Raw genomic sequence first — 49006 nt, 5'->3', positions numbered from 1 at the left:
AAGTTATCCCAGTCTTACAGGCAGGTTGCCCACGTGTTACTCACCCGTCCGCCGCTAACCAACAGGAGCAAGCTCCTATTGATTCGCTCGACTTGCATGTATTAGGCACGCCGCCAGCGTTCGTCCTGAGCCAGGATCAAACTCTCCAAAAAAGAGAGACTTCTATCGCGGGGTGTTTTCCCCCGCGATGGTTAGTCGAACTTTCCGGGTATTTACGTGCAGTTTATCCGGAAGGATATTACTGCACGTTAATACGGGGGAAAGTTGATATAGCTCATTTGTTACGTTGGCTCATGTTCTCTATATAATAGAAGAAACACGATTATTATTGTTTGTTGACGTTTTTGTTTGTTTAGTTTTCAAAGAACAATTTAAACGAGATTTAATATCTTATCACATTACCTTTTTGAAATCAACATCTTTTTTAATATTTTCATTCATTTTTGAGGGAACTTTTATATCATACCATTTAAGTACCATTGATACAACATATAATTTTTTCCAAAACATCTTTTATCTATAATTCCTTTTCAAAAAGATTTTGATGTTCCAGAGTGGACTTTTTCTATATTACCACCACAACAATCATCCTTCAATATGAAAAATAATCCAATTTCAAAAAAGTGCCTCTATCCTACCAAGAGGACAGAGGCATTACTGCTTGATTACTTTTTTATAATCGTATATTCAATCGTCTTCGTATTTTTACTGATCGCCCCGCCATCGTTTTTAAAGATGGTTGATTGAGCAGTTTCTGATGGTTCAATATGAATCGAAAATTGGTTTTCCCCATCCTTAAGAGCAACATTATGAGAGAAGCTCATATCAGCATTAATCGGTACATTCTGACCATTAATCGTGAGGACTCCATCTTTAATGGCAGTTCCCTTTAATGTAATGCTATCACTTGAAACAGATTCTCCATCAGTATGCGAGGTAATCATAACTGGCTGGTCAATCCAGCGAAGGATTTTATCCTGAACCACCATCTGGTTGCCACCTTGATTTGTGACGACTACGGAAAGATCTGTACCCGGTGCTCCGTAGCCATAATAGCTGATATCATCATCATTTGGATTAGTAGGGGTGTGGTCAGCGAGACCTTCTTCATCCCACGTTCCATTTTTAACGTACTTATATGTCAGCACTTCCCCTTCCTCCGCTTCGACCGTATATTCATAATCATTAGTCACTGCACCGCCGCGCGTCATCGTCCAAGCTCCAGTATTCCAGCCATTTTTACTGCCCGGGATGGTAATATTCACTCCAAGCGGTGTATAAGACGGTGCATTCACCTTAAACGTCACCTTAACAGTCACAAGTTCAGGTGTAATGTTAACAGTATTCGATTTTACAACATTTCCTGCCTGGTCATAAATGTCCACTTCGTACTGATACGATTTTCCATTTATTACATTTATATCCTTGTATGAATCTGTACTAGAATCAAACAACTGATCAATGATTTCGCCATCACGAACAATGGCAACCATGTAAGGATCTTTCGCCCCATCAGCCTTCCAAGATAGATTGACCTGTCCCGACTCCTGTGCAGGCTGCTTCAAGGTTACTTTATCAACAGGAGCAGTGGTATCATCCCCTTTTGTAAACTCCGCTGTTTGTGCATCACTCACTGCCCAGGTCCGTCCTAAATCCGTTGAAATCGCATATCGATATTGATAGCTTCCTTCTTTTAATGGAAGGAAATTTGCACTGAAGGCATTCGCAGATTCATCTTGATTCACATAAATTGCTTCATAGTCAGACCATATATCCTTCCCAGGTGATTTCACCTGCAGCTTCACACGCAATCCTTCCATCTGGCCTTTTTCTGTCTCACCTTTTACAAAAATATTAGCGGTAACCGTTTGTGGTTTCGCAAGGTCGATCGTAGCAGGTTGCAACGCTGTAATGTGATCCAGCTTATAAAGACCATCCGTTAACTCCACATGCGGAATTACCGACTTCGCTGTTTCAACTTTTTCAGAGCTATTACCGTTTTTATCAAGTGCTGCAACGGCAAAATAATATTTACGGCCGTTATCCAATCCATCAATGGTTACAGAATTCCCCGCGGTTTCTTTTACTTGTTTATAAAAAGCTCCGGAAATTGTCGTTTGGTAAATAGCGTAACTTTTTGCATCGCCTTCCCAAGTTAGTGTTGCCGAGTGGCTTCCTTCTTTTACGGTTAATTCGCTAACTGCTTCCGGACGTTTTAGGTTCTGACCTTTATCAGAAACCAGCATCCGTCCGCTCATTGCAGGAACCGTAACTGTTAGCTTCCCGTCCTTCGAAACGGCAATGTACTTTTTATCAAGCTGATCCGTTAAAGAAATGCCATTTTTCAATAAATCTCCAACATTCAGTTCAACCGTTTTTGCTTCGCTTCCTCGGTTGGTCAGCACCACTGCGAAATTCTTTTTATCGGAGCGGGAAAATGCAAGCACATCCCCTTTGGCATAGAGATGGTTCAAATCGCCAAAGCTGAATAAATCATGATAATCGTTGCGCACTTTTCCTATTGATTGATAGTGTTTTACAAGATCCTTGTCTTCCTTCCCCCATGGATAGGTGCGGCGGTTGTCCGGATCCTTTGATCCCGTTACACCTGCTTCATCCCCGTAATAAACGGTTGGCACGCCGGCATATCCCATTTGCAGAATTGCCGCGAGCTTAAGACGTTGAATCCCGAGTTTTGGATTATAATTTTTATCCAGCTCCGCCCGTTCATAGGAATCCGTTCCATTCCCTAAGATAAAGGAAGCACGCGCAGTATCATGGGATCCCATTAGGTTCATCAAGGAATAAAAAGCTTCCTTTGGATAATCTTCATATACGGCATTCAGCTGATTTTCGGCCCCTTCTGCATTTCTATTTTTCAAATAATTAATCATGGCATCGCGGAAACGATAATTCATGACAGAATCATATTGGTCACCAAGGAAATACTTGGAGGCATCGTCCCAAATTTCCCCTAGAATTAATGGATCATCTTTCTTGCCAGTTTTCAGTTCTTTTCTGAATTCTCGCCAAAACTCAGGGTCCACTTCGTTTGCAACGTCTAAACGCCAGCCAGAAGCACCACGGTCAAGCCAGGTTTTGGCTACTGAATCCTTATCGTACATAATGTAGTTGGCAAACTGTTTATTGTTTAACTCTGAATTATAATCGACAGCTTCTCCAGGAATTGATTTAATTTCCGGAAGTGAATCATAGCCCCACCAACCCTGGTATTGATAGACACCATCCACTTTTTTGTTTTCAATGTTGAACCAGTTTTGAAAACCATACGGGCTGAAAATTTGTCCATCCGCTTTGAACTTTTCCTCTACCTGTTTCTTGGCATCGGCTTCTTTTACCCCTTTGTTCACTAGGTCATAAATGGCGGACCAGTATTCATAGGCTCCGACCGTTTTATATTTTCCGTAACGGTCAAAGTAAATCGAATCATCCCCGACATGGTTAAACACGCCGTCTAAAATTAAATGCATCTTCCGTTTCTTTAATTCCTTTGTAAAAGCTTGAAATTCTTCCGGCGTGCCGAACATCGGATCAATCGTTTTATAATCAGTTGCATCGTATTTATGATTAGATGCCGCTTCAGCAATTGGATTTAAATAGAGGGTGTTCACACCTAATGATTGAATATAATCAAGCTTTTTTTGAATTCCGGCAATATCCCCGCCAAAGAAATCATTGGACCATATTTTATCGCCATCATACCCATCCGTGCTTTCTTGACGAGGGTTGTCAGGCAGTTGATTCCAGCTGCGATGCTCAATCGGCTCATCGCCCCGGGCATTTGATTTTGCCTCATCATTCTTTTTATTTCCATTTAAAAATCGGTCTGGAAAAATCTGATAGACAACAGCTTCCTTCATCCAATCAGGAGTTTTGAACCCTGGGTCAAAAACGGTTAATTGGAATAAAGATGCATTTGATTCGGAAGCTGTCCCTTTTCCGCCTTCTTGGGTATCTTCACCGTATTCTTCTAGAGCATTGCCATCACGGGCAATAAATTTATAGCCATAAACACCTTTTTCTCCCGGCGTAAACGACGTTTCCCAAAACTCTACTTGTTTGCCATTCTGCTCAATCCATCCGGCATTTTTCATCTCGATGGTAGAGGTATTTCCAGTGTTATAGTTTTTAAGCTGAACCTTTGCACTAGTTAAATCCCCCTTTTTCTCTTGAAGACGAAGCTTCACCGTATCCCCCGTCTTAACTGCACCGAACGGTGAGCGGTAAGCTGTGTCCCATGTGTTGTGCAATAGCTGGTCCCCCTGGATTTTGCCGTCCGGCACTCCTGGGTCATAGTCCGTGTACACATCTTTTGTATCGTGATTATAAAAGAACGTAACGGTCGAATCCTTTAGGACATTTAAAACAAAATTGTTTCCAGGATAAGCAGGGGCTGACCAATCTTTTCCTAAAACGATCTTAAACTCGTATTTTCCTTTCGGCACTTGAGTGGTATATGTGTAAACATTATCTTGGTCCCCATCTTGTAAAATAGCAGTGGAATCGCCTGGGGACCAATCACTGCCGGCATTGATTTTGGGCTGGATATCCCCGACAAGTCTTGGCTTTTGCTCATCTGGCAACTCTAATGGAACGGTTACTTTATGCGTGTTATCATCGTAAATAAATTTAACTTTTGTTTCTTTTTCAAGACTCAATTTGTAATTTTCTCCACCTGCAACCCCATTCGCCCCATAATTTTCATCCCATGAGCCATTGATGGCAACTTTATATTCATAGTTTCCAGCAGGCAGTGTTCCTGTGAATATGTATGTTCCGTTTTCTTGCTGCTTCATTTGAGTGGCGGGGTCGGCGGGATTCCAATCACCCGATCCCCCAAGTTCAGTCTGCAAATCACCAACAAGGGTTACAACCCGTTCCGCTGCGTTTGTTTGTTTTGGGTTCATTAGCGCTGCGCCTGCAATCGTTTGCACAATGAGCAAAAAGAGAGTTAGCAAGTTTACAAACTTACTAGATTTTCTTTTCATAAATTTCCTCCTTTTCATTTTTATAAGTTTAGGCAAACGTTTGCACAAATATCATTAGAAAACGCTTACTTAAAAGCTATTATCTCACCTCGGTATTTTCAGAAAAATAGGACTATTTCACTGTTTTGTCAGATAATTCGACAGAATCCAAGAGTTTTAACCTTACAATTCATTAAATATAGAAAGTATTGCAATATATTTTAAGATGAAGGTGTTTTGGATGAACAAAATCGTTTTTGTAGTGAAGGGCGTTATTTTTCATAATGGCAAGGTTTTAATTGTTCAACGGGCAAGAACCAATAAAATTGGCCACAGTAAATGGGAATGTGCCGGCGGTAAAATCGAGTTTGGCGAAGATTTAGAAGCCGCACTTAAGAGAGAAGTAAAGGAAGAAACCGGTTTAGAGATTACGGTTGGAAAAGTTTTATATGCAACTACTTTTAGAAATGGTCCTTCCACACAGCTCATTATTCTAACCTATCAATGTGCGAGCGAAAATAGTGAAGTCACTCTCTCAGAGGAGCATTCGTCTCATAAATGGGTCAGCAAAGAGGAAATAAAAGGGTTCCTGAAGCCTGAAATTATTAACGATTTTGAGAAAAATCAGGTGTTTGCCCTTGAAGAGTGGGGCTGAATTTTATCCCTCCACTTCCCTAACAAAGAAAATTTCTCCCACTCCCCCTCCCAAGCACGACATTCTGGTAAAATGAAAGATATTTAGCAAACCGAAGGAAGTGAGTATCTTGAAATCCGGAAACGGGAAAATTTTGCTTGGGTTATCAATTGCCGCCTTTATGGGGCCGTTTACCCAAACGATCTATACACCAAGCTTGGGGGAGGTGGGACATTATTATCACGCAAGCCAATTTATGGTCAATCTAACCATCTCCTTATATACCTTTGTGTTAGCGACCAACCAATTCCTAGTTGGCCCACTGGCAGATACCCGCGGGCGAAGAGCGACCCTGCTTCCAGGCCTGCTTATTTTTATTGTAGGGTCCTTGATTTGTTTCCTCTCCCCCAACTACTATCTATTTCTATTTGGGCGGGCGCTGCAGGCATTCGGAATTACAACTGGCTCCGTCGTTGCAGCAGCGGTTATCGGTGATCTTTATCCACCAAAAGAACGAGGTAAAGCAATGAGCGTGTACCAGACGATGGTGTTCCTTGGTCCCGTTCTTGGTCCGGTCGTTGGAAGCTTTATCGCCGCCTCCGCTGATTGGCACACCGCTTTTGCTGTCTTAGCAGCCGGCGCATTATTTGCCTACTTTTATAATCGCGTCATCCTGCCGGAAACCCTATCGAAAGAAACAGCTCCTAGAAAAATCACGATTCAGACCTTTTTAGGAATCCTGACGAATCGGGCCGCTTTTTCTGTTTTACTTTTGGGCTTTGTCCAGTTTTACGGCTATTATATTTACCTTGTCTTTATTCCCGGCTTGTTAGATGAATTATTTCAGGTTCCATTGGCTGTAAAAGGGCTGTTTTTCCTCCCGCTTACCGCAGGAATCGTCATAGGTTCGCTTGTTGGCGGAAAACTTCAATCGTTCATGAGGCATACCTCCATTCTGATTTATACGGCCTATGGAATTGGAATCGTAGTAACCGTCTTTTGGGTGTGCCTGCACTGGGGTCTCTTAAATATACCATCCCTGATTGTCTTACTCCTTTTCTATGGGGTAATGCTCGGGATGAGCTTACCGTCCCAATCCACCTCGCTCGTCAATTTATTTGCCAAGGAAAAAGGAACCGCTATGGGAGTTTACAATTTTGTCCGGTTCACCGGTGCCGCGATTGGGCCGCTTCTAGGATCTGCCCTATTTAAACTCGGCGGCGATGATGCCTTATACATCACGTTATTCTTGTTCCTGTTATGCGGCGCAGTGGTTATCCAGAAGAGCAGCCGAGCAAACGAGGAATTACACGGATAAACAGTAAAAAAGCCAGGCACTTTGCCTGGCTTACTTTAATTCCTCGATAATTGAAAAAAGCTCTTCTAAATGTTTAATTTCATACGTAGGAATCACTTCGTTACGTTCCTTCTCATGGCGATTAATCCAAACCGATTGAATCCCAGCACGATTAGCCCCAAGTATATCAGTCATCAGGTTATCCCCTACCATAATCACTTCTTCTTTTTCCAGCTCCATTAAGGAAAGTGCATGTTCAAAAAGAGACGGATCCGGCTTTCCTCTGCCAAAATCTCCAGAAATCACGATTTTATCAAAATACGGTACCAGCTCAGGGGTAATCGTTAATTTCGTATTTTGTAAATCCGGTGAACCATTGGTTAAAAGCAGCAATCGATAATTTCCTTTTAGCGCATCCAATGTTTTAAAAGTTTCCTCGTAAACAAACGGTGTCTTCCGACGCTCTTCTGGAAAACGCTCTGCTAATTCATAGCCAAAATCAGGGTCATCCACTCCTAATTTTTTCAAACCTGCAGTCCAGGCATCCTTACGATATAGTGGAACCATTTCCTTCATTTTCGGGAACTCATCATGTTCATCTAAAAAATTCCCCCATAGTCCTTCAAAGGGGTTGATTCCGATCATTTGCGTAAAAGGATAGAATTCATAGGAAGAGTATAGCTTTCTGGCTTCTTCACGAACCGCTTCCTCCAATTGTTCATGATCAACACCATAACGTTCTTCCGCGACCTTACAAGTCGCAACAAATGCATCCTTCACGCTTTTTTGATCCCAAAGAAGTGTATCATCTAAGTCGAAAAAAATTGCTTTTAACATTTTGAACCTCACCTTGTGTTTGATTTATATTTTAATAGTTTACCATCTTTGAAATAAAAAAAATATAAAGAAAACTCGCCAATTTGGCGAGCAACAAAAATTATTTTACGTCATCACCATCTTCACCCTCGATTGCAGCTTAGATTGTTCAATCGCTAAATCAATCATTACATGATTCCCCACAACCATTAAGTGCCGTTCAGGGTTTTTTGAAAAAATAATCACTCCTTTTTTAATCAAGGATTGGCCGCCCACAACGGCATTTTCTATCCATACATTTTCTTCCACAATGGTTTTCGGCAGGATCACGGCATTTTTGATATGTGAACCCTTCCCGATTTTTACACCGTTGAATAATACGGAATTCTCAACAGTTCCGAAGATTTCACAGCCCTCGCTAATTAAGCTTTGCTGCACCTTTGCCCGTTCATCCAAAAATAATGGCGGGTATTGGCTAGCAACCGTTTGAATCGGCCAATCTGTATTTTGGAGAAAAATATTTTTTCCACGATCTAAAAGATCTAAATTTGCTCTCCAATAACTGTGAACGGTCCCGACATCCTTCCAATAATCCTTAAAAAGATATGCATAAAGCTTTAGCCGATCCTCAAGCATCGCTGGTATTAAATCCTTACCAAAATCCCGATGTTCCGCCTGCTCGGCCAAAATCAAATATTCTTTTAAAACTGGCCATTTAAAAAGATAAATTCCCATAGAAGCCAAATTAGATGATGGGTGATCAGGCTTTTCTTCAAAATCAAGGATGCGCATGGTAGCATGATTCATTTTTAGAAGACCAAAACGCTTGGCATCCGCCCATGGAACTTCAACTGCTGCGATAGTACAATCGGCATTAGTTTCGATGTGCTGTTCAAGCATAAGCGTATAATCCATTTTATAGACTTGGTCCCCGGAAAGAATAAGGACATGCTCAGGATTGTAATGCTCAATAAACTCAATATTTTGGTACACAGCATGGGAAGTGCCCTCATACCATTCAATACCATCATCATTCCGTTGATAAGGAGGAAGAATAGCTAAGCCTCCTTTTTGGTCAAATTGGTTGTAACTTCCAAGATGTGAATGTAAAGCAAGCGGCATGAATTGTGTCAAAATCCCAACAGTGTCAATCCCTGAATTTCTACAATTACTTAATGCAAAATCAATAATGCGGTATTTCCCGCCAAATGGCATCGCAGGTTTTACCATCGTGTGGGTCAGCAGATTTAATCGTGTCCCTTTTCCACCGGCCAAAACAATAGCAATCCATTTTTGCTTATTCATTTTTCACCCTCCTTGTTAAAACTTTCACAATCATGTGCCGCTTTTTTCCTTTCTCTAATACTATATTATCTCCTGTTTTTTCCATATTTTCAGTTTTCATGTGTCAGTTTTGTGAATTTTCACCACATTTTTATCGACTCATATTGACAAAAAAAATAGACACATGAAAACTCATGCGTCTACCTTTATTAAAGTATGAACATTCCTACGATTCCGCTCAGGATACCGATTACTACTGTCGAACCTGCGACGAAGAACAATACCTTTTTCGGAAATGATCTTGCAACAAGGATAAGTGATGGAAGACTAACGGATGGCAATGTCACTAAAAGTGCTGCAGCCGGTCCGCCGCCAAGTCCAAACGACATAAACGTTTGAATGATAGGAATCTCTGCTGCAGTTGGGATTACGAATAACATCCCTGCAATCGCAAAACCTAACACGGTAAGAATCCCATTTGCAGCTGCATCGCCAATATGCGGGAACAGCCACACTTTTACCGCACCCATTAACAAAACTGAAAGGATATAGGCTGGAATAATATATAACACCATGCTGCTCATAGCTTTTACCCATCTTGCTAAAAATGAACCTGATGCTTCTTTCTCTGCTTTTTCGAGCATTTTATCAAGGTCTACCACCTTTGAATTTGGTGCGAAGCGATTCGCCAAGTAACTCACACCGAACGTTAAGATGACACCAAAAATTAAGCGTAACAAGGTAAACTTCCAAGATAAAACAAATGTCATAAAAATTAATACGGCTGGATTAAGCGTAGGATTCCCAATCCAAAACGCAAGGCTCGCACCAACTGAGACATTCTTTTTACGTAGGCCGACAGCAATGGGTGCTGCACAGCATGTGCACATCATCCCTGGAAGTGATGCAAGTCCGGCTACAGCCGTACTGCCAAAAGAAGTTTTTCCAAGAACTTTTAACAGCCAGTTCGTTGGGACTAATACTTGAACTAATGAACCAATGATGATTCCGAGAATGGCTGCTTTCCAAACAGCATTAAAATAGGTCAATGCGTAAGCCCAGGCACTGTCCCATGATGCAGCTGGCAGATCCGCTATATCCCCTAAAATTGATGTACCGATGGAATGAGTAGTTGCTGCAAGAATGGATTTACCATAGTAAGGAACCCATTTTACATACGCTAATCCGGCAATCGCGATAAATAAAAATAAAATGGCATACACAACAGTCTTTTTGGAGTTAGGCTGCGGCGTTGGAATCGAACTATTCATTTGCGCCATGTTTCAAAACCTCCATTAAAAAAATCAACTTCTAAATTATATCACAATCTGTCAATCTATTAAGTCGATTTCCATCAAGCAAAATGTAAAAATGATGGCAATGGAGAGCGCTGTGTAGTGACATATAGTTCCCGTTCTGATGAATTTTTCAGCTGCTCAGGCACTGACCAAATAATGGATAGCACCTGGCAATTGGTTATTTAAAAAATGGATTGATTATTCGACAATCAATTCGACTGTCCGTCGAAGAAAAAAGACCTTCAATTACGAAGGTCTTAATTTAAATATAACATCATATTTTTTGGCAAAGTTACATGAGTTAAAATCTCAAACTCTGTTAATCTTTTAAATGTATAAGAAGAGCCCCGTAAAAGAATATTGTCCAAATAGGCAGGATGACACATAATTTCAACGATTTTGCCATCATCTATTCGTTCCGCCAGTTTATTAAAATAATCTGGTGCTACCCCTTCCCCATAGAAGTCAAACAGTGATAAGTCCGAAAAGGATTTTACACCATTGACCTGGATATGACCATTTCGTCTGACAGGTAAACCAAACTTCTCTGATAAGTTCTTTATTACCGGTTGAAATTCCTCGATAAAATGGACATGGTGATGGCTGTCGAAATGCGAAGGCTTAAGTCCAGATGAGATAAAGCGTTCAATCTGTGCAGTCCATTCCCTCTCTAGTTCATCTATTGAGATTTGATTTGCTTTAGGTAAATCGGACAATGAGTGAAAAAATCCCTCTTTATCAACCAAAGAAGGTACATCCTTCAGTAATGGTTTCCCGCACGTAAGAACAAGATGGATTCCTACTTGCAGTTCCGGATTTTTCTTCGCTAATCGAATCGCATGGTCTGTTCCAGTCAAATTCATCATCATCGTGGTCGAATTTACGATGCCATATAAATAACTATCGATTATCCCATAATTTACTCCAGGGCTAAACCCAAAATCATCTGCATTTACGATTAATTGAATCATGTTTTCCTTTCCGAAACGTGAATTCTATGATACAAATCGACCATTTCAGCAGCTAAATCCTTCAGGGTCATTGCATTCATTAAATGATCTTGCGCATGAATCAATAGCAGTGTAGCTTCTGTTTTTTCCCCTTTGATTTCACCTTGTATGAGCGAAGTTTGTATATGGTGTGCTTCATTCAAAGCTTTGGCCGATTCTGTTAGTTTAAACTTTGCCTCTTCAAAATCAGCTTGTTTTGCTGCTTGAATGGCCTCCATCGCAGCACTCCTGCCATTACCACCGTGGAGAATGATTTGAAAAACCACATTTTCCATGTTGTTCAAATTACGCCCCTCCTTTTTTAAAAAATTGTGGAAGATATTTTTGGTGTGCCTCAAGCATTTCATCAAGTATCATTTTAGCTATGCGGTCGCTTGGTACAAAAGGATTGATGGTCATTGCCAGTAAGGCAGTACCATAATCACCACTTATCGCAGCTTCAATCGCCACCCTTTCGAATGATTTCAACTGCTGTACCATCCCGCGGACTTGTATCGGCAGTTCCCCCATCACTAGTGGTTTCGGGCCATTTTTTGATATTATGGAACTGACTTCTACTGCTGAATCAATAGGAAGACTGGTGATTGCACCATTATTCCTTGTATTTACCGCCTGAATATCACATTTATCGGTATACATGGAATGAATCAATCGTACAGCTGCATCACTGTAATAGGCCCCTCCGCGCTTCTCTAGTTGTGGAGGCTTGATGGCAAGCTTGGGGTCTTGATATAAATCGAACAATTCCTCTTCCAGCTTTTTCACCACTTCCGCCCGTGTTCCACCTCGTTTAAAATTATTTAATTCTTCTTCCAGCATGTCACCGGCTTTATAATAATAATTGTGATATGGACATGGAAAAACGTCTAATGCCTTTAAGAATTCAGGCTCCCATCCCATTGCATGAATATTTTTCATCGAAATGTTGTTATTAGGATTTGTAATTAAGGAGATGACTTCTTTTTTAACCGATACGCCATCAATAAAAACATCCAATCCGTACACCATGTGATTTAAACCTGCAAAATTTATTCTTACTCTTTTATGGTCAATATCAAAAAGCTTTGCGATTCCCATTTCCATCCCAATTGGAACATTACATAAGCCTACTACTCTTTCAATATTACTGTAACGAAGGACAGCTTCTGTGACCATACCTGCAGGATTGGTAAAATTGATTAGCCATGCATTAGGACATAGTTCTTCCATTTCACGGCAAATATCAATGATTACAGGAATCGTCCTGAGGGCTTTGAATAAGCCTCCAGGTCCATTCGTTTCCTGACCAAGAACACCGTATTTTAACGGGATACTCTCATCTTTTCTACGGGCTTCTAATAATCCAACCCGAAATTGAGTGGTGACAAAATCAGCCGACTTTAATGCTTCTTTTCGGTCAAATGTTAAATGGACTTGAATAGGCAATCCTGCTTTTTCCACCATTCTTTTCGCCAAATTCCCTACTATTTCAAGCTTTCTCTTACCTTCTTCAATATCGACAAGCCAAATTTCCTTTACTGGAAGTTCGTGAAAATATTTAATGAATCCTTCTATTAGTTCAGGTGTATAACTTGAACCGCCGCCAATCGTTACGATTTTTAAACCTGACTTCATTCCACCACACCTCTGGTTGAGTCTATTAACAATAACAAATAATCTAAGAAAGTATTAAACCCATTATTTAAAAAATGGTCTAAACGTTTAAAGTGTCTGTTGATTGTGCAGGAGGATTCCCCTGTTCCTTCCTAGCTTCGATTCGGCCCTGTGCAATGACAAAGGGCAGATAAATGAGGATGGAAACAGCTAAATTCACGGCAGCTAATATTGCACCTGAAATATGTCCTCCAGTAGCAAGCAATCCGCCAACAATGGCAGGTGTAACCCAAGGAATATCTGCAACAATTGGATGAACCCAGCCTAAACTAACAGAGGTATATGCGATGATTGTCATTAAAATTGGTCCAAGGATAAATGGGATAAACCATAGGGGATTAAGTACAATTGGCAAACCAAAAAGAATAGGTTCATTAATTTGGAATATTCCTGGCGGTGTTCCTAATGCAAGTAATTGTTTATGACGCTTTCTTCCAGCTATAAACATAGCAATCAATAAACCGAGTGTAGCACCTGACCCTCCCAGATAAACAAATGCGTCTAAAAATGATCCGGCTAGAACATGATACTTGCTTAAATCATGTACCCCTTGTGCATACATATTCACATTGTCCTGTCCTAATTTTGTCATTAATGGCGTAGTGATGCCGCCAAGTAAATTAGGACCATGCAGACCAAGAATCCAAAATCCATGAACTAAAAATACAATTAAAATAGCAAATAATATGGAATCGACTGCACCTGTAAGGGGTGAAACAAGTACCTTATTAATCCAATCATTTAGATAAGCACCATCACTGATGAATTTTCTTAAAATGAGTCCGAATAAGCCAATGATAAAAATCGTTGCCATTCCGGGCAGCAGTTTCGCAAACGAACGAGATACAGCAGGAGGCACCCCATCCGGCAATTTAATCACTAAATACTTTATTTTAGCTAAACGAACGAATGTTTCCGTTGCCGCAATCGCTACGATAATTCCTGTGAATAGGGCCGTAGCATTGAAATAATTCCAGCTCACAAAGCCCCATGCCCCGCCTGTTACGGCTTTCCCACCATCAGGAGTGATAGAGACATTTGCCACTTGTGGAATCAAAACAAAAAAACAAGCTGCAGCTACAAGCATTGCTTCAAAGCCATCATAACCATAGGACCTTGCCAGTTTATATGAAATACCGACAACGGCAAAGATAGTCATAAATGCAAGGGTTCCCCACCAAATATCCCCACCAAGCGTTTTCCATGTTTCTCCAAAAATAGATACCATTAAATTCTCATAATATTTACCAATACCAGGAACAGCCCCTAAGTTATTTAATAACACAGATAAGGACCCAATCATGGTAATCGCGATCATCCCTACTAAAGCATCACGAATTGCAAGAAGATGCCGATTATTTCCAAGCTTATTTGCGAATGGCATAATAAATTTATCGATAAAATTCATCAAATGCATCATTCTCCTTTTATTAGATTAATAGCTTGTTTTAATATTTCCTCTCCATTGCATAGGCCATAATGTGTCGGGTTAATCGATTCAACCGGGATGCCCTTTAATTCTCCAACCTTTTTTAACTGGGAAAGTAAATAACGGACTTGCGGTCCAAGAAGGAGAACATCTGCATCATCAAGATGGGTATTCACTTCAGTTGACGCAACTGCCCATATTTTACAGTCCAAACCTTGAGCTTTTGCACTTGCTTCCATCTTGGAAACTAAAAGACTTGTTGACATGCCAGCTGAGCAGCAAAGTAGAATTCTCACTCATAATTCCCCCTTTGTCTAAAAGATAGCGTTTTCAAAAAAGATCAAACAAACGGTTCTACATAAACCACTTTTCTTTCTCCCCTTTCCATCGATAAATTAAAAGCATCTGAAAGTTTGATGAAACAATAATATAATCACATTGTAATAACAATTCAGAATATTTACAATACAATTTTTATAAATTTGTTATTTATTTTTAATTTGTAATAACAACTTAATGATATTTGTATTAATCGTTTATTATATTGTGAAATTTTGTGATATTCTATATGTAGTAAGGGGGACGTTGCAATGATGGAAGATGCGAAGGACGGAAGTGCGCTGCACCTTAAAGTTAAGGATGCAATCATACAATTAATTAACGAAGGGGAATATAAGCCTGACTCTCAGCTGCCCACCGAGGCTGAATTTTGCGAAAAGTATGGGGTAAGCAGAACTACTGTGCGAACTGCCCTGCAGCAATTAACCATGGAGGGGTATGTGTATCGTAAAAGAGGGAGCGGAACCTTCGTATCTGCAAATAAAGTTAAACAAATTTTAACCTCGACGGTGGAACATTTTTCAAGACAAATAGCCATGCAGGGAAAAAAACCTTCTATAAAAGTATTGCAGCTAGACGTTATTCCAGCAGACGAATTTCTTAGAGACCAACTCATGATACAAGAAGGCGAACCTGTTAATATGCTTGAGAGGATACGCTATGTAGATGATATCCCTATTCAGTATGAAACGGCCTATTTGCCTTGGTACAAAACTCCCGCTTTAGATAAACAAGGTTGCGAAAAGTCATTATATAACGCTTTAAAAACACAATTTGGTTTAAAAATAAATAAAACAATTGAAACACTTGAAATGTATATCGCTGATAAAGATGCTGCAGAAAAATTAAATATCTGCATTGGCGACCCTTGCTTCGTTCTAGATACGATCGCCTATCTTGGTGACGGAACCATTATTGAATATTCTAAAACCATTTATCGAGGGGATTTGGCCCATTTTGTCATTGAAAGAAACTACTAATATTTCCTTCTGGTAAATGAATAAGTCATTTTTTAAATTCGAAAAAGCGATTGGCCGTTTTCACCAATCGCCTTTTCATTATCTATTAAATGATGCCTGTGTAAATTCGAATTGCATCCCGCAGGAATTCGGCAATTCCCGGTTGTTCTTTATCATAATAAGCCCTAAACCTATCGTCATCCACATACATTTGAGCAAGCCCCGCATGCGCTTCCTTGCTGTATCCGCTCCAATAATAGGTCAGCCACTGTTTGTGGAGATCTGCCGCTTTTTGTGCTAACTCACCTGCTGGATCCCCCGTTGCGAACGCTTGGGCCAAGGCTTCCCTTACCTGCTGTTCAAGTGCAGTAACCTCTTGATATTGCTCCTGCGTCATGTTCTTTACTTTTGCATTGGATTTCTCTACTGCGTCGTTCCCATACTTTTGGCGAACCTCCTCACCAAATTTTTTCTCATTATCGTCTATCATCTTTTGCTTAAATCCTTCAAATTTTTCCTGATCCGACATATCGATTCTCCCTTCCGATAAAGCGATCGTTTTTTCCACGTTGGCAATTAGCACCTCTAATTGCGCTCTTTTTTCCAGGAGTTTCTCACGATGTTCCCGCAGTGCTTGTGCCCCATCAAAGGATGGTGCGGTAACGATTTTCTTAATATTGTCTAAACTAACACCAAGCTCACGGTAAAATAGGATCTGCTGCAAACGATCCACTTCTGCCTGCCCGTAAATCCGATATCCTGATGAATTAATTCTTGCCGGCTTAAGAATTCCAATTTCATCATAATAACGGAGTGTCCTGGTGCTAATTCCTGCTAACTTTCCAAGTTTCTGCACTGTGTACTCCATCCGCTCACCTCCTAAATTAACGATACACCCTTACGCAACGTCAAGGTCAATCCCAATTTTTAAAATTTTTACAAAGCTGAATTGTTTTTTGATAATTACAATTTTTGTTGATTTCATTGACACTTTCAACTTTTTAACGGTAAAATTTGTCCTAATAATTTAAGAGAATTTAATACAACGTGAACTCGTATAATATTGGAGATAGGGTCCAAAAGTTTCTACCAAACTGCCGTAAATAGTTTGACTACGAGAGGGAAAGGTTTTTTGGGCCTTATATTTCTCTCTTAGTCAGCCTCCAGAATTTTCTGGAGGTTTTTTCAAATCTAACTGAGAGGGTCTGAGAACCATGAATAAAACAAGATTAAAAAATAAAATCGCTGCAGCTGGCGGCAAAATCACCGCTGATCTCGTTATCAAAAATGGAAAAATTATCGATGTGTTTAACCAAGAAATCCTTACTGGTGACCTCGCGATCCAAGACGGTATGATTGTCGGAATTGGCGCTTTTGAAGGAAAAGTAGTTATCGATGCCAAAAATCGCTTCGTTTGTCCGGGATTCATTGATGCCCATGTTCATATCGAGTCATCGATGGTCACACCAACAGAATTTGCAAAAGCCGTTCTTCCTCATGGGATAACAACAGTCATCGCGGACCCTCACGAAATCGCCAATGTTTCAGGTGCCCCAGGGATACAGTTTATGTTAGATGATTCGGATCATCTTCCTCTAGAAGTAAAAATCATGCTGCCCTCCTGCGTTCCGGCAACGCCGTTTGAAAATAATGGTGCAAGGCTGTTAGCTGATGACTTAAAAGATTTTTACCAGCACGATCGTGTCCTTGGACTGGCTGAAGTAATGGATTATCCATCCTTACAAAATGCCGATGATCATATTATGGACAAAATCTTATTAACAGATGAACACAACCGGCCGATTGATGGACATTTAGCCGGACTGGATACAACTGCAATAAATATCTACCGCACTGCAGGCATTCGCACTGATCATGAATGCACAACAGCTGCGGAGGCATTAGATCGGGTGCGTCGTGGGATGTATGTGATGATTCGTGAAGGGTCTGCGGCTAAAAACCTTACCGCCCTTATTCCGGCTGTAAACCCCAATAATGCTCGCCGCTTCTTGTTTTGTACAGATGATAAGCACTTGGATGAGATTGTTGATGAAGGCACCATTGACCAAAATGTCCGTTTGGCCATTCGCGCGGGACTTTCCCCGCTATTGGCCATTCAAATTGCTACTTTAAATGCCGCGGAATGCTTTGGACTTCACCAAAAAGGGGCGATTGCACCCGGATATAAGGCAGACTTTATCTTAGTAGACGATCTGGAAACGATGAAGATTTCAGAGGTTTATGTTTCGGGTAAACTGACTGCAAAGGATGGAAAGTATGTTGGAGAACCTCTCCGAGCTAACGTACCAGGAGAACACTTGACCCAAACGGTGCACATCCCTAACATTCTGGAAAAAGATTTGCAGATTCCAATCGGTGAAACGGAATGCGCAAATGTAATTGGAATCATCCCGAATAGCATTGTGACGAAAAAGCTTGAAGAAACAGTTCAAACGTCAGAAGGATTCTTCGTCCCATCCCTTGAACAGGACCAATTAAAGCTCGCCGTTCTTGAACGTCACAAAAATACCGGAAATATTGGACTAGGCATTGTTAAGGGGTTCGGCTTTACAAATGGTGCCATCGCGACCACGATTGCGCATGATTCCCATAATATCGTTGCAGCAGGCACCAATGACAAGGATTTATTAGCAGCGATTCAAGCAATCAAGGAATTAAATGGCGGCTGTGTAGTGTTGAAAGATGGAGAAATTTTAGCAGCTCTGTCTCTTCCGATTGGAGGCTTAATGTCGGATGATAGCTTTCTATCCATACATCAGGAATTGAAACAAATCAATGAAGCACTTGTGCAAATTGGTTTTACCGGCAACTTTAATCCGTTTTTGACCTTGTCCTTTCTAACCCTTCCAGTGATTCCTGAACTAAAACTAACTGATTTGGGACTTTTTGATGTTGGAACGTTTCGGCATATCGAAGTAGGAATCTAATAAAAGACCTGTACATTTACGATGTACAGGTCTTTTATCAATTATTAACGTTTTTTCTTACCGTTTTTAGTCATTCTGCCTAAAACGAAAGCACTAGCTGCCAACCCAATCATGGTGTTGGTTTTCTTATTAAATACTTGTTTTGCCACAAGATTTAAGTTCTGCGGTCTTTCCGCTAAACGGCGCATGAAATAGCCGTACCAGTCATTTCCGAATGGAACATACGTACAGAAGTTGTAGCCTTCGCTTGCTAATTTTAATTGAAGGTCTTTTCTGAAACCGTACAGCATTTGGAATTCAAATTTATCATTTGGAATATCGTTCTTTTTCACAAATTCCTTCACATGGTTAATGACACGGTGGTCATGTGTCGCAATTGAAGTGAATTTACCATTTAATAAATGCCATTCAATTAGTTTAATAAAGTTATTATCGATATCTTTTTTATCTTGGTACGCGTATTCTTCCGGCTCTTTATATGCACCTTTTACGATACGCAGACGGTAGTTTTTATATTTTTCAAGGTTTTCCTGCGCATTATAGAAATAAGCTTGGATAACCGTTCCAACATTATCATATTCTCTTGAAAGCTCATCTAATAGATCAAATGAAGGCTGTAAGTGGCCGTAATCTTCCATATCAAAGTTAATGAAGATTCCATATTCATTTGCTCTGTGTACGATTTCCCGCAAATTGTTTAAGCAGAAATCATATTCAATGTCTAACCCAAGTTGTGTCGGCTTTAAAGAAATGTGAGCATCTACTTTATTCTCATGAATTGCTTCAATCACTTGAAGAATTTGATCTTTCGCTTCGGTAGCTTCCTCTTTTTTGAAGACGAACTCCCCTAAGTTATCAACCGTACATGAAATTCCTTGGGCATTTAATTCTTTAATGCTTTTGATTACTTCTGGAATATTGGTACCCGCAACAACACTTTGAGCACCCATTTTTAGGCCATACTTTTTAGCAGCACTATTCAAAAATTGATTTTGCGATAAGCCGATAAAAAAGTCTCTTAACATAGCAATTACCCCTTGCTCTTTTTGATTTAATTATAGCATGTTTTTTTAGTCAGAATTATTTTACAAATTTTCGTAAAATAATTTTTTACTGCATATTGGTAGCGTTTTATTTTTTTAGCGTATCAAACATACTTATCTTAATACATAAAAATTCGAACATCAACCTGCAATTAAACAAAAAGAATTTTCAAATAATTATTATTCCTGAAAAATAAGAACAGGCACTTCAAATAGGTTTAGAAGTACCTAATCAAACATCGTTACTTTCTTTTTCAAATAGTTTCTTCTTTCCTCGATATATAAGGTGACGATGGCTAATTCTTGATCAAATTGTTCGATTTGTTGCTTTTTATAGGGGTCATGTAAGACAGAGGGACGAATCGAATGAAGGAGTTGCTCCACTCTTGGTGCCATAAATTCAATCGTGAATTGATGATTCATAATGTCTTCGAGCAGCCTGTGATACTGACTGCGAAAGCTGTTTTCATCTAGGATTCGGGCGGTTAATGTATTGAAGCCATCAAAGGGAACATAGTTCGCTTCCATTCGCTTTCCATTCACATCTCTTCCCCAGGTTGCGTCATAATCCCATGGAATGACCTCAAACAAACCAGTAGCTCCATTGCGGTAGAGTGCATAATTATGAACAAACCCGTCGTAGTTCGATGTGAACACCACTCCTGCGACCCAGCGAAGATATTTTTCTACATTTAAATATCTTGGGATTTCTTTTTCAAATTCAGCCTTTGGAAGGGTATTAATTTTATAAATAAATTCCTGTAAATGGAGATCGTCTTTAGCACTTCCCCATTGTCGTTCATATCCTAATTTCAACGATTTTTTCGTTTCCTTATCTAAATCACTCATGAGTGAAAAATTTGCATCGCCATCGACCGCATAAAATATGGCACCATTTGGCAGACCCCTTCGTTTGATAAAATTTTCATCAACCGACTCAATTTCCAAATAAACGCCTTCCGCTTTTCCGTTTATCGTTAGAAAGACATGGCGGGACTGGGGTGCAAGACAGCCGATTTCTCTAAAAAAATCAAAGGACAATTTGTTTCGAATGAAGGAAGGGTCTTTAAATTCAGCGTTAAGATGAACCAATGAGGATCCTTTAAATTTCTTGGGTTTATAATAGGCAATTTGATAAGACTTTTTTTCAAAATCACGAATATGTGATCCCCTGTAGCTGAGATCAATTTCGAGTTTCTTCCCTTCGATCGCAAGCTGGGCCGGGACTGGATCGTCAATCCAGATATCCCTTTTTAGTTCCCGTAAGTCAATTGGGTTAATAAAAATTTTATATTGAGGTAATTTGAAAGTCTCGTCCATGATTTCCCCCTCCTAGTTTATTCGTATTCAGTAAAAATTTTTAGGTCACCAGCGGACAACAATTTACGAATGATTGGGCGAATGCCCCAAACAAGTACGAGCCGATTTACGTAACTTGATAAAAGAAGAGAGAGGTTATGACTTTTTCGTTTTAAATCCCTCTTTCATGAAATAAGGAGGTGCAATTATGAACGAATATTCATCAGAAGATATTCAGAGAGCAGCAGAGGAAGTACAAAGAGGCGGATTTGGTGATTTCATGTTCAGAGATCCAGGATTTGGCCGTACATCACGGAGACAAACTTCTTCAAGACGAAATACTTCTAGGAAGCGTACAACAACAAGAAGAAAAACTTCAAGAAAAGTAACTTCTAGAAGAAATACAACCAGACGCCGCAACCATTGCGCACACCGCTCCAATTGGAGAACCATGGTTCGGGGCAACCAAGAAATCAGTACCTGCTGGGACGACGGCAATATGTGGGAACTAAGAATCCGAAACCTGTAACGCAGTGACAGGCACCGCCCGTGGACTTTCTCACTATTTTGTCCGTCCTGGATGGACAGTCTAAATAGAAAACAAGGCACCTTCCCCAATCGGACGGTGCCTGTTGTTTGCTTGGTTATTTTTTTTCTGGGATTCCACAGCTGCCATCTGTGCAGGTTGCGTCTGATGCGTTTTCGGTTGAAAGATCCTTTAGCACAACTGGTGCCGCGGATTCTTCTTGCCATACTTGCTGGAGTGCACCTGAGAAGGTTGCAATCGGTTGTGCTCCTGAAATCGCGTATTTTTGGTTAATAACAAAATACGGTACACCGCTGATGCCGTATTGCTGGGCAATCGATTCATCAATTCGAACATCATTGGCGTAAGACGTTTGGTCTTGAAGTACATTTAATGCTTCTTGACGGTCCAAGCTTGCTACTGCAGCAATATCTGCCAAGGTTTCGTAATCACCGATATTCTTTCCTTCTGTAAAGTAAGCATGGAGTAGCTTTTCCGTAACCTCGGTTTCTTTTCCATGTTCTTTGGCAAATTTGGCTAGACGATGAGCGTCAAAGGTGTTCGTTGGTTTCATTGTATCAAAATCATACTTTAAGCCGACGTTTGCAGCTTGCTGGCCAACCCCTTGATTCGCTTGCTTTGCCTGTTCAAGACTCATGCGGTATTTGCCAGCGAGTACTTCATGAATGGATTCACCACTGTATTTTGGCGAGTTTGGATCAAGTTCAAAGCTTTTAAATTCAACCTCTACCTGGTCCCGATTCGGGAATTGTGCCAACGCCTCCTCCAGGTGGCGTTTTCCTATATAACAAAATGGACATACAAAATCTGACCATACCTCTATTTTCATGGTTACACCTCGTTTTTTTGTGATGATTAAGGATAGTGTAACACAAGAGGAGGAAATGCCAATGGAATATGCTTCATTAGTATATGAAGGACCTTTTCTTGGTTCTTCACTGATTTGTGCTCTTTAATAACCTTTTCAAGGACATCTTTCGTGCTTTCGCACTGATTTTGTCCCAAAAAACATTTTTAAGGACATTTCTCCAGGTCTCCTGTAAGATTTTGTTCAAAAAAACCATTTCAAGAACGTTTCCCCGAGTATCCCATAAGATTTTGTCCTAAAATCATTCTTATCAGAATTAACAAGGTTTTTACTCAAATATCTTCCCTGGATTTAAAATCCCCTTCGGATCAAGCGCAAATTTAATGGCCTTCATTACATCCAATGATTCCCCGTGTTCCTTCTGCTGGTATTTAGTCTTTCCAACCCCTACCCCATGCTCTCCCGTACAGGAACCTCCTCGGCTAAGAGCATAATCAACCAAATGGGCATTCAGTTCCGCCGCTTTTTTCATTTCTTCTGGATCATCAACATCAATCATTATAATGGAATGATAGTTTCCATCTCCTACATGTCCTAATAAAGCACCATCCAAGCCAATTCGATCAATCGCCTCGCGGGCATCATGTATCGCACCGCCCAATTCTGACATCGGCACACACACATCCGTAACCATCATTTTTTTCCCAGGAGATTTATGTACAAAAGCATACGCTAAATTATGGCGGACCTCCCACAGTTTCGCACGTTCCTTTGAATCTGTTTCAAACAAGAATTCCTCGCAGCCGTGATCCTGGGCAATTTTTTCTGCAAAATCAGCATCATACTGAAGGCCGGCCTCATTTCCATGGAATTCCATGAACAACGTTGGTTTAACTGGATAATCGGTTTGATTATAAAGATTAACCTGTTTAATCGAGCGGGCATCGACTAATTCAATCCGTGCCATCTGAATCCCGGCTGAGAGAATATCGGTAACCGTTGCAACAGCCTCTTCAACACTTGGAAAAACAGCCCGTGCCGCGCTGATCACTTCCGGTATCCCGTAAACTCGTAAGGTTAGCTCTGTAAATGCCCCCAGTGTCCCTTCTGATCCAACAAACAATCCAGTAATATGATAGCCTGAGGACGATTTCGCTGTCATGCTTCCAGTATGAATAATGCGTCCATCTGCTAAAACCACTTCCAAATCACGGACTTGGTCCCGCATCACCCCATAGCGGACAGAGGTTGTTCCGCTTGCATTGGTCGCCGCCATCCCCCCAACCGTTGCATCCGCTCCCGGATCCACCGGAAAAAACAACCCGTATTTTTTTAACTCTTTATTTAATTGCGTCCGGGTAACCCCTGGTTGTACACGCACTAAAAAGTCATTCGGGCGAACCTCAAGGACCCGATTCATCAGTTGAAAATCGATGGAAATTCCACCTTGATAGGGAATCACATGCCCCTCCAAGCTCGACCCAAAGCCGAACGGTGTTACCGGGATTTCGTGATCATTTGCAAACTTTAGAACTTCGCTGACTTCTTCTTTATTTTTTGGAAAAACAACCACATCCGGTAAATGCGGAGTATGATAGGACTCATCTTTACTATGCTGCTCCAAAACCGTTGGGTTTACCGTAACCTGTTCCTCAGGTAGAATTCTTCTTAACTCGTCTACTAATACCATTTTCAGCCAGTCCTCTCTCGAATGTTCGGAATAGTAATACTAATATAACAATTATAGAACAACTCAGAATTTTTTCAAACTTCGAAGATTACTAGAATGCTAAAAAGGTGCCAAATTATGGCACCTTTAATGAAAACTATTCTCTCCCATGCTCAAACTCATCTTCCAGCCTTCTGATTTCATCTACTGATTTTTCAAGTGCAGCTTGTGGGCCTTTGAAATGCTTTTTATAATAGGAAAGGTCCATGATGACCAACACCACAAACATCCCAATCAGGGCGTAGGCTGCCATTTGATTTGGCGGTATGACCATGATAATGCAAATGAATACAATCCAGATTAAGCTGATTACGTTGATTGGTTTGCTCCATTTCCCAAGTGCCCAAGGACCGTAATGCTTTGGTAAAAATAAACCTTTCGATTCAGCTCTAAGTTTCAGATAAATAGGGATTCCGTAAGCCACATACAAACCGACCACACTTACCGCGGTTAAAAAAGCAATCGTTGAGTAACCTGCATCCGGATTGACCAATTTCGTAATGTAATCGATTAACGCTAATATAAAGGAAAGAATAACCGCAAGCCAGATGGCTTTTGCTGGTGTCCGGAATTTGCGGCTGATTTCTGCCCAATGACGGCTGAGCGGCATTCCATTATCCCTTGAAAATGCATACATCATCCGCGAAAAAGAAGTAATGGATGAAAGGCCGCAGAAGAACATGGCAAACGTGACAAGCCACAAAACAATGTTGCCAAATGTACCGCCTAGTGCCTTACTAATTACAAAAATAAAGGCATTGTCCGAGTTAACCGCACCGTTCGCATCATGAATGGAAAGTGTAACAAATGCAAGCATAATAAAGCCAAAGACAAATGAGAAGGCAACGGAGTTAAAAATCCCCCATGGGGCGCGGACACGTGGATGAACCGTTTCTTCAATAGTATGGGCCGAAGCATCATAGCCGGTGAAGGTCCATTGGGCCTGCAATAATCCGATTAAAAATGCCAGGAAATAAGGTTTATCTGAAAAGGTTTGACCGACATGGAATAGATAATCAATCGGCTGCAGTCCGAGCTTCGTGAAGAAGGCTAGACTGACCACTAAAATGGCAACGACAGCCATGTGATACCAAGCAGAGAAATCATTTAATTTTGCAACGATTTTAATTCCGATATGATTGAGGATTCCGTGTAATAGGAGGACAACGCCAAAGACGATTAAGGTGGTTGTATCAGTAGATTGATAGTTGAAGATTCCTGCTAGAAGTGGGTCGGCGAATAAGGCTACAGAGTAATCGATTCCGGCGACGATTCCAATTTGGCCAATTAAGTTGATCCAGGCTGTGTACCAGCCGATTCGGGTTCCTTTTAAGGCAGCTGCCCAGTGGTAAAGTGCCCCTGCTGTTGGGATGGCTGAAGCCAGTTCTGAAAGTGAAGCAGCGACTAGCATGACGAAAAAGGCAACGATGGTCCAGCCAAATCCCATCATTCCCGGACCGCCGTAGGTCAACCCGTGGCCGTATAGGGAAACTGCACCTGTTAATATGGAAATAATGGAAAATGAGATCGCAAAGTTCGAAAAGCCGCCCATGTCGCGCAAGAGCTCCTGGGCATATCCATAACGATTGAGGTGTTTTTTATCCTCGAGCAATTGTTGGTCTTTGCTCTTCATTCGATTCTCCCCTTTCATGATTCCTTATCAGCTTCATTACCGACAAAAATTTCATGTTCTTCGTCATTAAAGGATCTTACATTCTTATTTGCCTTCATTCCAATGGCTGTACCGACAACAAGCGTAAAGATAATCATCGTAAATCCGATTACAACCCCCATCCGCTCCCCTCCTTTCGGTTCAATTAAATAGACCTAATTTGGTCAAGTTATCACTATATTATTCTCGTAAACCATCAAATATACATTGTGAAGTTTTCACATGGTGCCTGTCACCTTTGCTCATTATTTTACAAGTTGATAAGGTTTCCTTTGACCTTGAAATGAAAAATGGTGCTCATTTGGGTAATAAGAGGGTATTCCTTTTCCCTTTTGTAAGCGAATCATCTCCACTCGGGTAATGAAATGCCTTTCCTTTTACCTTTTGCATGAAATTCTACCTCCCTCGGGCAATGCAACTCCTTTCCTTTTACCCTCACAATAAAAACCTACCTCTCTCGGGCAATGCAACGCCTTTCTTTTTACCCTCCACACGGAAATCTACCTCCCTTGGGCAATGCAACTCCTTTCATTTTACCCTCTTTACAAAATTCTACCTTCTTCGGGCAATGGAACTCTCTTCCTTTTACCCATATAACAAGTATCCCTTCCTTCGGGGAATGCAAATTCAAGACATCCCCCAAAATTGAAAAAGATGCCCCCAAAAGGACATCTTTTTCTAAATCTATTAACCAATCTTTTCCTCGTCAACCTCAGACCCAGAGGTTACATCCTCAATCGACACAAACTCCTCTGACATTGGACGTAAATTCTTGGATCCTACCAAGAAATAATAGACAATCGCTACACCAAAAATCGTCAAAATCACTCCTGCTAATGGAAGCTGAACCCCAAACAATGGAAGAGTTGTCGTTAACACACTATATTTGACTACACAGAAGAACGAGAAAACGCCCAGTACCAACGCAATCGCCGGCACCACTGGATAACTTACCTTAAACGGTCTTTCCAAGTTTGGTTCCTTTTTCCGTAACACAAACAACGAAATCATACTTAAGCAGTACATCGTGATTGCACCAAACACAGAAAGGATGATCAAGGCATTCGCAAAGTTTGCAGACCCAGCCGCAATGACACCAATCGCTCCCGGAACAATCAAGCCCCAATGTGGAACACCGCGTTTTGAAAGATTGGATAAGAACTTAGGCAGGTAACCGGCACGAGCTAACGCAAACGTTTGACGGGAATACCCAATGATAATTCCATGCAAGCTGGCAATCAGACCGAATAAACCGATAATCGCAACAGATTTTGGAATAAAGCTGCCTTCGCCATAAATACTAGCCAATGCCTGCGGAAGCGGATAATCCGCTGGTTTCCCGGTACCGCCGCCTAGACCCGCTGTTACCACTAAGGTTAAAATCGTAGCAATTCCAAGCGTTAAGATCCCAGAAATAAACCCTTTTGGAATATCCTTCTTCGGATCGCGCACCTCTTCCGCTGCCATCGCCCCCCCTTCAATGGCCAGGAAGAACCAAATCGAAAATGGAATCGCAGCCAAAACGCCGGACCAGCCATGACTAAAAGCCATATCATTAAAGATATTTGATGCCTGAACGTGAGGTAAGCCGGCAACATAATAAATCGCGAGACCAATCAGTGCCATTACCGTTGCCACTAACTCAATCACAGCCGCACCTTTTACACCAATGAGGTTAACCAAAATGAATAAGATAAACATTCCGACTGTTGCATAAACCGCATTAATACTTGGGACCAGAAAGTTAATATAAGCACCTACCGAAACAGCAATCGCTGGTGGTGCAAACACGAACTCGAGCAAACAGGCTAACCCTGTAACATAGCCCATAAACGGCCCCATTGCTTTTCTTGCATAGGCAGAAGGGCCGCCTGCGTGAGGAATGGAAGTTGACAGCTCTGAATAACTAAAAATAAAGGTCGTATAGAAGACAATAATAATGAGTGCTGCAATGCCAAGACCGATCGTTCCGCCTGATTCAAACCCATAGTTCCAGCCAAAATATTGACCGGATATAACCATCCCGACGGCAATGCCCCAGAGATGGATCGGCTTAAGCGCTTTTTGCAAATGGTTGTTTCCCTGCTCCATAAACCCTTCCCCTTTCAAAACTAAATCTCCTGGTAAAAATAAGCTTCAAACATTCCCTTAAACCCGACTATGTCATTTAACTAGTTAGCTCCTAGTTTAATATAGAATTGTAGAAGGATTACACAGGTTAATTTTTCTATAAATTAAAGTGTTTTCAAGACCGACATCACATTCTGAACGGATTGAGCAGATTGATCAAGGGCCGCTTTTTCCTCCGGTGTCAAAGCAATTTCAATCACCGTTTCAATCCCATCTCCCCCAAGGACGGTAGGAACACCTAGATATAGATCCTTATAGCCATATTCTCCTTCTAAATAAGCAATACACGGTAAAATTCGCTTTTTATCCTTTAATATCGCTTCGGCCATTTGCACCATCGAAGCGGCAGGTGCATAGTAAGCGCTTCCTTGCCCTAGCAGACTAACAATCTCGCCCCCGCCTTTGCGCGTTCTTTCCACAATCGCTTCGATGCGATGGGGAGGAAGAATTTTATCCAGCGGAATTCCTCCGGCATAGGAGAACCGAACCAATGGGACCATATCATCCCCATGTCCGCCAAGAACAAAGCCCGAAATATCTTCCACTGACACATTCAATTCCTGAGCAACAAAGGTGTTAAAGCGGGCTGTATCCAAGACACCGGACTGACCGATGACACGGTTTTTCGGAAACCCAGTGGTTTTATAACAAACATAGGTCATTGCGTCGACCGGATTACTTAACACGATAATATAGCTATTTGGCGCATATTTTTTAATATTTTCCGAGACTTGCTCGATAATTTTGGCATTGGTGGAAACCAAATCGTCCCGGCTCATCCCCGGTTTTCGCGGCAGGCCTGCAGTAATTAACACCAAATCAGCATCCTGAATATCTGCATAATCCGAGGTACCCGTGATGTTTGCGTTAAAGCCTTGAATCGGACTTGCTTCAAGCATATCGAGGGCTTTCCCTTTAGTAGGATCGCTTTGGGCTGGAATATCTACGATCACAACATCCCCTAATTCTTTTTGAGCCAGCATCAGTGCAGCCGTTGCACCGGTAAAACCCGCACCTATGACTGCAATTTTTTTACGTCTAAATGCCATCTTTTTTCCTCCAATCCTTCAAAAATCATTCCGCATTAACGAGCAGTACGTCCCCATCTTCAAGGGATTAGTGGGGGGCGACTGCCCGTAAAAAGCCGATTGGTGAAATACAGTGAAACTTGCCGCTGTGATCTTCAGCGGCTTAGTTGAAACAATCGGGTTCGTACTGTCTCTTTATCAAGGCGACAGTAGAATGGGATTAACAACCCGAGTGGGATCCACTGATTGAAGTTTCACTTTATTCCGTTGTTGCAGGAGGCTCTTCCTGTTTTGCTTTTGGACCCCTTTTTGAAGGCTTTGGTTTTTCCTCCACCTTCTTCGGCGCCTTCGCCAGCATTTGACCCACTTCCTCATCAGGACGCGGGATGACATGTGCGGTTACCAACACTCCGACACTTTGCGCCGCATACTTTCCGGCATCGACTGCTGCCTGAACAGCCCCGACATCCCCTTCTACTAAAATCGAAACGAGTCCCGCATCTACTTTTTCCTTTTTAATTAAAGTGACATCAGCTGCTTTAACCATCGCATCGGCCGCAACAATCGAAGCAATCAGACCTCTGGTTTCAATCATTCCTAATGCTTTTGACAAATTACGCACCTCCTTCTACATCAATTGAATCAATTATTCCGATAATCACAGCATCAATCGGGAGCTTCTGATCCCCGATAATATTTGCCGCGGCACTTCCCGTTGTAACCATCACCTTATCCCCGACACCTGCACCAATCCGGTCCACCGCAATAAACGGTGAAAGGATCGGTGCCCCGGTTGGAAGCTCCGGCTGGACAAACAAATATTTTAATCCTGTCAGGTTGTCTTCCTTTCTGGTCGCCCACACATTTCCAATCACCGTTCCTACTTGCAAAAAATCATCCCCTAACTTAGTCCATAACCCGGATGGTTTTTTTCAACTCTCTTGCGGCATCCCGTGCTAATGGGGTTACAATCGTCCCTTTCCGAACTGAAATCGATTCACTCTTACAGGCTTGCACCTCTCTCTTCGTTAAGAGGTTTTTTTGAAAAATAAATGCCTCTGGTTCCTGTGTTTGGACTGGTTCTTTCAAGGTCGGTAGAGGTCTTGCTGGAGGCTCTCCATCCTTAACAATTGAACCAGTTTGCCCGGTTGTAATTAACCCCGCATTGGCTTCATCCGTATCAATATGCATTTCAAGCCTGTATCTCGGCGACACCCGAATGAGTACTTTTTCAAACGAAACCGGGCGCTCCCCCTCTGTTCTGATTCGAACATATTCCCCATTTTCCACCCCGAAATGCGCAGCATCATCGGGATGCATGTGGATATGGGCCTGGGCTATGATCAGTCCTTCATTTTTATAAATACTTCCTTTCGGCCCTACCAGCGTAATCGGTGCAGAGCCCACAATATTACCCGATTCCCTGATTGGCGGGTTCACTCCGAGCTTCACCGCATCCGTTTTGCTGACCTCAACCTGGGTTAAGGAACGGGCCGGACCAAGAATGCGCACTTTTTCAATGCTTCCTCTTGGCCCGACAATGACCACCGTTTCATTTGCGGCAAATTGACCTGGCTGCGACAAATCCGCTTTTTTCGTTAATTCATACCCTTTACCAAAAAGAATCTCTAAATCAGTTTGACTTAAATGACAGTGGCGGGCAGAAACAGCCATTGGGATCGTATTCGGTCTTGAGTCCTTTTTTAACAATTGCTGAATGACTTCTTCAACAATCGTTCGAATGGCTTGTTCATTCATCAAACCCACTCCTTACTTCTTACACTTCAACATCTAATTTAGGTAAAATGCTTTCCAATTCATTGTGTGGACGTGGGATGACATGGACAGATAAAAGTTCGCCAACACGTTCTGCTGCTGCCGCACCTGCTTCTGTCGCCGCCTTTACTGCACCTACATCACCACGAACAAGAACGGTAACAAGTCCGCCGCCAACATGAACTTTCCCGATTAAATGTACGTTTGCTGCCTTCACCATTGCGTCGGCTGCTTCCACTGATGCTACCAAACCTTTTGTTTCTACCATTCCTAATGCTGTTAATTCTCTAGCCATTTTAAATTCCTCCTATTAGTTCATTTGATATTTTTTTAATACTTGGTTGACCATTTCAGAAATCACTTTTGGATCTAGTGAACCCGATACATTGACGTTGCTTAATACCTGATTCACAATCTCGTCAACATGATTGCTTGCGCCCCATTGTGGACCAGAGTTTTGGTAGGACGGCTTAGGAACATTTACTTCCTTCGTTCCATAGGCCATTCTCTTGATATTGATTAAATGGCGGGCCGTTAAATTATCAGAAGTAATATTTCCGCCAAACGAACCGCAGCCAAGTGTCAGCGATGGCATCAATTCGGTGGTTGCACCAACCGCACCTATGGACGAAAGTGTATTAACCATTAGACGTGATACCGGCATTTCTAACGCAAACTCACGGGCCACCTTGTCATCATTGGTGTGGAGCGATAAGCTATGCCCCATCCCGCCTAAATTTAAGATTTTCACACAAAGCTCTTTCGCATTTTCATAGCTTTCTGCTGTATATATCGGGAAGATCGGTGACAATTTTTCGATGGAAAAAGGGACGTCCTTCCCGATCCTTGTTTCTTCCGCAATTAAGATGGTGGTATCCACTGGAACTGAAATTCCTGCCAGTTCTGCAATCTTGATTGCGCTTTGCCCCACGATGTCAGGATTGAGCTTTCCTGGAAACGGCGAGATGACCTTTTCTAAAAGTACTTTTTCCTGCTCGTTTAAGAAGTAGGCACCGTTCTTTTTGAACTCTCTCACGGCCATCTCTTTTACATTCTGGTCGACAACAATCGCCTGTTCTGTGGCGCAAATCGTGCCATAATCAAAGGTTTTGCTTTCGACAATCATTTTGACCGACTTTTGGATATTAGCTGTTTTTTCAATATAGACCGGTACGTTTCCGGGACCAACACCGTAGGCTGGCTTACCTGAGCTGTAAGCAGCGCGGACCAAGTCTTTACCGCCGGTTGCTAAAATTAAATCAATATCGCGGTGGTGCATTAATTCGGTGGTTGCCGCCATCGTCGGCTTTGAGATCCACCCGATAATTCCGTCCGGAGCCCCCGCTTCAACCGCTGCCTCTAAACAAATTTTTAATGCAGCGACAGAGCATTTAACAGCACGTGGGTGTGGACTAAAGACGATTCCATTTCTTGTTTTTAAGGCAATTAATGCTTTAAAAATCGCACTCGACGTTGGATTCGTTGTGGGAATGATCCCGGCAATAACCCCAAAGGGATAGGCAACCTCCACGATTTTCTTTGTTCGGTCCTCGTTGATAATTCCAACTGTTTTTTCATTTTTAATGGATTCATAGACTGCCAGTGAACCCACATCGTTTTTCATTTTTTTATGTTCAACAACACCCATTCTGGTTTCTTCCACCGCCATCTGGGCTAGTTCAAGTGATTTTGCAGCAGCAGCTTCAGCGACCCGTTTGACGATTTTATCTACTTGTTCTTGTGAATACGATAAGTATTTTTGCTGTGCTTCTTTTGCTTTTTGAAGTGCATGCCGCATTTCCTGGATGGATTGAAGATCTAAATCAAATTGCACCAGGGACACTCCTTTCTCTCTTGTATTTTTAGTATAAAATTACACACATTCTCGTACAGGAATCCTTTATCAGCGAATTTCAAAGGCTTATCAGCGAATTGGTACGGTTTATCAGCGAATTCAAAGAGTTTATCAGCGAATTAAAAAAGCTTTATCTAGTACTGCCGCGGATTTCTCGCAATCTCGATAATCACATCGCGAAATGCATCGGCTGCCGCCTGACAGGCTGATTGCGAACCCGTCAACAGCCCGCCACCAAAGTTTGTTTCCGAAGGAGGACCGAAAAACTTAACCAGTTCCACATCCGCAGCCTTCAAGGCGGCATCAATTCCATACACGGCTTCAAGCGGCGGGGCAATCAAATAGGCAAGTGCCTCCCCTTGATTAATCCCAGCCTCAGCTGATAAATACGTACCCGTTCTAGCCACGACATGAGCATATAGCGCATGACTTTTTTCATCATTTAAAGTTTCAAAATAGGCATCATTTTCTGCGGTCTGGATAACCGCGTCAATGCCGCTTTTCACTTCATCAGGGCTCGGGCCGGCTAAAACGCCAATCATTTCGCCTGACAAAGGCCCTGAAGCATGCCCGGACCCTGCGTAGAAAGACCTTGCATAGACGACATCAACATCCGCCCGTTTGGTTGCTTCATCGAGAGCGGTATAACCCACATCATCAATAGTTGAGGTAAAAATCGCTAAACTCCGTTGATGCGGTTTTAACTGGAACTGTGCAGCTAAGGCAGGGTCAACATTTGGGATAATCCGGACAGCTAAAATTTCTGCATGAATTCGTTCTAAAGCCACTTTTTACCCCTCCTTATTGACCAGCGATACCCCGCTAGCTTCATATTTTAAAATTTTTTGGACAACCGTTCCGATATAAGCCCCTGCCTCAACCGGCGGGATGCCGCCCTTATGAATATTGGAAATAACCATACGGTCGGCTTCAATCGTGCCCTGGCGCGGTTCGTAGCATAAATATGCACTTAATGACTCCGCACTAACCAACCCTGGTCGCTCACCTATTAGATAAACAATTACCTTCGGTTTGAGCAGTTCCCCGACATCATCCATCGCCGCGACCCGGCCTTTTTCGATAAAAAATGGTGTACCAACATCCAGTCCTAAGCTTTGAAGTGATTGATTCAGAGAGAGATAGACATCCTCTACATTTTCCTCAACCGCTTTTGAACTCAAGCCATCAGAAACAATAATTTGCACAGTCGGCGACTTTTTACATTTTTCGTTAATTAATTGTTTGGCCTCATCCGAAAGCTTTCGGCCAAAGTCAGGTCGGCGGACATATACCTCTTTGTCAGCAACCTTTGTATTGACCTTGAATAAGGACAGGCTTTCTAAGATTTTAGGATCGACATCGCCATAGACCGCATCGACCGCTGCCGCATGGTCAAAACGAAATTTCAGCCACGTATCCGTTTTTGGCCGTAAGCCCGCGCGGCCAACCCCTATTCTCGCTGGCGTTTTACTAATGAGAAGATCCAGCTCCTCTTTGTTAAAAGGATTTTCAAGTCCAACCGGCGGCTTTGGTTCTACTGCTATTTCCTTTTCCGGCTCAGACTCGGTACAATCCGAGTTGCATTTCTCTTCAACATTATTTGAACGGTGATTCCAAAACTTTACTTCAACACTTGCCGCTGGTTCATTGGTTACCTTTGTACGAACCTCTTCCACCGTTGACTCACTGCCAACCGCAGCCTTTGTCTGCAATTTTTCAACCACCATTTTCGTTATTTGTTCCACTAACTCAGGATTCATTCCCTACACCTCCTATCGCGAAAAAATCGTTGGATCACCAGCATATTTACTTAATTTCCCGTTTTCAAAAATCCCCATTTTTTCAAGCCATGCTTCAAATTGTGGTGCCGGCCGTTTATTCAGCGTTTGTCTTAATGTCGCGACATCATGATAGCTCAAGGATTGATAGTTCAGCATACAATCATCCCCCATTGGCGCAGCGATAATAAAATTCACTCCAGCCGCTGTCAGCAGCACCCCAAGATCCTCGATGTCATTTTGATCCGCTTTAATATGGTTTGTGTAGCAAATATCTACGCCCATTGGGATCCCATGCATTTTTCCCATAAAATGATCCTCAAGACCGGCACGAATCACCTGCTTGTTGTTGTACAAATACTCAGGTCCAATAAAGCCAACTACTGTATTGACAATATACGGATCATAGTAGCGGGCAAAGCCGTAATTCCGCGATTCCAAGGTCAATTGGTCAATATTATAATGGGCTTCTGCGGATAATTCCGAGCCTTGGCCTGTTTCAAAATAGAGGCGTTGCGGCCCAGTTCCGGTTCCATACACCTTAGCCATTTCATTTGCTTCCTCTAACAGCAAAGCCGTGATCCCGAAGGAACGATTGGCTGCTTCTGTTCCGGCAATACTTTGGAAAATCATATCTGCCGGTGCCCCTTGTTGGACTGCTTTCATTTGTGCAGTCACATGGGCAAGTACACAGTTCTGTGTTGGAATTTCCCATTTTTGAATGAAGTCGTGCGTAGCATGCAATAATCGTTTTACACTTTCCACGGAATCATCCACTGGGTTAATCCCGATTACCGCATCACCGATTCCATAAGCAAGACCCTCTTTCATTGAGGCCATCATGCCCTCAACATTATCCGTCGGATGGTTCGGCTGCAGTCTTGATGCCAGAACACCTTTTTGACCGATGGTGATATTACATTTAGATAAAATTTCAATTTTATTGGCTGCATGGACTAAATCCAGATTGGACATGATTTTCGCCACGGCCGCAATCATTTCACTATTCAACCCTCTGCTGAGGCGTTTCAAATCTTCCCCAGTGGTAGTATCGTTCAGGATATATTCACGAAGCTCGGAAACGGACCAATTTTTGATGGATTGATAGGTTGGTTCGTTTATTTGCCCTTCGATTATCCTAGAAACCTCATCCTCTTCAGGGGATAGCAACGGATTTTCTCTGATATCCTGAAGCGTTAAATAGCTCAATACTTGCTTAGCTGCAATTCTTTCTTGGACGGTTTCAGCCGCAATCCCCGCTAAGCGGTCGCCGGATTTTTCTTCATTTGCTTTTGCAAATAAATCCTTTAGCGAGGAAAATTGATAAACAGTACCTAAATAGGTGGTTTTTAATTTCACAAAAAAGTCCCCCTTTCGTCATTTCTGGAATGTTAATGTTTTTATAATTACAGGAACAACATTTGTGTTTAGCACTTGGCCAATATCCAAATAGTCCCCATTTTCAACATTGATTTGATCAATACAGATGACGGATTGTGATGAATCCTTCCTCTTTAGCGTTTGCCCAAGAACCTTTGCATAGTCGCGGTCAAGAACTAGGACTAGCGGCTGTGCCGGATTCGGTTTTTGTTTCATCGCAGTGAGGATTGTGTCAGCAAATTCATCAATTTCACGAAACCTTAGATAAGGCAGCTCTGAAAAATAAACCGCAAAATTCTGCCCATCGCGTTGCGAATCATAGAGTTCAATTGCTTCTTCAATTCGTTTAGAAAATTGGTTCATTTCGATTTTAAAATCAGCTTCAAATCGGACCTGATAAACCGGTAAATTTTTTAACGGTAATTTTCCGTTATCGGCCTCGATGGTCGCCCCGCTAATTTCCGTCGTTTGCATTCCAGCACCGAGCACCGTGGCCCGGACTGTTTCCTGCGGCATAACCCAAGTCCATTCTGATAAACTGGTACTCTCCTTTAACGAAGCTGCTAACATCAGCCCGATGTCATCATATTGAGCTGTCTGTCCAGAACCGTTCTCATGCTGATAGATACATTCACTGATCCCGCCTGAGAACATAATAGCCTCTATGTCTTCTCCCCAGTTTGGTTCATGCCCCAGCAATAATGCGTGGTCTTCAAGGGTGAGTGCCCTATTTAACATTCTCGCGATAACCTCGGCCATGAAATCGGTAATCTTTTTTATTTCGATTGGATTAGAGCTTTGCCCCACTTCCATTCTGGCTCCCCATCGTTGAAGCAGGTCCTTAACTGGAGGAGAGATGCTTTGAATTTTGTTTTCCTTGAATTCAATCAATCTGCCGCCAATATGAAGTGTACAGGTTCCACAAAGCCTTCCTGATTTATAGACCGCCACATTCGCGGTACCCCCACCGATATCGATATTGGCTATAACCTTTCCCGTCTCTTTGGAATATTCATAGGCACCCGAGCCTTTTGCTGCAATAATCCCTTCTAAGTCCGGCCCTGCAGTTGCCACTAGAAACTCCCCGGCATGGTCTGATAACTGATGGAGCATTACTTCGGCATTAGACTTCGTGGCTGTTTCACCTGTGATGATCACAGCCCCCGTTTGGATGTCCTTCGGTTCAATTCCTGCTTTCTGATATTCCACTTTGACAAGGTCTTCAATTTTTTCAATATCAATGGTTGTTGGCGTCCTCAGCGGTGTCCGGTAAATCGGACTTCGATGAATAACCTGTTTATCAATGATTTCAATCCGCGGTACATGAGCCCCGCCGGCCATATTCATTAAGGTGAACCGGCTTATTACCAGCTTCGTTGTACTGGTCCCAATATCAATTCCGGCACTGATCATTTCTTCTTTCTGTGGGCCTTTATAGTTCATTCCCATCTCCCCAAAAACAAAAAGCGCCCCTTGTAAACTATCCCAATTTAGATAGTTTAAAAGAGGCGCCATTGCCGTTAAATTCATTTGTTATTCATAATATAAATTATTTTCTGGATACTGTAAAGGCTTTCATTTAAAAAATTATAAACGGAGATGGATTTTCTTCAAGATGCTGTTTCATTTCCTGTAATGAATTTAAGGTTACTAGCTTTCGAATCTCTTCGATTCCTTCATTTTTAACCGATGAGGTAATAATGATGGGTCCCTTGTTCACAATTACCTTTTTTAATAAAGAAATAGCGAGCTCCACATCTGCTTGATCTGAATCACTTTTTGTAACGATTCCGATCGGGATTTTATTGATCCCTGTACTAAATCCAGGCGGAAATACCATTTTTTTCTTGGTTGCATCCTGCAAATAGAGGACATGGGTGACTTCTAGTGCAGTTGACATAATATTTTTATAGTAGAATGGATTTTCACTGTATTCTCCCGGAGTGTCAACAATCCAATCATAATAGATTAGCGACTGTGTTTTGACAGCAGGCACTTTCCGGCCAAGTAATGCGTTGGTTAATGTCGATTTTCCCGCACCAACGGAGCCGATAAGCATCGCTCGGTTCTTTTTAGCCATGTGATGGCCTCCTTTCCTGAGAAGTTTGGCGATATCGACACTTTTTCATCGGATATCAACACAAATCCACGCGATATCGAGACTTTTTGGACGGATATCAACAAAAATTTAAAGGATATCAACACTTTTTCGAATATATCAACAAATCTACGACTTTGTGATCTTCGCCGGCGTATACATCAGCGTATCCGACAGAAACCGGTTGATTTCTGCCATCGCCATTTCTACTTCAGAAACATTGCCAACAATCACGAGGCTTCCGGTAAACCGGTCCAAAAATCCTAACTTTACATTTGCTGATTTTGTCGCTAAATCCCCGGCAATGATTACCGTCTCACTTGGTGTCAGTGTTAAAATTCCAAGGGCTCCCGCCTCTTGAATCCCCAATTTTTCAAACATATCCGGGTCTGGATTCGCAATAATATGGCTTAACGTTACCTGCTTCCCTGGGACAAACTCCTGAATAAACCGCTTTTTCTCTTCACTCACAACAATCACCTCTCCCTTTCTTAAAAAAAGAAAATGCCTAATAGATTTTATTTTTATCAAAAATAAAATCTATTAAGCACCATTGCTTGATCTATTCACTTGTAAACTAGCTTGGGTACTTCAAAATAATGTACTTTGCCACTTTTTCCATTGGCAGCTGTTTTTTCATGCTGAGGTCTCTCATCCTATTGTAAGCCGTTTCTTCCGGTAAATTCAATTGTTTCATTAAAATTCCTTTTGCTTTTTCTACCAGCTTGCGGTTTTTCAGCTCTCGATTCATTTCTTCTACTTTTTCTTTGTAAAAGTTTGCATTTTCAGCCTGCATCAAGGCAATTTCAACCGCTGGAATCAGATTTGCCTCCGAGATTGGTTTTACCAAATACCCTAAAATATTGGCCTTCTTCGCTTTCTCAATATATTCCTTTTGACTATAGGCCGTTAACAGCAAAATCGGGATATTGAATTTATTCGAAATAATCTCGCTCGCCTTCAAACCATTCAACTTTGGCATCTTAATATCCATGATGATTAAGTCGGGCTTTAGTGAATAAGCTAATTCAATGGCCTTTTCTCCATCAGCCGCTTCGGCAACAACATCATAGCCGGCATCCTTTAACATTAGCGAAACATCCAAACGGACGATGGATTCATCTTCTACTACCATAATTCGCTTTTTCATTCCTTAAACCTCCCTCGTAAAGGGAAATTCGACGGTCGCAACTGTGCCTTCACTCGTTCCCTCGATCCTAAAATGTCCCGACAAATCATGTTCAATCATCATCTTGACAATATCAAGCCCTAAAGATGGTTTCATGGTAGAGGTATAGCCAATTCCATTATCTTTTACCAGAACCATTATGGCTGAAGCCTCTTCCTCGATGACCACATGAATTTGGCCTTCATTCCTCTCCGTAAAAGCATGCTTCACACAATTTTGGATCAATTCATTGATGACAAGGGCAACCGAAACTGCTAGGTTTGATTTGATATAAAGCTTCGGTCCTGAATAATCAATCGTAATCGTTTTTCCTTCATGATCATCACTAAAGACCAGCATATTGCCGATTTTCTCTATTAAACTGACAATCTCCACATCGTCCTGGTTTTGCGAGTTAGATAAAATGATTTCATACACAGAAGCAATACTTAAAATTCTGTTGAGGCTTTCAACGAAGTGCACCTTGCTCTCCTCAGGAATTCCCCTTCTCATCTGCAAGCGCAGTAGACTTGCGACTGTTTGCAGGTTATTTTTCACGCGATGGTGAATTTCACGGATCGCCACCGTTTTAACGGTAAGCTCGCGCTCCTTTTCACGCAGCTCTGTTAAATCGCGAAAAATAATGAAGGAGCCGCTGTTTTGTTCATTTTGCACGAGCGCAATTTTTTTCATTTGAAAGACTTTATTCTGAATCGTCACTTCTTGAATCACAAGTTCATCTGAACGCAGGCAGATTTCTTCTAAGTTTGGAAAAAAAGTGGTAAAAAAATTTCCGCTCTTACACTCCATCGAACACATTTCTAACACAAGGTTCATCGCCGCAGGATTCGAATATTGAATCCGTAAATCTTGGTCAATTATGAATAAAGACTCCTCAATGACTTCCGGAATAAACGGTCGGTTTTCGGCCATTCCCAATAATAGTTCACTGAGTGTCTCATTTGCTTCTGTTAGCGCTTTCAGTTTATTTTGATTTTGAAGCTTATCGCTATTGTCCTTCTCCATAATCAACGTGCCAATAACCCGGTTATGTACACCTATAATAGGAACCACACTTTGTTCGACTTTTTTACCTTCTTGTGTAAAGGCATGATTTAGAAAAAGCGGCTTTCCTGTTCGAAAGGCATAAAAAACAGCGGGTTCAAACGTTTCATAAGCAAATTTACCGACAACCGGATTTTTATAGACCGATTTAGCCGTCGAAGGTGCCGCCTCAGCCACGACAATCGCATGCTTTTTTTCCCGCGTTTGACAGTCGATAAATACATTTGCTTGATTCAGGTCCGCAATTAACTGGAGGTTTTGAACCACTTCTTGAATCTTTCGGATCTCTTCATCTGATAGGTCTGTATGAAGCTGACATAAGGTTGCAACGGTGTTTATCTCAGTTTTAAGCATGTCTTAGCCCCAATCTTCTAATATATAAAAATATTGTATCGGGCATTTTTATTAGTGTCAATCTTCTGTTTTTTAAGGAAATGTTTCAAAAATAACAAATGACGCCCCAATCTAACTCAGGACGTCATTTAAGAAAATTGTGATGTTAAAATACGAATAAAGCCAATTCTATTTACGCTGCGCTTTCAACCATTCCATTGCAACATTTGCATGTAATGCGGCACCATATTTGAATATCTCTTCCTTTTGATGCATGCGCGGATTGTGAACAGGTGCTTCTCCCTCTTTACCCGTACCTAAAACAACAAATGCGGAAGGAACTGCCTGGGAAATATGTGAAAAATCTTCTGATCCTCCCAATGTTCCTAAATCCGTTACATAATCCACCCCGACAATTTCTTCTAATGCCGGCATAATTTCATCTACAAAATTTGGATCATTATAGGTCGTAGGTGTATGGAAATCAACGATAGTATAATTACCTCGCCATGCTTTAACAACATGGTCTATCATCTCTGGAATTCGGCCGCATAAATGATCTCTTGACTGTTGGTCATAGCTGCGCATATTCCCTTGTAAAACAGCCTTGTCCGGGATAACATTCGTAACGGTTCCTCCGCTCATCGCACCGATCGAAAAAGTAACACTTGAACTTGGGTCCACTTCGCGCGTGAATAATAAATTTAAACTTGTATACAATTGATTCATGATCATATTGGCATCAATGGTTTTATGTGGTTGTGAACTGTGACCACCATTACCTTGAACCTCAATAATATAGGTATCCATTGCTTGTGATATGGTTCCTTTATGGACAGATAATGTGCCGGCTTCCTGGTCAGGCATGATGTGAATAGCAAAAGCTGCATCAACTTTTGGATCTTCCAAGAGTCCATCTTCAATCATTAACTTAGACCCATAACCCCACTCCTCACCGGGTTGAAACATTAATTTAACTGTTCCTTGCAATTCATCTTCATGATCTTTCAATAGTTGTGCAGCGCCTAACAGCATAGCTGTATGGGAATCATGGCCGCAAGCATGCATTTTACCAGGAATTTTAGATTTAAATTCAGATTCAAATTCTTCCTCAATCGGCAAGGCATCCATATCTGCACGGAGGAGAATACATGGTTCCCCTTTACCAATTGTCGCAACTACACCTGTACATTGGAACTGTTCACCAAATCCTGCTTTCGCATATTTTTTAGTAATATCTGCTGGTACCACACCGCATGGTTTATTTTCAATCCCCATTTCGTTCAACCGTTCACGAATATATTTTTGAGTGTTTGGAAGATCAAATCCGAGTTCAGGATATTGGTGTAAATGCCGGCGATCCTTAATAATTTGTTCTTCATATCTTTTTGCTTCTTCAAAAAAATTCATCATAATCATCACTCCTATATATAATATTTTATATATAATATTATCTACTAAAATTTCATATTTTCCAAATACTTTTTTTTCAGTTGGTTCTAAAGATGGACATGAAACATATCCATAGGATGAGAAAAAAGGGGGTATGTGTATGAATTTTTCCTTGAATAATTTAACCGTTCCTGAAGTAATTAAAGCAACACAAGATAATATGATTGGACTTATGCATACCTGGGGAGGTTTATCCGAATCACTTCAAGTAATCGAAGACGAAAATTGTTTTCGAATTAAATCGCCAATTAAACACCCCTTATTTAACAATATTTTAAAAACAAAGGTTGATCAGGATGTTCATGGATATGTAGATTCAATTATAAACGATTACAAGAGTCAACAGATCCCTTTTCTTTGGCGCATCTGGGACCATGATGAACCAGATGAAATCGGGTCAGTATTGCTCGAAAATGGTGCCCAGCAAATTCCTGGTACAATCTTGATGGCAATCAACTTGGACTCCTTTCAACCACTCACACAACCTCTTCCTGAACTAACGATACAAACAATCGGTATGAAAAGAGATGCAGTAAATTTCTCTCAATGTGCCTGCACTTCATTCGGTATTCCAAAGCAATTTCTTGAGCCGATTGGTGAATTAATCCATAAAGAAGATCCCAATATCGTCAATTTTGTTGGTTATGTAGATGACACAGTAGTTTCGACTGCAACGCTTTATTACTGTAATGGATTAGCAGGAATCTACAATGTAGCCACCTTACTGGACTTCCAAGGAAAAGGCATCGGTATGGATATTATGACAGCGTTACTCTTCAAAGCGAAACATGATGGATATCATACAGCGATTCTCCATGCAACACCAGCCGGGCTGCGGCTTTACGAGAAGCTAGGATTTATAAAGTATGGGGAAATGATACAATATTTATTTACCTAAAGAAAAAAGCATTGGTTGCTTGAAAACCAATGCTTTTCCCTATTAAAGGATCAGATACATTTCATATTGTGCTAGGTTTCCTTTTTGAAAACCATGCTTTTTATAAAAACCTTCAAGTAAACTATTGTTTGAAAACCCAGTAGTCATTTTAGATAATTGGAGATTTTTACAGGCGGTTTGCAAAAGCTGTGTTGCAATACCCTGACCTCTTACATTTTTATCCACCATTAAAAAACTTATCCCGCCGTTCGAATTGATGGATAGACATCCAACTAATTCTTCGTTTAAATAGGCCGCAAAATAATGGTTATGGGTCAATTTTTCTAAGAAATCGATATCATTCTGCCAGTTAATATGGTAGGTCCATTTTTGAATATGTGTTTGAAAATCATTAAAATCCAAACTTCTTATGATGGCTTCTGATTTTGTTTCTGCCATTTTTAGCCCCGATAAATTCTGATTTGAGTAATAAACAATATCATAGATTTTTTCGTAGCCTAATTTTTTATAAAAATGAATCGCTCGGTCATTCCCAACGATTACTTCAAGAAAAAGCTGCTTACAGCCTTGTTTAACCGCCTCTTCTTTATGAAGTTCAAATAGCTGTTGGCTGATGCCATGACCCCTAAAATCAGGGTGAAGTGCTAATGTTCCACATCTCATCGTTTTAATCGTTTCATAATTTTTAATGCCGCCCAATATTACTCCAACAGGCTGTTGTTCAAAAAAAGCGATGAAGGAAGTCTCTCTTGCATTGCCTTCAGGACCAAAAAAGCGCTGGATAAAATCCGGCTCTGAATTTTCCATTTTTATTATATAATCCGAAAAACCATCTTGAAAAGCTTGGTGTATAAAATGATCCTCTACCTCAGAACATCTTTGATAGCTTATTTTCGAATTGTCTACTATAAAACTCGTTTGTTCGTTTGACAATTGCATCTATAAGACCCCCAATCTTCCATTTTGCATTTTACCTGAATATATAGTATAACCATAATAGATTTCTATGAGAAAGGTGGTTTCGCCTATTTGCAAAAATCTATTAGGTTAATTCCTTTAATACCTCGCCAATTTTCCGGTGATGAATCATCAAATCAGCTACATCATCCATTCCCGTTGGCTCCATATTGATAATGACGAGTTTTGCCTCATTCTCTTTTGCTTCTTGTGGAAAAAAGTTTGCCGGTGAGACATTTAAGGAGGAACCGAGAACAATAAACAGCTCCGCTTTCTTTGTTTCCCGTGCTGCTTGTAATAAAGATGCTTCTGGCAACCTTTCGCCAAAAAGGACAATAGATGGGCGGATGAATCCACCACATTCACAGGATAAATTTTGCTCCATAAATCTCGCAATTGGAAAAATATCTCGGCACTCTGAACAATGACAGGTTCTTAAGCTGCCATGTAATTCTACAACATTTTTACTGCCTGCTGACTGATGAAATCCATCCACATTTTGGGTAATAATCGCGTTAAGTTTCCCTTCCTGTTCCCATTGAACCAGAACATCATGCCCGATATTGGGCTTATATTTATCAATATATTCAATCCGATTTTGATAAAATTCAATAAACTCATAGCGATTATTTTGAATCGCATCAGTACTGACTAATCTCATAGGATTTTGATCCTTCCATAAACCGGATGAAGCGGAGTGAAAATCAGGTAGTCCGCTCTCCGTGGACATGCCTGCCCCTGAAAATATAACGGTATAATTCGATTCCTCCAGCCATTGTTTTAAAATTTGAATTTTATCATCCATTTTCGCTTCCCCCTTACTTTATATTTTACAAGTTTCCTATATAATGGAAATAACTAACATTAAGAAGGTGGGTTTTATGGATTTTGAGTTACCTGTTTTAGAAACAGAACGTCTCATTCTTAGAAAAGTAACGCAGGAAGATCTGGACGACATCTTTTCTTATGGTTCCATTGAAGAGGTAACCAAATATGTTACATGGAATACACACCGGTCGTTAGCAGACTCACAAGTGTTTGTTGATTTTGCATTAAATCAGTATGAGCAAAAGAAAATTGCGCCGTGGGGAATTGAATACATAGAAACGGGAAAAATGATTGGATCGATTGACTTTGTTTCCTGGCAGCAGCACCATAAGGTAGCGGAAATTGGCTATGTTCTTTCACCAAATTATTGGGGAAAGGGCATCATCACGGAGGCTGCAAAGAGAATAATTGAATATGGCTTTGAAGAAATGGATTTGGTGCGGATCCAAGCAAGATGTTATGTTCAAAACATTGGGTCTGCTCGAGTCATGGAAAAAGCAGGCATGTCTTTTGAAGGCATCATGAAGAAAGCTATGTTTATTAAAGAAAAGCACAGGGATTTAAAAATGTATGCGATTTTAAAAGAAGAATTTCTAATAAAGCATAGTTTGCACTGGCTCAGTGACCGATTCTCTGGATTTCGTGCTTTGTCGGGCACTGAGGCTGGTCTTCGGTTACCATGGACACCGTTTTTTCTTCTTCTGGGCATCGAGATTGCTCTTCAGTTACCATGGACACCGGATTTTGCTTCTTCCGGGCATCGAGATTGGTCTTCGGTTACCACGGACATCATATTTTTGCTCTTCCAAGCATCGAGATTGGTCTTCGGTTACCATGGACACCGGATTTTGCTTCTTTCGGGCATCGACATTGGTCTTCGGTTACCATGGACACCGGATTTTTACTCTGTCGGGCATCGACATTGGTCTTCGGTTACCGCGGACATCATATTTTTGCTCTTCCGGGCATCGAGATTGCTCTTCAGTTACCATGGACACCGGATTTTTACTCTGTCGGGCATCGACATTGGTCTTCGGTGACCGTTGAACCAGATTTTTTTCATGTTCGGTCACTAAGACCACATATATCATTTTGAGTATATCATCTACATCCATTTATTAACAGAAGTTACTTCTAAAATTCATTCTCTCTTACCAACATCCGCAAGCCATACATAACCGCCCACGGTTGCTTCAATTCATTGAAAAAGAAACGAAGCAGCTTTTCATTTTGAATCATAACCAAAGTATCTGGAGCACTTGCCCGTAAATGATATTTCTGCTCTTCAACAACTGCAAAAGCTTGAATTCCCTCTATTTGGATCTTCAGCCGATCTCCTTCCAATGAGGAGTAAATTCCTTGAAACTTTCGCATTTCATCTAAAGTCATTTCATATTCCGGTTCTTCACTTATCTTTTCTTCCAATGGAAGGCCTAACGCAGTATGAACCGCTGCAAGCCATAGATTCCCAGCACTGACACCGCCTACATTTGTTAATACAACTACAAATAAATTTTCTTCTGGGATAAAGCCGAAATTTGAAGACACACCCGGTTGACCGCCTCCATGTTGGACAAGGGTATATTGTTCTGCATAATTGGGAGTTACGTTCAGGGCATAGCCATAAAACGAATTTCTTCCAATTTTATGTATAGGATTCCACATTTTATTCGTATACGAGTTATTTAAATAGACATGACCGTATTTTAACAAATCGACTACATTGGAACGAATCCCTCCTCCAACTTCATAGTTTCCTAGTGTTGGCCATGCAACCTTTTCTAATCGCCCTGCCTTTTGATTGTAATCGTAGGGGATCGATACGTTTTCCATTTGAAAAAGCTCTTCAAGATAATAGGTAGACCGATTCATTTGAAATGTCTGCAGATAGGTTTCTGTCATATATTGATGGTACGGTTTACCGGAAATTTTTTCAATTATGGCACCTAATAATAGAAACATATCATTACAATAACTAAAAAATTCTCCTGGTTTCCCCAACATGTTAATCTCTAACTCTGCTAAATAGGAAAGGTGTTTGCTAAATTCAGTTAGGTACTCTTTCCGTTCAATCGGTGGGAGTCCGGTTGTATGGGAGAGTAAGTGATGGATGCTGATGCTTTCCATGTCTTTTACCTGTTTAAGGTTAAACTCAGGAAGAAATTTTTGAACCGGGTCGTCGACTGAAAGCAATCCCTTCGCTTCCATTTCCAATATCGCCATTGCGGTGAATGACTTTGTGACGGAAGCAATTCCAAAATTAGTTTCCGGTGTAACCGGTAATTGTGCTTCTAGATCACGGTATCCGAAGCCTTTTTGAAAAATGATACTATCATTTTTCATCATTCCAACTGCGGCTCCGGCAATATGTTCTTGTTTCATTTTTTCATTTATGTAGGCTTCTAATTGATTCCAGTTGTATTTCACGATTAAATCCCCCTTATATTTTAAGGATTTCGACAATCGGAGGCGGAAATCCTTTACTCGCTGGGGCTATTCAACACATTATTAGCCGATATCAACATTCTTTAGCGGGAATTATCGACACAAAACTAGAATTATCAACACTTTTTAAAGGGATATCGACAATTTGCAATTCACCCCCATTTCCTCTTAAGCATCTCAATCTCCACTTTATGACTAATCCCCTCGTCATCCGGTGTTTCTAAAATAAAAGGAATCTCCCTTAAAAGTGTCGACTTAAAGACTGTAAGAAATTCTGGAAAGTACCGATCAATCCAGTTATGGACTTGCCCTTGGACCGTTTGGAGGTCATCAGTTAAAAGATCGCGTATTTTTTTCGCCACTCGGAGTTCTGCATAAACCCCTTGTGGTATTGTAGGTTCGGCGTATCTTCCGTCTTTGACCAACTGGGCTATGACTTTAGCGTCTTTTACATCATTTTTAGTTGGTGAATTATCATCGAGTTCCTTGCTTTTCTTTACGTGCAATGGATTGACTACTACAAACTTAATCTCATTTTCCTTTAGAATATGTGCCAGGTTGAACCAATAATGCCCTGTCGGTTCCATCCCAACCACAACTTTATCCAGGCTTTGTTCTTTCTTTATTTCCCAAATCCACTTAAGAAAATGATAGAATCCCTCTTTTGTGTTTTCAAAATAACAAGGTGACCCGAACTCCATTCCTCTAAAGTCCTGGGCACGTGCCACATGCTTGAATTTAGCGATGTCGACTCCTATAATAAGTGTTTGAGAAGTAATTTGAGCAATCTTCTTATTTTGGTTATAATTCATTTTAAAGCCTCCTGGTATTTGAGTATTGTCCTTTTCGCTGGCCAGCTTCAGGACACTCTCATTCTACCAAGAGGTTATTTTTTGGTTCAAACCTCATTTTCACTCATTACAGGAATGCTGCTCCGTTAGCACAATAGAGTAGGAGGGGAAATTTAATCCCCGACCTCTCACACCACCGTACGTACGGTTCCGTATACGGCGGTTCAATCTTTTAAGTATCGTAACTCATAAAGTTGGGATATATCTTTTAATCCCCATTTTGTGAGTTTTTCTTTTGTTATCGCTTGATGCAGAATCTCACTTTTAGATATCCGCCAGTATCCCTTACGGGAGTTTGCTAATTTCATGGCATCATCATGATTAATTCCATATTTACGAAGCATCCTGTACTTTGTCCTTAGCTTTTTCCATCTCTTCCAGATGAGTTGTCTGAGTCGGTGATTTAACCATTTTTGAGTTTTTACAATGAATTTCTTCATTCGGGATATCCCGTAGTAGTTAATCCACCCTATGGTTACTTGGTTTATTTTCGTTACGATTTCTTTGAACTCACCCGGGCATTTTCGACCGGTTATTTTCCTTAGTTTATTTTTAAATCGTTGTTTTGCCGACTCACTTGGTCGGCAACCGACTTTCCCATGAGGTTATGTATATTGAACCCAAGGAATGTAGCCGAAGTTGCACCACACACTGTACTTTTCTTTTGGTTTATAACTAGTCCGAGGTCTTTCTCGATGTAGCTTGCAACGCTGTCCATTACCCTTTCGCCTGCACGTTTACTTTTGACATAGATGACGAAGTCATCCGCATATCTAATAAAACGGTGCCCTCTCTTTTCTAGTTCTCTATCCAGATTGTTCAAATAGACATTTGCTAGAATCGGGGATAACGGACCACCTTGCGGTGCTCCCTCTGTGGTTTCGATATAAATATCTTTGTCAAGAATGCCTGAACGAAGAAATTTCCAAATCAGTTTAAGGACAATTTTATCCGAAATGAACTCCTCTAAATAAGCTCTAACTCTTTGGTGATGAATTGTGTCAAAATAACTTTTCAAGTCACAGTCCACCACTACTCTGTATCCTTCTTGATAATACCGTTCGGCAAGTTTGATTGCCTGGTGGGCATTCTTGCCTTTACGAAAACCAAAGCTATTCTCAGAGAAGTATGGATCTATGATTGGTTCAATTACTTGGAGAATGGCTTGTTGTACCACTCTATCCAATACACATGGTATTCCTAGATATCTT

General features: G+C 41.2%; 42 protein-coding genes, 1 rRNA gene, 3 pseudogenes and 1 riboswitch. Of the genes and pseudogenes, 7 read left to right on the top strand and 39 right to left on the bottom strand.

All coding sequences use genetic code 11. The annotated features are described in order from the left end of the window. Positions 1 to 152, bottom strand: a 16S ribosomal RNA gene (locus E2K98_RS27290); the annotation flags it as partial. A gap of 513 nt (positions 153 to 665) precedes the next feature. Next, positions 666 to 5009, bottom strand: a complete 4344-nt coding sequence (locus tag E2K98_RS27285) for an alpha-amylase family glycosyl hydrolase (RefSeq protein WP_235824947.1) — start codon at positions 5007 to 5009, stop codon at positions 666 to 668. A 220-nt stretch (positions 5010 to 5229) separates the two neighbouring features. Between E2K98_RS27285 and E2K98_RS27280 the strand changes: the two genes are divergently transcribed. Together E2K98_RS27280 and E2K98_RS27275 are read left to right on the top strand one after the other, a co-directional pair. Beyond that, positions 5230 to 5643 carry an NUDIX hydrolase gene (locus E2K98_RS27280; RefSeq protein WP_235824946.1) on the top strand — a complete coding sequence of 138 codons (414 nt, stop codon included), beginning with the start codon at positions 5230 to 5232 and terminating at the stop codon, positions 5641 to 5643. Positions 5644 to 5752: 109 nt separating this feature from the next. Next, positions 5753 to 6940: an MFS transporter gene (locus E2K98_RS27275; protein WP_133339744.1), complete on the top strand. Its 1188-nt coding sequence runs from the start codon at positions 5753 to 5755 to the stop codon at positions 6938 to 6940. 30 nt (positions 6941 to 6970) lie between these two features. On the opposite strand, the gene E2K98_RS27270 is transcribed toward E2K98_RS27275, so the two are convergent. The 8 genes from E2K98_RS27270 to E2K98_RS27235 all read right to left on the bottom strand — a co-directional run bounded on the left by E2K98_RS27270 (position 6971) and on the right by E2K98_RS27235 (position 14705). After that, positions 6971 to 7756, bottom strand: coding sequence for an HAD family hydrolase (locus E2K98_RS27270; RefSeq protein WP_133339742.1), 786 nt, complete (start codon positions 7754 to 7756; stop codon positions 6971 to 6973). Between the two features lie 105 nt (positions 7757 to 7861). Then, positions 7862 to 9040, bottom strand: a complete 1179-nt coding sequence (locus tag E2K98_RS27265) for a glucose-1-phosphate adenylyltransferase (protein ID WP_133339740.1) — start codon at positions 9038 to 9040, stop codon at positions 7862 to 7864. A gap of 188 nt (positions 9041 to 9228) precedes the next feature. Continuing rightward, complete coding sequence (locus E2K98_RS27260; protein WP_133339738.1) at positions 9229 to 10299, bottom strand: permease; 1071 nt, start codon at positions 10297 to 10299, stop codon at positions 9229 to 9231. Between the two features lie 275 nt (positions 10300 to 10574). After that, entirely contained in the window at positions 10575 to 11288 is a 714-nt protein-coding gene (gene chbG / locus E2K98_RS27255; protein ID WP_133339736.1) for a chitin disaccharide deacetylase, read from the bottom strand. Next, positions 11285 to 11602 carry a PTS lactose/cellobiose transporter subunit IIA gene (locus E2K98_RS27250; RefSeq protein ID WP_372512769.1) on the bottom strand — a complete coding sequence of 106 codons (318 nt, stop codon included), beginning with the start codon at positions 11600 to 11602 and terminating at the stop codon, positions 11285 to 11287. The genes chbG and E2K98_RS27250 overlap by 4 nt, the downstream gene beginning before the upstream one ends. 10 nt (positions 11603 to 11612) lie before the next feature. Continuing rightward, entirely contained in the window at positions 11613 to 12941 is a 1329-nt protein-coding gene (locus E2K98_RS27245; RefSeq protein ID WP_133339732.1) for a 6-phospho-beta-glucosidase, read from the bottom strand. A 79-nt stretch (positions 12942 to 13020) separates the two neighbouring features. Further along, positions 13021 to 14388 carry a PTS sugar transporter subunit IIC gene (locus tag E2K98_RS27240; RefSeq protein WP_133339758.1) on the bottom strand — a complete coding sequence of 456 codons (1368 nt, stop codon included), beginning with the start codon at positions 14386 to 14388 and terminating at the stop codon, positions 13021 to 13023. An 8-nt stretch (positions 14389 to 14396) separates the two neighbouring features. Continuing rightward, positions 14397 to 14705: a PTS sugar transporter subunit IIB gene (locus E2K98_RS27235; RefSeq protein WP_133339730.1), complete on the bottom strand. Its 309-nt coding sequence runs from the start codon at positions 14703 to 14705 to the stop codon at positions 14397 to 14399. 294 nt (positions 14706 to 14999) lie between these two features. Between E2K98_RS27235 and E2K98_RS27230 the strand changes: the two genes are divergently transcribed. Continuing rightward, positions 15000 to 15728: a GntR family transcriptional regulator gene (locus tag E2K98_RS27230; RefSeq protein WP_308913734.1), complete on the top strand. Its 729-nt coding sequence runs from the start codon at positions 15000 to 15002 to the stop codon at positions 15726 to 15728. A gap of 85 nt (positions 15729 to 15813) precedes the next feature. Here the strand turns inward: E2K98_RS27230 and E2K98_RS27225 are convergent, their stop codons facing one another. Further along, positions 15814 to 16575: a MerR family transcriptional regulator gene (locus E2K98_RS27225; RefSeq protein WP_133339728.1), complete on the bottom strand. Its 762-nt coding sequence runs from the start codon at positions 16573 to 16575 to the stop codon at positions 15814 to 15816. Between the two features lie 165 nt (positions 16576 to 16740). Further along, a riboswitch (purine riboswitch) is annotated at positions 16741 to 16842 on the top strand. Between the two features lie 79 nt (positions 16843 to 16921). Between E2K98_RS27225 and ade the strand changes: the two genes are divergently transcribed. Further along, entirely contained in the window at positions 16922 to 18655 is a 1734-nt protein-coding gene (ade, locus tag E2K98_RS27220; RefSeq protein WP_133339726.1) for an adenine deaminase, read from the top strand. A 44-nt stretch (positions 18656 to 18699) separates the two neighbouring features. Here the strand turns inward: ade and E2K98_RS27215 are convergent, their stop codons facing one another. Together E2K98_RS27215 and E2K98_RS27210 are read right to left on the bottom strand one after the other, a co-directional pair. Further along, positions 18700 to 19680 (bottom strand): proline dehydrogenase family protein, encoded by a 981-nt coding sequence (locus tag E2K98_RS27215; protein WP_133339724.1) that lies wholly within the window; start codon positions 19678 to 19680, stop codon positions 18700 to 18702. 246 nt (positions 19681 to 19926) lie between these two features. Further along, positions 19927 to 21018, bottom strand: a complete 1092-nt coding sequence (locus tag E2K98_RS27210) for a CotH kinase family protein (RefSeq protein WP_133339722.1) — start codon at positions 21016 to 21018, stop codon at positions 19927 to 19929. Between the two features lie 187 nt (positions 21019 to 21205). Here E2K98_RS27210 and E2K98_RS27205 point away from each other — a divergent pair, with 187 nt between their 5' ends. Beyond that, positions 21206 to 21526, top strand: a complete 321-nt coding sequence (locus E2K98_RS27205) for a CotG/ExsB N-terminal domain-containing protein (RefSeq protein WP_133339720.1) — start codon at positions 21206 to 21208, stop codon at positions 21524 to 21526. A gap of 115 nt (positions 21527 to 21641) precedes the next feature. Here the strand turns inward: E2K98_RS27205 and E2K98_RS27200 are convergent, their stop codons facing one another. The 20 genes and pseudogenes from E2K98_RS27200 to E2K98_RS27110 form a co-directional block, all read right to left on the bottom strand. Then, positions 21642 to 22373, bottom strand: coding sequence for a DsbA family oxidoreductase (locus E2K98_RS27200; protein ID WP_133339718.1), 732 nt, complete (start codon positions 22371 to 22373; stop codon positions 21642 to 21644). Between the two features lie 307 nt (positions 22374 to 22680). Continuing rightward, a complete protein-coding gene (locus tag E2K98_RS27195; RefSeq protein WP_133339716.1) occupies positions 22681 to 24042 on the bottom strand; it encodes an FAD-binding oxidoreductase in 1362 nt (453 codons plus the stop codon). 136 nt (positions 24043 to 24178) lie between these two features. Continuing rightward, positions 24179 to 25714 (bottom strand): amino acid permease, encoded by a 1536-nt coding sequence (locus tag E2K98_RS27190; protein ID WP_133339714.1) that lies wholly within the window; start codon positions 25712 to 25714, stop codon positions 24179 to 24181. Between the two features lie 14 nt (positions 25715 to 25728). Further along, positions 25729 to 25875, bottom strand: coding sequence for a hypothetical protein (locus E2K98_RS31280; protein ID WP_165976401.1), 147 nt, complete (start codon positions 25873 to 25875; stop codon positions 25729 to 25731). Positions 25876 to 26440: 565 nt separating this feature from the next. Further along, positions 26441 to 27844: an ethanolamine permease gene (gene eat, locus E2K98_RS27185; RefSeq protein ID WP_133339712.1), complete on the bottom strand. Its 1404-nt coding sequence runs from the start codon at positions 27842 to 27844 to the stop codon at positions 26441 to 26443. A 143-nt stretch (positions 27845 to 27987) separates the two neighbouring features. Beyond that, positions 27988 to 28932 (bottom strand): malate dehydrogenase, encoded by a 945-nt coding sequence (gene mdh, locus E2K98_RS27180; protein ID WP_133339710.1) that lies wholly within the window; start codon positions 28930 to 28932, stop codon positions 27988 to 27990. A gap of 238 nt (positions 28933 to 29170) precedes the next feature. Beyond that, positions 29171 to 29524, bottom strand: coding sequence for a BMC domain-containing protein (locus E2K98_RS27175; RefSeq protein WP_133339708.1), 354 nt, complete (start codon positions 29522 to 29524; stop codon positions 29171 to 29173). Between the two features lies 1 nt (position 29525). Next, positions 29526 to 29801 carry a EutN/CcmL family microcompartment protein gene (locus tag E2K98_RS27170; protein WP_026576645.1) on the bottom strand — a complete coding sequence of 92 codons (276 nt, stop codon included), beginning with the start codon at positions 29799 to 29801 and terminating at the stop codon, positions 29526 to 29528. Between the two features lie 244 nt (positions 29802 to 30045). Beyond that, a pseudogene (locus E2K98_RS27165) lies at positions 30046 to 30669 on the bottom strand (phosphate propanoyltransferase); the annotation flags it as partial. A gap of 19 nt (positions 30670 to 30688) precedes the next feature. After that, positions 30689 to 30982: a BMC domain-containing protein gene (locus E2K98_RS27160; RefSeq protein ID WP_026576647.1), complete on the bottom strand. Its 294-nt coding sequence runs from the start codon at positions 30980 to 30982 to the stop codon at positions 30689 to 30691. 15 nt (positions 30983 to 30997) lie between these two features. Then, positions 30998 to 32521: an aldehyde dehydrogenase family protein gene (locus E2K98_RS27155; protein WP_133339704.1), complete on the bottom strand. Its 1524-nt coding sequence runs from the start codon at positions 32519 to 32521 to the stop codon at positions 30998 to 31000. 155 nt (positions 32522 to 32676) lie between these two features. After that, positions 32677 to 33330 carry an ethanolamine utilization microcompartment protein EutL gene (gene eutL, locus E2K98_RS27150; protein ID WP_133339702.1) on the bottom strand — a complete coding sequence of 218 codons (654 nt, stop codon included), beginning with the start codon at positions 33328 to 33330 and terminating at the stop codon, positions 32677 to 32679. A 3-nt stretch (positions 33331 to 33333) separates the two neighbouring features. Then, the gene (gene eutC, locus E2K98_RS27145) at positions 33334 to 34302 is read right to left on the bottom strand and encodes an ethanolamine ammonia-lyase subunit EutC (RefSeq protein WP_133339700.1); all 969 of its coding nucleotides are present in this window, start codon (positions 34300 to 34302) and stop codon (positions 33334 to 33336) included. A 12-nt stretch (positions 34303 to 34314) separates the two neighbouring features. After that, a complete protein-coding gene (locus E2K98_RS27140) occupies positions 34315 to 35679 on the bottom strand; it encodes an ethanolamine ammonia-lyase subunit EutB (RefSeq protein ID WP_133339698.1) in 1365 nt (454 codons plus the stop codon). An 18-nt stretch (positions 35680 to 35697) separates the two neighbouring features. After that, entirely contained in the window at positions 35698 to 37143 is a 1446-nt protein-coding gene (locus E2K98_RS27135) for an ethanolamine ammonia-lyase reactivating factor EutA (protein WP_133339696.1), read from the bottom strand. 136 nt (positions 37144 to 37279) lie between these two features. Further along, positions 37280 to 37780, bottom strand: a complete 501-nt coding sequence (locus tag E2K98_RS27130) for a EutP/PduV family microcompartment system protein (RefSeq protein ID WP_133339694.1) — start codon at positions 37778 to 37780, stop codon at positions 37280 to 37282. 147 nt (positions 37781 to 37927) lie between these two features. Continuing rightward, positions 37928 to 38269 carry an ethanolamine utilization microcompartment protein EutS gene (gene eutS, locus E2K98_RS27125; protein ID WP_133339692.1) on the bottom strand — a complete coding sequence of 114 codons (342 nt, stop codon included), beginning with the start codon at positions 38267 to 38269 and terminating at the stop codon, positions 37928 to 37930. 106 nt (positions 38270 to 38375) lie between these two features. Then, positions 38376 to 38948 carry an ANTAR domain-containing response regulator gene (locus tag E2K98_RS27120; RefSeq protein ID WP_133339690.1) on the bottom strand — a complete coding sequence of 191 codons (573 nt, stop codon included), beginning with the start codon at positions 38946 to 38948 and terminating at the stop codon, positions 38376 to 38378. Positions 38949 to 38951: 3 nt separating this feature from the next. Further along, the gene (locus E2K98_RS27115; RefSeq protein ID WP_133339688.1) at positions 38952 to 40385 is read right to left on the bottom strand and encodes a sensor histidine kinase; all 1434 of its coding nucleotides are present in this window, start codon (positions 40383 to 40385) and stop codon (positions 38952 to 38954) included. A gap of 168 nt (positions 40386 to 40553) precedes the next feature. After that, complete coding sequence (locus tag E2K98_RS27110; protein ID WP_208025432.1) at positions 40554 to 41777, bottom strand: M20 metallopeptidase family protein; 1224 nt, start codon at positions 41775 to 41777, stop codon at positions 40554 to 40556. A 139-nt stretch (positions 41778 to 41916) separates the two neighbouring features. On the opposite strand from E2K98_RS27110, the gene E2K98_RS27105 reads away from it, so the two are divergent. Further along, positions 41917 to 42714 carry a GNAT family N-acetyltransferase gene (locus E2K98_RS27105; protein ID WP_165976400.1) on the top strand — a complete coding sequence of 266 codons (798 nt, stop codon included), beginning with the start codon at positions 41917 to 41919 and terminating at the stop codon, positions 42712 to 42714. Positions 42715 to 42756: 42 nt separating this feature from the next. Here the strand turns inward: E2K98_RS27105 and E2K98_RS27100 are convergent, their stop codons facing one another. Together E2K98_RS27100 and E2K98_RS27095 are read right to left on the bottom strand one after the other, a co-directional pair. After that, positions 42757 to 43653 carry a GNAT family N-acetyltransferase gene (locus E2K98_RS27100; protein ID WP_133339684.1) on the bottom strand — a complete coding sequence of 299 codons (897 nt, stop codon included), beginning with the start codon at positions 43651 to 43653 and terminating at the stop codon, positions 42757 to 42759. Positions 43654 to 43756: 103 nt separating this feature from the next. Further along, positions 43757 to 44476, bottom strand: coding sequence for an NAD-dependent deacylase (locus E2K98_RS27095; RefSeq protein WP_235824945.1), 720 nt, complete (start codon positions 44474 to 44476; stop codon positions 43757 to 43759). Between the two features lie 43 nt (positions 44477 to 44519). On the opposite strand from E2K98_RS27095, the pseudogene E2K98_RS31855 reads away from it, so the two are divergent. Then, positions 44520 to 45092 (top strand): annotated as a pseudogene (locus E2K98_RS31855) (GNAT family N-acetyltransferase); the annotation flags it as partial. A 541-nt stretch (positions 45093 to 45633) separates the two neighbouring features. Here E2K98_RS31855 and E2K98_RS27085 read toward each other — a convergent pair. The 4 genes and pseudogenes from E2K98_RS27085 to E2K98_RS31845 form a co-directional block, all read right to left on the bottom strand. Beyond that, positions 45634 to 46926, bottom strand: coding sequence for a serine hydrolase domain-containing protein (locus E2K98_RS27085; RefSeq protein WP_308913735.1), 1293 nt, complete (start codon positions 46924 to 46926; stop codon positions 45634 to 45636). A gap of 272 nt (positions 46927 to 47198) precedes the next feature. Next, a pseudogene (locus E2K98_RS27080) lies at positions 47199 to 47756 on the bottom strand (IS110 family transposase); the annotation flags it as partial. A 203-nt stretch (positions 47757 to 47959) separates the two neighbouring features. Further along, positions 47960 to 48331, bottom strand: coding sequence for a group II intron maturase-specific domain-containing protein (locus tag E2K98_RS31850; RefSeq protein ID WP_133339681.1), 372 nt, complete (start codon positions 48329 to 48331; stop codon positions 47960 to 47962). A gap of 5 nt (positions 48332 to 48336) precedes the next feature. Next, positions 48337 to 49006, bottom strand: a 670-nt coding sequence (locus tag E2K98_RS31845; RefSeq protein ID WP_133339679.1) for a reverse transcriptase domain-containing protein, incomplete at its 5' end; no start/stop codon positions are given.

The organism is Bacillus salipaludis, assembly GCF_004358205.1.
Note: the sequence above shows the minus strand (reverse complement) of the source record. Positions and strands in the feature narration are given on the sequence as shown.

Coding starts and splice junctions, on each gene's coding strand:
- E2K98_RS27285 (WP_235824947.1), bottom strand. CDS start 5,009: ATGAAAAGAAAATCTAGTAAGTTTGTAAACTTGCTAACTCTCTTTTTG.
- E2K98_RS27280 (WP_235824946.1), top strand. CDS start 5,230: ATGAACAAAATCGTTTTTGTAGTGAAGGGCGTTATTTTTCATAATGGC.
- E2K98_RS27270 (WP_133339742.1), bottom strand. CDS start 7,756: ATGTTAAAAGCAATTTTTTTCGACTTAGATGATACACTTCTTTGGGAT.
- E2K98_RS27265 (WP_133339740.1), bottom strand. CDS start 9,040: ATGAATAAGCAAAAATGGATTGCTATTGTTTTGGCCGGTGGAAAAGGG.
- E2K98_RS27260 (WP_133339738.1), bottom strand. CDS start 10,299: ATGGCGCAAATGAATAGTTCGATTCCAACGCCGCAGCCTAACTCCAAA.
- chbG (WP_133339736.1), bottom strand. CDS start 11,288: ATGATTCAATTAATCGTAAATGCAGATGATTTTGGGTTTAGCCCTGGA.
- E2K98_RS27250 (WP_372512769.1), bottom strand. CDS start 11,602: ATGGAAAATGTGGTTTTTCAAATCATTCTCCACGGTGGTAATGGCAGG.
- E2K98_RS27245 (WP_133339732.1), bottom strand. CDS start 12,941: ATGAAGTCAGGTTTAAAAATCGTAACGATTGGCGGCGGTTCAAGTTAT.
- E2K98_RS27240 (WP_133339758.1), bottom strand. CDS start 14,388: ATGAATTTTATCGATAAATTTATTATGCCATTCGCAAATAAGCTTGGA.
- E2K98_RS27230 (WP_308913734.1), top strand. CDS start 15,000: ATGATGGAAGATGCGAAGGACGGAAGTGCGCTGCACCTTAAAGTTAAG.
- E2K98_RS27225 (WP_133339728.1), bottom strand. CDS start 16,575: ATGGAGTACACAGTGCAGAAACTTGGAAAGTTAGCAGGAATTAGCACC.
- ade (WP_133339726.1), top strand. CDS start 16,922: ATGAATAAAACAAGATTAAAAAATAAAATCGCTGCAGCTGGCGGCAAA.
- E2K98_RS27215 (WP_133339724.1), bottom strand. CDS start 19,680: ATGTTAAGAGACTTTTTTATCGGCTTATCGCAAAATCAATTTTTGAAT.
- E2K98_RS27210 (WP_133339722.1), bottom strand. CDS start 21,018: ATGGACGAGACTTTCAAATTACCTCAATATAAAATTTTTATTAACCCA.
- E2K98_RS27205 (WP_133339720.1), top strand. CDS start 21,206: ATGAACGAATATTCATCAGAAGATATTCAGAGAGCAGCAGAGGAAGTA.
- E2K98_RS27200 (WP_133339718.1), bottom strand. CDS start 22,373: ATGAAAATAGAGGTATGGTCAGATTTTGTATGTCCATTTTGTTATATA.
- E2K98_RS27195 (WP_133339716.1), bottom strand. CDS start 24,042: ATGGTATTAGTAGACGAGTTAAGAAGAATTCTACCTGAGGAACAGGTT.
- E2K98_RS27190 (WP_133339714.1), bottom strand. CDS start 25,714: ATGAAGAGCAAAGACCAACAATTGCTCGAGGATAAAAAACACCTCAAT.
- E2K98_RS31280 (WP_165976401.1), bottom strand. CDS start 25,875: ATGGGGGTTGTAATCGGATTTACGATGATTATCTTTACGCTTGTTGTC.
- eat (WP_133339712.1), bottom strand. CDS start 27,844: ATGGAGCAGGGAAACAACCATTTGCAAAAAGCGCTTAAGCCGATCCAT.
- mdh (WP_133339710.1), bottom strand. CDS start 28,932: ATGGCATTTAGACGTAAAAAAATTGCAGTCATAGGTGCGGGTTTTACC.
- E2K98_RS27160 (WP_026576647.1), bottom strand. CDS start 30,982: ATGGCTAGAGAATTAACAGCATTAGGAATGGTAGAAACAAAAGGTTTG.
- eutC (WP_133339700.1), bottom strand. CDS start 34,302: ATGAATCCTGAGTTAGTGGAACAAATAACGAAAATGGTGGTTGAAAAA.
- E2K98_RS27135 (WP_133339696.1), bottom strand. CDS start 37,143: ATGAACTATAAAGGCCCACAGAAAGAAGAAATGATCAGTGCCGGAATT.
- E2K98_RS27130 (WP_133339694.1), bottom strand. CDS start 37,780: ATGGCTAAAAAGAACCGAGCGATGCTTATCGGCTCCGTTGGTGCGGGA.
- E2K98_RS27120 (WP_133339690.1), bottom strand. CDS start 38,948: ATGAAAAAGCGAATTATGGTAGTAGAAGATGAATCCATCGTCCGTTTG.
- E2K98_RS27115 (WP_133339688.1), bottom strand. CDS start 40,385: ATGCTTAAAACTGAGATAAACACCGTTGCAACCTTATGTCAGCTTCAT.
- E2K98_RS27110 (WP_208025432.1), bottom strand. CDS start 41,777: ATGATGAATTTTTTTGAAGAAGCAAAAAGATATGAAGAACAAATTATT.
- E2K98_RS27105 (WP_165976400.1), top strand. CDS start 41,917: ATGAATTTTTCCTTGAATAATTTAACCGTTCCTGAAGTAATTAAAGCA.
- E2K98_RS27100 (WP_133339684.1), bottom strand. CDS start 43,653: ATGCAATTGTCAAACGAACAAACGAGTTTTATAGTAGACAATTCGAAA.
- E2K98_RS27095 (WP_235824945.1), bottom strand. CDS start 44,476: ATGGATGATAAAATTCAAATTTTAAAACAATGGCTGGAGGAATCGAAT.